A 55,758-nucleotide genomic window follows, 5' to 3' on the forward strand; every position below is an offset into this window, starting at 1 on the left:
CACGTTTATCGTTAGCGGTTGGCTTGCGATTAACACGTCCCAGTAAAAAGGCTTTTTGATATTGCCTTAATGACTGACCTTGCCCCGAATAGATGGACACGAAGAAAACCTCTATAATAAAACATGGAGGGGTTCAAATGGGACAAGGGAAGAAATACGACAAAGCATTTAAAGAGCAGGTCGTCCTGCGTATTGTGGCTGAAGAATCAACGGTTTCAGAAACGGCGAAGGATTTGGGTGTACATTATACAACGGTTAGAGACTGGGTTAAGGTCTATAAACAAGACGGTGAGCATTCCTTTCCTGGCAGCGGTAATCTGAAAGCTGAGGATGAGGAAATGCGTAAGCTTCGCAAGCAACTCGCTGATTTAAAGGAAGAGAATGAAATCCTAAAAAAGGCGGCCTACTTTGCGAAAAATCTGAAATAAACACGTTCACATTTATTTATGAACACCGCTTCGAATTTCGGATTGCAAAGATGTGCCAGGCCCTTAACGTCTCTAGAAGCGGCTACTATGCATACATCAAACGTCCAGAGAGCAATCGAAGAGTTGAAAACAGAAAGCTGCTCGATACCATACGAGACATTCACATAAAAAGCCATAGGATCTACGGGTCACCGCAAATCACCAAGAATCTACCACCCGACCAAAAAGCTAGTCGAGGTAGGGTGGCTCGCCTCATGCAGGCTAACGGTATCCGATCGAAAGTGGTCAAGAAATACAAGGCAACAACGAACTCTAATCATAATCTGCCTGTAGCGGATAATCTTCTGAATCAAAACTTTGAAACAAGTAAACCGTGCGAGAAATGGCTTTCCAATATTACGTATATCCCTACCGATGAAGGCTGGCTCTACCTCGCTGGTGTGTTGGATCTGCATGGCCGTACTCTAGTAGGATGGGCAATGGACAGTCGTATGAAGACCGAACTAGTCTCTTCTGCGTTAAAACAAGCTATGGGCCGTACAGGTGCATCAAAAGGTCTCATCGTGCACTCCGATCGTGGCGTTCAATATGCCAGCAAGAAGTACCAACGCCTCTTAAAGAAGCACGAGTTCGTTTGCAGCATGAGTCGCAAGGGGAATTGTTATGACAACGCACCTATGGAATCCTTTTGGGGAAAACTCAAGATGGAATGGCTCAACGAACATCGCTTTAAGACAAGAATGCCAATCGATCAATATGACCCCAATCTACACCTAATTATCCGACCAGTAATTAACTTGTGCTCCATCTGTTGAGCGAACTTCAAGATCTTAACCATGACAAGGGAGCCGTACCTCGGTTCACATGATTCCCTTCAATGCGAATAATCCTATTCCATAATTCAACAGGCAAGCTCCTAATACCTTCCATCAAATCGACTTAACCATTTTTTGGTGAAAAAAAAGCGATTGAACACCAAAGACGACGACTTATCCGATGAATAAAACGTCGTCTTTTCATGATGGGTTCGTCTTGTTTGTAGCACAATATTTACTCTGCAGTTTTCATTATTCTCCTCAGATTAACGGCGGCGCCTTCCTTGCGGCATTGTAGTTTCGCTCCTCGTCTGTTTTGCTCATTCTACTAGCCCTCAATTTATCTGTCCAACTTACTGTAGCCGATCCAAAGCTACCTACAAGGTTATGAAAACGGAGTTCATCTATCAGATGGAGTTCCAGAACCTTAAACACCTGCTTTTGGAACTATACGACTATCTCAACTGGTTTAACAAGCATCGAATTCATGGCTCACTAGGGTACATGACGCCTGTTCAGTATCGCCAAACAGCCCTTAAAAAAGTAGTCTGATTTAATGTTGACAATCCAATATTCTAATTGTTTTGGATAGGAAAACTCCCGTTTAATTAGGAGCCCTAGGAGGTAACACTGTTTCTTTCTACACCATGGAGATAAATTGCTTTAAGTTGTAAATTTCAAATACACAGAGTAAATGAACAAAATAGTTATTCAAAAATTTTATTAAGCACCGTAAGCGTTTCTTCTCGCCCTTCGACCATTGGATAAATAATATATATATTTCCTAGTATATATTCAATCATTTTGGTGTCTGGAAACTTTTTTTTCGTTTTTTTCAATATTTCATTTCTTTCATTTTGCAAATCTTGTTCATTCACAAACTCGTAAACGGATAGGCTTTCCCACGACATTGGCAAGAAAAAAAATCTTCGATCTATTGCCAATTTACTTTTTATTAACTCACTTTGACCTGTTATTTTATATTGCAATTTAAAATTATCAAACCGATTATTTATATCATCAATTGTCATTTTGTTTGCTGCCTCCTTTTGATTTGTGCAACCTGAAAGAATGAGAAGAATACATAATAATTTAATAATCTTCAATGAACTCACCTCCATTAAATCTTAGAAACCCCAACAAAAACCTCCTTTACTTGGCATTAAGAAAAATAATAACTAAAAACAAACTAAAAAGATAGGTTTAATTATTGAATCGAATTCTAACTAGTTATCTCTTGTCACACATACTTACTTCAGATTATTCTCAAATTTGGCTGCACCCTTTTAATCAGCTAGTATTAGATACTTACATATTTCTTCATCTTCCGCTCTAAGGTTCACTGCCGGGAACTGATTAACCGCCGTATTGTTATACAACTTACGCAAACCTTAAACGTCGAATAGTACACACCTAGTTCTCAGAATGTTTCAGGAGCTGTTGGTTCTTTAGCAATATACGAAAAATTACCTGATCCCTAAATCCTTTGTAGATTTTTTTCGTCGTCCATATGAACCCCTCCGTGAGTAACTAAAGAGTTTTCTTCATGTCGATCAATTCGGGGCAAGATTAAGCATTATCCTCCTTAACCTGCCTTCTCATTTGAATTATTGATTATTTAGATTCCATATCTTCTAGGAAATCAGACAATTCATCAGCAATAAAAAAAACCACCCAACGGGTGGCTGCACTCAAAAAGAGTGTAAAAGTATAGATAGGAGTGAAGAGTCCCGTCCTGAACCTGTAGCTTTTAGAGTGATGTACTTTCATATCATGTCTACTGCCAGCCGATCCGCTAAGTTGCTATCAAACCCAATGTTTCTTCATGATAGGAATGCTACCTGTTGGCTTAACAAACATCGAGCAACTACGGATCTCAATCTGCTCTATAATGTGCTAAACAAAAGTTTCCCATTTAACGACGATTCACATACCACTAAGGAAACGAAATAATAGCAAAAAGAACAGCTGAATATAAGCTGTTCTTTTTGTTATTATTCTCTTCTAAATATTAGTCCCCCAAAAATTGTGTCAAGAGACACCCTCTCTTGATAGAATCTAAAATGTCGTTTACAGTAAAAGAATACCAACTAGCAAAGCTTTTTTTCATCAGAGATTTATTTGAATAAAAGACAGTGGAGCACTACCACTACCAATTCTATGTACGAGGTGGATGTAATGGAGTATTTTGATCCTATGATGGACGATGCATTAAAACGAAATGATTTAGAATCCGTAAAATCACTTCTTGAAAATAATTTTGATCTTACACCTATACCGGGTCATGGGACATATCTTGATCATGCATGGTGTTATCGAAGCGAGTATGACTTTGAAATAGTGAAACTTTTGATTAGCTACGGAGAGAGCCTTAATTATCCTGGCCATCCATCCATCTCAATGGCGGCCCATCGTGGAAAGATCGAGGAAATGCAATATGTTCTTGATCGAGGAGCAGATATAAACGCTGTGACTCATACGGGGGTGTCGGCTCTGTGGACCCCGTCATACAACAATCATAAGGAAGTAGTTCAGTTCTTGATAGGTGCAGGGATTGATTTGAAAACACATGGAGGAACTGCACTACAAATAGCTGCGTTTAATGGCCATTTAGATATAGTAAAAATATTAATCGATGCTGGTGCGGATATTAACTATCAAAATTTCGATGGTCACGCAGATATTTCAAATAGTCCTCTTCACCAAGCAGCCTATAACCAATACTCAGTAGTGCATTATTTACTGGAGATAGGTGCCGACACACGTCTTAAGAATCACTACGGAGAAAGAGCCGTTCATATTGCGAGGGGAAACAATAAAAAGATTGCGGAACTCATTTCAAAATATGAACCGGCAGATTTACATGATTATGATTTAAAAATTGAAGAGCTTAGGGGTATGAAACTTCCGAAAGGTATCATTCAAGATCTTGGAGATGAAAGACAGAGAGTAGAACTACCCGACTCTTCAAACATTGAATATCTTACCTACTGTTCAGTTTATGATGTGACGGAGGTAAACATTAATGGAATTCGTCTTATAAATCTGCTGGCGGAGACGGATGGATATGATTCTTATGGAATACTGGTGTGGGTTCCATCAAAGAAGGCGCTTGGCACATATGATGTTGAGCATGGGACACTTGCAATTTTGAATAAAGTAACTTGGAAAGCGTTTAGAAAGGCTCCAGGGAAGTACATAGATTTGATTTTAGACGGAGATTACGAACCTGTCGAAGATCTTAGTTAAAAGGTTTGTCAGCAGATATACCTAGTCCTTTCGTTGGCAGACTGAATCCTGAAGGCGATGCCTCGTAATGGTGAAACACGGTAAGTCTAGGCGTTAAGCTATCGGGACACTATTGAGTCTTTTTGTTTCTCAAACCTCGTTTTTCTTCATAATAGGAATGCTGCCCTTTCGTTTTATGATATCAACCATTTCTTTCTAGTTGATCTTTTTGCATCAGTTTCGAGGATTAGAGTGGCGGGGTCATACGTACCTACCGATGGAACTTGATCCCAAGTGCTATAATGTTCCTCCATACTTGTCGTGACCATAGCTGAGTCTGATTGGCATGTAGATCCCTTATGATGCTGTAGTGCGATGAAGAGTTCATAGAGGCTGCTGGCAAATCCAATTCAAGGAAGGGAGAAAATAAACCCTGTTATAGGACTAGACATATCTAAGAAGAAAACCACTGACAATTTTTCTTAAATCGAGGAAAACCATATCGCGGGATATCCTATTACGAACAGTCAGTGAAAAGACATTAAAAAATTCAATCAAGACTCTTTCTCTTCACAACGTGGGAGATCTGATAAACGCAATCCTTACCGTTCATATATACTTTTCACTAAATGGATCCATATACCGTATCTTTTTAGCAGAAGGGACAATTCAAAAGAAATAAAAAAAGCCACCTGGAAAGGTGGCTCGCGCTCAAGAAGAGTGCAAAAGTATAGATAGGAGTGGAGAGTCTTGTCCTGAACCTGTAGGTTTTAGAGTGATGTACTTTCATACCGTACCTAATGCCAAACATGTCCCCTTTTCAGCTTTCTAAACTACTATTGCTTCATAATAGGAGTGCTTTTATTTGTATGTTCCCCAGTTTCTTTATTTTTTATCAAACGGCTTAGCAATTCAAGGTTGTCCAATTTTTTAATAGAAGTTAAGTGAGTGATATTAACTTTAGAAAGATATGATCTTGATAATCGTCAAAAATCAAGAGATAATCATAAGGATTCTTTCAACTTTCGATATTACCAGGATAGGGTTACATTCTTCCAAAAATTCTCTTCCAAAAACAGCTTCAAACTTGTCGGGGCTTGACCTGTCAAGTCCTGAAATGCCGAGGATGTTTGAGTACTCTCCATCTTTGCTGATGTGGGATCGAAAGAAACTATCTCTTGAGGTACAGCTTCGGCCTTATCTAAGTATTCATACATTCCAACTAATTGTGTAGCATCTACCGGAACATAAGAAATCCTCTTTTTAGCAATTTCACTTAAAACCTGAGCGATATTATGACCGGATATTGCTTCTGGGCCAGTGATATTAAATATACGGTTGTCCGTGTTTGAGGAAACCAAGGCTGCCGCTGCAGCAATTGCACAATCCTTACGAGTCACATATGCGATTGTTCCTTCTCCAGTCGCTGCTACATACTTATCAGTTGCAAGGGTATGTGCTAGTGTTTGAATCAAATTTTCCGTGTACATACTATTTCGTAGAATAGTGTAGGATACGCCGCTCTCTCTGATAGCTTCCTCTGTAGCGTAGTGATCCGTAGCTGTCCAGTTAGCCATGCCTGGCATAGGATTCATACTTGAAGTATACACAATATGTTTTATACCCGCTTGGACAGCAGCCTGAATCGCATTCCTTTGCTGGTTTATTCGTGTTTCTAGTGCATCAGTACTTATTAAAAGAAGACGGTTCGCTCCAACAAAAGCACTCAGGAGTGATTCGGGTTGATTAAAGTCCGCTTGGCGTACAATAACACCACGTTCAGCAAATTTAGCAAGCTTTTCTGTATTACGTGTTGTTGCAATGATAGGACCATCATAATGATCAAGCAGGCACTGAAGCGCCAGTTGACCTAATTGACCACTTGCACTTGTAACCAATAACGTTTCTTTTTTTGTACTCATGTTTCAATCCTCCCGGTAATATAAATAATTTTGAAATTATTAATGTTAAATTGCTTTTTAATATTCTGAATGACAACTAACGACAACTTGTTGGTTGTCATTTATCATTTTTTTAATTCCCTCCCCAATAGTCTCTTTAATAATAATTGCTCAATTCCCTCCATTTCCGACCCCAAACTTAGTATCCTTTGAAGTAATTATTCGATTGATGAACACGAAATATTCTTTAGTAGCCTTGCCCATAAAAGAACACATCTTCATGTAATAAAATCTCTCAAAATGAATCTCTTCATAATTTCTCTTCATAATTTTGAAGAGACAACATTCAAAATTTAATTTGAAGAGCTGCCGGTAATTATCTTTAGATTAATATTCATGTTACCTAAATTCTTTAGAAAGCTGCAACAATTCAATCAAAATGAAAGCTCGCTCATTTTAGAATTAACAAAATGATGCATATTTATCCTCAGGTCACGATACGTGATTAATTTCTAAATGCCTTCTACAAAAACTTGACCTCGTATTTCTGAAATTCAAACAGTATCACAATTTCGCTCGGAATCTTTATGTGTGATGGTGTAATAAATTAACTACCATTTCTCAAGTATAGCGTTATGAAGGATTTCCAAGTATGCCTACTATCGCTTAGGCTTTTCATGATAAAGCACCCGAACGCTCTCCCTTATCCGATCCGCTTCATACTGGACGATTGGAGTTAAAATGGATTCAATTTTTGCACGTGCAGACCTAGCACTTTGACCGAATTTATCATTGAAACGTTGCTCTATGAATTCTGTTCCCATTAGAATCGTTAAAGTTTCCTCCACACTAAAGCTGATAGGTGGAAGAAAATAGTCTTCCATTATGGAATAACCCGTTCCGGGAACCCCTATAATAGGTACTCCAGATTCACTGAGCATTTGAATATCCCGATAAATAGTTCTTACACTAGTATCAAATAATGCCGCTAGTTCCTCTGCTTTAATTAGTTTATTTTGCTGCAACTCCAATACGATAGCAGACTGTCGCCCATGTTTTCTCATAAGTTCAAGCCTCCAATATTTTCTACTAGGAAATAACGTCTACAGTTTAAATTTGATCGTACCTTTAAAATACCCGAACAAGTTTACTTCGGTTGGTATAATTTAAAAATTAATCTCCTAAATCTCAATTTTTATTTGGATAGAAGTCTGATTAAACTTCACATTTTTCTATCACTATGCTTGTAAGATCTATTAATAAAAAGGGTACACGTGTCATGATCATCTATCTTACGATGCTTTGACAATCACAAACCATTTAACGAAATCGGTCGAGTGCCAAAGATGCTCTATACATTAGTTCGCAACATTTTGATTGAACCAAATTCAAGATTTGTGTTCTCCAGTAAGTCAATCAATGGAAATGGACTTCTAGTTGAATGGCAGTTTATTTATATTAGATCAACTACAGTTATTCAACTATACCAAACCAATCCTGACAACTGCGTGTCAGGATTGGTTTGGTTCTAATTTTAAAAAATTTCTCTTTATTCATAGCTCTAGAATGGAATCTTTGTTTGTTGTTTCAATTAAAGAAACTAACTTTAGATATTGAACGAAGTAATACTAAAAATATTTAAATTGACAATTCAATACTTTTATGCAGGCACTTGACAGTCATATGTTATATTGAAAAAGTTAAAATTTTAGTTTTGAGTCATTTGATTTTTCAAAAAAGGGGAGGACACACATCATAAAAAGAGCTTCTTTGGTTAATAGATTTCTAATAGATGTTATTTCATCAATGGCGTAGAGGTAGCCTGTTGTTTTTCATCTTAACTAAAGAACATCCATGAAACAAAAACGTCGGCGGAAAATTCCAGTTACATGATCGGATAACAACAAGAAAATTAATAACATTAGGTATTATTATTTATCAAGATAACTATTGTCATTCATCTTATAGAAGTTGCTTCATAATAAAAAATCAGTGGAGGAAACAACATGAGCAATGTACTTTTTGTAAAAGCTAACGACCGTAAAATTGAAAACTCGGTTAGCGTAAAACTATATCATGCATTTTTGGACAGCTACAAGGAAAGTCATCCGGAAGACAACATTATTGAACTCGATCTCTACAAAGAAGAACTCCCTTATATGAACGCTGATTTAATTGAAGGAAATTTCAAAGTTTTGCACGGTATAGAAGTCTCACCTAGCGAACAAGCTATGGTAGATCGGGCTGCAAAATATGCCGACCAATTCGTTTCAGCAGATAAAGTAGTATTTGGGTTTCCATTGTGGAATCAAACCATTCCAGCTGTGTTACACACCTATATCGACTATATTTATCAGGTAGGCAAAACCTTCAGATATACAAATACGGGGACAATTGGCCTAACACCCGACAAGAAGGTGGCTATCGTTAATGCACGAGGCGGCGTATATTCCGAAGGACCAAAAGCAGCACATGAGATGTCAGTAAACTTGGTTCGTACTGTTATGGGTATTTTCGGAATAACAAATATCGAGTATGCGATTGTTGATGGTCATCATCAATTGCGAGATCAATCAGAAAAATTAATAATCAATGGTATTGAGCATGCTAAACAAGTAGCTCTAAAATTCTAACTTTATAGCTAAAATTGCAAAGGTCAAAATCAGTCGCGAATTCCGCGGCTGATTTTTTTCATGATTCAATGCAAACCGCTTGTTCATTTAGTCTAGGTTCTTCGCTTTTTACTGGTTTTACGCCTAAGCAATAACAACTTTCTTAATACCAAGTAATACCGATGCAAGTAAGCCATTATACGATTATTTCAATCTTCTACGGCTACAGTACAGTGACATGAACGATAGCTCATGAACTCATCTACGCCCGCTCAGCAATGTTTTTCGATTAACCACGGTCGGATTAATCGCCTTGCTCCAACCAACGGGTAAAACCTAAATGTGCAATGTTAACGTTCGATAAACAATCATACGACTCAGTAAGATTTACTTCTATTCCCTCACACTTCTCTAAAAAATGACTTATCTAAAAAGCCCCTAACCCTTTATAACAAACACGATAAAATGAACGGTGGTCACGACCATTATGATTAGATTTTCGATGATTAACCAAGTAAGGAAATAGACATTCTCAAAATCTACTCATCTTATCGAAAAAGACAACTCAAGGATCCTTTCCCTTACTCGTTGCCGGGAATGCATCTAGCATAGCACCGATCCATTTAATCCTTTTCAGCCCTACTTATGTCACACTCGTTTAAAAAATATAATACAGGTAAACCACAAACGAGATATCAATACCAAGTTAAAATAAATTAGATGTTCATTGAAAAAACAAATTTACTGATTCAGCAGTCTAATTCTATTTTTCTTCTTCCTCTTTTTTATGAATGAACTGAAGTTTCCCGGTATTTCTAAATTTCACGTTTTTCACTAAAGAGTTACTGACACCATGTTGTCAGCATTGCTGTAGTATAGTCAAATGGATAGCACTAACCCATGATACGGTGGGGATACATTGGAAACAATAAATGGACAGTGTGTTCTGTTTCAAACCGATAAAACAGGAAAATCATCTGCCTGTATGTATTGAAAAGCTTAGTGAGGAGCAACTAGCAATGAAAAATTCAAGCAAAAACTTTATATTTACGACCCCGCTTATCGAGGGAGTCATTCAAAAAAAGAAAAACCGATTTATTATGATTGTCGAAATCGACGGGATTTTGCATGATTGCCATTGTCCAACTACAGGTAACATCGGAAATATTGTATTTCGGAATATTCCCTGCTTGGTTTCCACAAGCAATGATCCGAAACGAAAAACCAAGTTCACCATTGAAGCAATATCTGTCGATTTGCCACGTGAAACATCTAAAGCATGGATTGGAATCAATCAAAATGCAGCCAACAGGTATGTGGAACATTTCTTAACCAATGGACAGCTTCAAAGGATGGTTGGCAATTTCCAATCATTGGTTAGAGAAACCACGATTGGAAATTCAAAGCTGGATTTCCGTGTCGATAATACCTATATCGAGGTCAAAACTCCCCTCACACAATTACAGGTTGAAATCAAGGATCATATTGAAGTAAAAAAGAACAGTGAATTCAATTCCTTTGAACGTTTTATCAAACACATTGGAGAACTTGGGAGCAGCTTGTCAGACAATGATCGAGCTATAATGATTGTCTGTCTTATCTATGAAAATCCCGGTTTCAAGGTCGGTATGGCTAATAAACAAAGCAATCAGATTATGCATCTCATACAGGATTCCATCAAAAACGGATTTGAGATCTGGCAAGTAAACTTTAAGATTACGCCTACCGAAGTCAGCTTGTCTGAGTACACTAATATTACCACTCAATTTACAACCGGTGAAATTATTGCAAAATCAACTTGATCGTTTAAATTCATGCATATGCCCACAGGCTAAATAGGGAGGTCCTGACATTGAAAAAAAATGGGCGACAACTGGCAATTGTACTGGAACTGCAAAGTAAAAAACAACTTACAGCCCAAGAACTTAGCGTCCTATTTGAGACTAGTGTAAGGACCATTTACCGGGATATCGATATGCTATGTGAAGCCGGTGTACCTATTGTAGGTTTACCCGGAACCGGTTATTCGTTGATGGAAGGCTATTTTCTTCCTCCGATAAGTTTCACAACGGAGGAAGCTTTAGCTCTGCTGTTTGGGTCCGAATTTATTGAGCAGCGATTTGACAATCATTTCAGCCGCGGGGCCCGTTCACTGCGAACCAAAATCGAGGCTGTCTTACCGTTGGCCATCCGAAAGGAAGCTGACAAAACCCGCGAAAGCATGCATCTCTTACAAAAAAAAACGTCAGAAACCGATACTGTAGAAAAATCAAACCTGGAGCAGCTACGCAGCGCAATTTTAAATAGTAAAAAAATCCAATTTAAGCACCATAAACGTTACAAAAATGAATCCGAAACTCGTGAAACGGCTAGAACTGCCGCACCCTTAGGTTTAGTACATGTAGAGGGTGCTTGGATTTTAATCGCCCATTGTGACTTGAGAAACAACATTCGTCATTTTAAAATTTCTAGAATGAGTGAGATCACCTTATTGGATAAACAATATGAAGTACCTACGGATTTCAATCTTCGTGATTATCAGCCAAAAGATGACCGGCACATCGTCATACAAGCCCGTTTCAACAAAGATGTCATGGTAAAAGTGAAGGAGTCCGAATTGTATTATATGGAATCCGCATTTCTACAAGATGAAGGATATTATGTGACATTTCGCGTACATGAAGCTGAAGAATTGCTTCAATGGATCCTCAGCTGGGGATCTGAAGTTGTTATTATGGAGCCGGGATCATTCAGAGAACGTGTAAAAAAAGAAATTGAAAACATGTTAAAACGATACTGACACGCTGTTGTCAGTTAGTCTGGAGTATAGTAAAACTACTGAAAGAAACATAATAAATTCTGTTTCAGTACTAAGGTGGATCGCAACTGAGATCTAGATATTTCAATTCATAGGAGGCATACAAAATGAGTACAAAAAAAGAAACATTGTTAGTAACAGGAGCAAGTGGAAATCTAGGGGGCTTAGTTCTAGAGTGGCTGTTGCAAAACTATGAGGGCAGCGTCATTGCGACTACACGCCATCCAGAGAAGCTGTCTGATTTAGCGGATCGTGGAGTTATTGTTCGTAAAGCCGATTTTAATCAACCGGAGTCCCTGGAGAAGGCTTTCACGGGAGCTAGTCGCATGCTTCTCATCAGTACAGATACCATTGACGTTCCCGATATCAGACTGGCGCAACAGACCCATGCAGTACAAGCCGCCGCTAAAGCTGGAGTTAAGCATATTGTCTACACTTCCTTCTTCAATCCAGAACCTGGAACTGCCAACATTACGGCTGCCGATCACCTCGCTACAGAGCAAGCTATCAAGGATAGCGGACTAACATACACTATCCTTCGCAATAATCTTTATGGCGAAAATCTTGCACAAGCGGTAGTGCCAGCTGCCGAAAGAGGCCAATATGCGTCCGCTATTGGCGAAGGTAAAATTTCATACGTCACTCGCCAAGATTGCGCCCTAGCCGCAGCCTCCGCTTTGGCTTCATCGAACACTGAAAATCGACTTTTGAAAATAACTGGTCCAGAGTCCCTTTCTGGACAAGATATAGCTAAATTGTTAAGCGAGGTAGCAGGAAAACCGGTTGTGTACGTTCCCCTAAACAATGCTCAATTAGTGGGGATGTACGAATCTTTCAACATGCCTAAGCCTATTGCGGAAGCTCTCGCTTCCTTTGATGCAGCATCTGCCAAAGGTGAGTATGAAGAGATATCCGAAGACTTTCATATGCTTACTGGCAAAGCTCCAACGAGTATGAAACAATTTTTATATTCGTTTATGACTAGCTCGTAAGTTGTCCTATTTGAAAAAAAAGGACGAAGGTGTGGAAAAACCACCTTCGTCTTTTTAAATTATTTTATGGATTAAGCACTACTTTGTCGTAATAAGCAGTTCACTTTTAATCTCATTCCCGCTTAGATCAAATTTCAATAAAGGTGCTAGATCCTCCAGCTTAAGATACGTATAATCTCCAATACGATATCCAGTGATCCCCACTCCTCTCCCTTCTACTTCAAATGTCGTCTGAACCTTCAACGCTTTCTGGAAAAATGATTTTGTATTACTACTTTCATCTTCATAAAGCGGGGTGTAACTAATCCCTCTATTCAAGACAATTATCCTTTCTACAGGGTTCCAATTAATTTCAAATTGTTTATCTGTGCCATCTAGTACGGTTGCCAGGTCACGGAGCTTAAAAACATGTTGATTATCCATATTATAGCCTTCCAACTCTACTTCTTGACCATCGACCTTTACTCTTAAAGTGGTTTCTTCGAACTCTTTACTTTCTTTTTTCCCATTATGAAGAACTACTTTTTTCACGGGATAATTTCTGCCTGTTCCCTGAAATGTAATGTTCTCATCTATCGTAATTATCGGATCAGTATCCACTACTAATGCGGGTGCTTTTCGATAGTGAGTGGCTTGTTCATAGGCATAGGCGATTTCAATCAATGTTTTTTCGCTCCACGCTTTCCCGAAAAAGGCCAATCCAAACGAAGCGCCTTTTTCATAGTAACCTGCTGGTACTGTAATAATCGGTAAACCACTAATATTAATTTCTGGAACTGTCGTAGCTTTTATCTGCTCATTACTATTGAGTTTAGGCGTTTCCGTCAGAGCTTGTGGATAGACAAAACCATCCAGCTGATATTTATCCATAACTTGGATAATCAGATCGCGAAATTGATTCCGCTGGTTATTAAATACAGTTAAGTTCGGCTTAACTCCCGCAGTAGCTAATGCCTGATTTACATCAGGGAAGCTACGTGGAATCCACATGCTAAGTGGTCCACCAGTTGCCCAGGGAAAAGCTCCTACTTTTTCAAACAATCTTTTGGATGTTAACTCGTTTTCCCCCTCAACATGTAAAGCCTGTACATATTTTTGCTGGTCATAGAAAAACGGTTCAATTCCTGAACTTGGTACATTGGCTATCATCTGAGAAAAGCCCGTTCCCTGAAATGGATCTTCTACCACTTCCGCTCCTTCTTTTTTTAATTCTTCAATAGCGCGGTTGTAGAGCGATTGAGTTTCCTCACTCATAGAAAGATTAGTTCGCCAGCTAGGCCCTAAAAGACCAAAACGCTTTCCTATTAGTGTCGATTGATTAAGATTGCTCGCATAGCTTGTAGTAACTTTCACCTGGTCCAGCTTAGTTGTAGGATCATCTTTCGAATATCCTGCAATGACATCCAGAAGGAGAGCTACATCTTTTACGGTCCTCGCATGCGGTCCAGCTGTATCCAACGTACTGCTTGCAACTGGTTCAATACCTTTAGACGGAATCAGTCCATAGGTTGGCTTGATACCCACAATGTTTTGCGCAGCTGAAGGATTTTGAAGTGATCCTGACGTTTCTTCAGCGATGCCAAGAACCGCGAAATTCGCTGAAACAGCTGTAGCAGTGCCACTGCTACTCCCACCCGGGGCTATGCTTCGATCTATCGCATTATAGGTAGGTCCTGCCCAACTTGTATTGGCATTCGTTCCTGAGCCACTGAAGGCGGGAATGTTTGTCTTACCTATAATTATAGCACCTGATTCTTTAAGCCTTTTGACTAAGAGAGCATCTTCTCTTGGCATGAGTTCAAGTCCGCCAACTTCCTTGCTAAACTTAGCCCATCCAAACGTGGAAGGATAGCCCGCGACATCCACACTCTCTTTGATAACAACCGGAATACCTGCGAGAGGTCCCAATTTTACACCTGATTTGCGAAGACGATCGACTTCCTTGGCTTCTTTCAACGCATCACTATTAATAAAAGTAAAAGCATTATATGATGCCTCGTAGGTGTTAATGCGATCCAGATAAGCTTGTACGACTTCCTCAGTTGTAAAGCTTCCTTGGACGTATCCTTCTAGTAATTGATCTGTCGTAACTTCTTCAAAACGAAATTTTTCTTGTGCAACTACTGGATGGGATGAAACAGAAACTGTACTTACAGTAACAGCAACCAGTGCTGTCAGGATTGACCTTCTGAAATAGGATTTTATCATCATACTGTTATAATTCCCCCTTATTATGTTTCAATATAGACTAAAAAACCAAACTTATGACATGTATTATCACATTAAATTCACCTCTTTTAATGATTCTAGTTTTTTAACATGTCTCGACATGATTATACTAAAGAGATACTGACAACTGTGTGGCAGTTTTACATTGTTCCGTGAATTTAATGTTATATAAAATGACATGTTGTTGAGTCGATAGAATCGTGGTAACTTGCCAGTACTAACGAGGTTTTTTTATGTTATATCTTCGATTATTTGAAGAATGCCTTGCTTATTTATGTTCATAAGCAAGGCATTCTTCGTCATTTATTCATCAACAGTACAGTATCATTTTAGGATTACTTGTTAATTCACTATGATATTCCCCATTCTTCTGGAATTTGCGAGGAATGCTCCCCTTTAAGCGGAGGCCTTAGATAAATCTCGAATTCATAATTTGATAGCTTAACGGGATAACCGACTGCTGTTGTTTCAGCACCATTTGGCAGCTCAAGCTGATGGAGCAGACCTAATTGCCCTACGATATCATCCTTTAAAATATCTGCATAATCATTAATTGGGGCACATGGGACACCTCTTCGGTCAAATTCAGCAATCCATTCCGCCAAGGTCTGACGGCTGAACCTCTCCTGCAGCAAAGCTGCAAGTTCCTTCTGATGTCTCGCTCGAGCGGTTTGGGTTACGAAGCGTTCATCGCTGGCCAGCTCTGTGAGCGATGTTGCTTCACATACCTCACGCCACAGCTTGTCATTGCCTGCTGCAATAACGAAGGGCTTGTCGCTTCCGTGAAAGCTTTGGTAAGGAGCATTGCGTGGATGAGCGCTGCCTAGGCGTTTCGGAGCAACGTTATTCCCAAAATATTCACTCGTTTGCAGAGCTGATATGCCGAGCACTCCCCCCAGCATTGAGCAATCCAAATAGCTCCCCTGGCCAGTTGCTGCTGCTTGGAGCAAAGCTGCTGACACTGTGAAAGCCCCGTAAAGTCCCGCAGTAAAATCTGCAACAGGTACGCCGCATTTGACCGGATCGCCATCCTCCTCTCCCGTTACACTCATCATGCCGCTAATCGCCTGCACGGTGACATCGAAGGCTCCCTTTTGCGAATATGGGCCTGTCTGCCCATATCCCGAAATAGAGCAATATACCAACCTTGGGTTTAGTGCCGATAATGAGCCGTAATCTAGTCCGAATTTACCAAGCACACCAGGACGGAAATTTTCAAGAATCACATCCGCTTTGGCACATAAGCGCTTCAAACTCTCCAACTGATCAGGTGTTTTGAAGTCGATAACTATGCTTCGTTTGTTGCGATTGAGTGAACTAAAGTTTGAGCTAAATGGCTCTTCCCCCTCATGATCGAGGAAAGGCGGCCAATTCCTCATCCCATCACCGACATCAGGCCGTTCAACCTTCACCACATCAGCACCTAGATCAGCAAACAACATGCCCGCAAACGGTCCTGCTGCCATCTGTCCGAACTCCAGTACCTTGATGCCCGCCAGCGGGCCTTTTCCCTTTTGTTCCATCCTAGTTATAACCCCTCTCAGCTGTATAACGGAATATCATTGTCATGCCTCGTTATAACGTCTCTCATTTGTCCCGTCTCTGGATCATGAATATTTCTTACCTGCTTGCCGATATCCGTTCCGTAAATATGTACAGTAATCGCAACCTCATCAAAAGGATTGGATACACCGTGAATATCGTAGTCAGGCGGATATACAAAAGAGATATCTCCCTTACGCGCTGTTACCTCCGACAACTCTCGAACCTCAAACCGAGGCTCCGCGCCTTTTCCATGATCGATCCGACGGTATCTCTTCTCTTGAACCGCTCCTTCATATAGCCCTACTAAGCCCCATACTAAATGATCATGAACTGGAGCGGTTTGCTTTGGACCCCATATAAAGGCGATAACAGAGAATGCTTCATTATCCGGCTTGTATAAGAGATACTGCGCATATTTATGTGGATGTGGCTTCCTGTACGCCTCAGGTATTAAGTCAGGCTGCTTCAGCAATTTCTCAAGTAGCGGCCTAGCTGCATCAATAATAGTCCGATGGTCGCTGGATACTGCCAAAATATCATCAATCTCACTATTCAATTGTCTTAACGTATATCCGTCACTCATTCCCTTAAACCTCCTGATCCGCTGCATCGGAATCCTGTTTGCCCCATAAAGAAATCACAAATTGCGGATAAATTTTGTACAATAGCTTTTTCACACTTGATCGTAAAATGTGCAGTTCTTCATCAGATGGCTCTGTCATTTGCTTTAATTTCTGCTGCGTCTCCAGCCTAAAGCCCGTGTGTTCCTTCACAGAGTCAACACTTATTCCTGGCGACACTTGTGCCAGTTGAAGCCGACCAGATTCACCTGTCGGCTCAAGTACAGCAATAGGTGTAAACACCCCTTCCAGCTCTCCTATACGATAAACATTTGCTTCGGATCTGGATGTACTACTAATAAAATCAAGCTTTTCCGTAAAGCCTTTGCGGGTATGATCCGTCTTAAACAGAAACAAGCGCCTGCAGACAAAAGACACTACCGCCGAACCTGCACCACCTGGCATCCGGACCTTTGGGAGGTTATAGTCGCCAATAACATGAAGATTCAGGCTGCCATAGGCATCGATTTGAGCGCCGCTTAAGAAAAAAACGTCCACTCCTCCACGCTGCAAAAAATCAAAAAACTCTTTAGTACCTTCAAACGGCCAATCGGCCTGCCCGATGATATATATACAGGCGCGAGGCGCATGACTTTCACGTGCAAGCAAAGCAGCTGCTGCTGGAATAGGAGAATTATTGCCTACAGCCACAGTTTCTCCGTCCCGGATACGACGAGCAAGTGTACAAATAAGTAATTCATCTGCGCTGAACGGCATATGAATCCTCTCCTCCCTCGAACACATACGACTGAAGATACGCTTGATATTCATCTTGCCTCACTGCCGAACAGTATTGTCGCATATGCTCATCATCAATGGCATAGTAACCAGAGCAGCCAGTCGGCAAGGCGCCGTTCGGAGCATGTACAATCGATGTCACGTAAGCGGATGGGATAAACGAGCCTTTGTCACGTCTTAATGCTTGGGGAGCTACAATTTCCTCCACAGAGACGATGACCTGCTTCGAAGCTTGTGCCAGAAGCCGATTGTTATGGGCGCTAGAGGTGATAATGTTGCCGTTCCAATCCGCTTGATAGGCATGGAAAATAGCCGTATCAGGCACAATAGCCGGTACAATTGCAATGTTCTCTTTAACATCATAGGGATTGGCTATAACATGAAAGTCATCCCTTATACGCATATAATCCGTACCGATCATGCCCCTGACCGGCATAAACGGAACCCCGCTTGCTCCTGCCTGAAGTCCTGCCGCGATAGTCGGACAGGCGTGCTCGATCGTCTGGATTTCGGCTTGCTCCAACCGTTTTCTGAATTGTGGAGCAAAGCCGTACTCGCCAAGCGATATTTGTGAAAATTCAATGGTCTTTACCACGTCTGTGCCGATGAGCAACTCAGCGTTAAATGCTGCTGCGCCTGCAAAGATCACATGGAGCTCTTTCCTCCCTTCGCGAATAAGCTCCCTGATGATTGCCATCGGAGACATATCCATGTGACCAGATATGCCAAGCTTCTCACCATCTCTAATGAGCTTTGCTGCTTCCTTTAGCGAAATAAAAGTCATTACTGATTTCGCATCCTTCCTTAAGCTGGATAATGGCAAGCTGCCAAATGTCCTGGCCCGATTCGCTGCAAAGCTGGCTCAATCTTCTTGCAAAGATCGGTCGCCGCTGTGCATCGCGTATGAAATCGGCAGCCCGTAGGTGGATTAGCCGGAGAAGGCATCTCTCCTTGCAGCGGCAAAAACGTTTTTCGACGTGTAGGATCAGGCAATGGAATTGCAGCTAACAATGCTTTAGTGTAATGGTGAGCTGGATGTGCGAATAATTCATCTGTAGTTGCAATCTCGACCAGCTTTCCTAGATACATCACGCCGATTCGGTCCGAAATATGTCTGACGATATTGAGCCCGTGCGCGATAAACAGATACGATAGATCAAGCTGACCCTGAAGCTCCTGCATCAAATTGACAATTTGCGATTGTACCGACACATCCAGCGCAGATACGGCTTCATCTGCAACGATAAACTTCGGCTTCAGTGCGATTGCCCTCGCAATGCTGATGCGCTGACGTTGACCACCGGAGAACTCATGCGGCAATCGGTCATAGGCAGCTGGATTGAGACCGACAAGCTCCATTACCTCCACTACCTTTTGCCGCTTTGCTTGACCTTTCAGCGATTCATGTACCCATAAGGGCTCACCAATAATATCCCCAACCTTCCAACGCGGATTAATCGAACCGTAAGGATCTTGAAAGACAAACTGAATGTCACGCCTAGAACTTTTCCATTCCCCCGCCGGTGCTCTCAGAACATCTTTGCCTTCGAACAGCACTTGACCGCTGGTTGCTTGCTCCAGCTGTAGCAGCACACGTCCAAGTGTGGATTTACCACAGCCGGATTCGCCTACAAGTCCGAATGTTTCCCCTTTTCCAATCTGAAAAGAAACATCGTCAACGGCATGTATGAGCTTTTTGTTTTGTTTAAACAAGCCCTGCTCAATTGAAAAATATTTCTTTATAGCTCTGACCTCAAGAAGTGGCAGTCGCTGCTTCTGTTCGTGTTCAAAGCTCGCAGCTATGGCCCGATCCGCTGCGATTATTCGTTTGGGTTCCACTTGCTGCTGGGGCTCATGCAGCAGCTTCTCGATATTCCAGCAGGCAGCTTCACGTCCACTCTGACTTACAAGCTCAGGCTCCTCAGACCGACAGCGATCCGTCGCATAGGCACAGCGAGGATGAAAACGACAGCCTGTTGGGAGCTCCGACAAGCTCGGAATTGAACCGTTAATCGTAAAAAGCTTCTCCGTGCGGTCACTGTCCATCGTTACGACCGATTGTAATAATCCGCTTGTGTAAGGATGAAACGGCTGCTCGAATAGTTCATGAACAGCCGCTTGTTCTATTACCTTACCCGCATACATAACGACAATTCGGTCTGCGATCTCAGCTGCGATGCCAAGATCATGTGTAATAAACAGAATCGACATGTTGAACTCATCTCTGATTTCCTTAAGCAGGTTAAGAATTTGTGCTTGAATCGTAACATCGAGTGCGGTTGTTGGCTCATCTGCAATAAGCAACTCAGGCTCACAAGCGAGTGCGATCGCAATCATTGCCCGCTGTCGCATACCGCCAGATAGCTCATACGGGTATTGCTTCATCCGTACCTCAGGCTCGGGTATTCCTACTCTTTGCAGTAACGTAATTGCTTGTTCGCGCGCAGCGGGTTTAGTCAGATTGGTATGCCTGATGAGCACCTCAACAATCTGATCACCAATGGTAAATACCGGATCAAGCGCTGACATCGGCTCTTGAAATATCATTGCTATCTTTTTGCCACGAAGCACACTTATCTCTTGTTTGGTCAAAGTAACCAAGCTTACTCCACTAAGCTCAATATCACCATGTGTAATTTTACCGCTGTTGAAATCAATAAGCCTCATGATCGATAATGAGGTTATCGTCTTTCCACTTCCTGACTCACCAATCATACATACGATTTCACCGCTATTTATGCGCAAATTAACTTTATCGATGACATTGATGGCATTTCCATGCTTATAGAAATCAACCGATAATTCTTTTACTTCCAGCAAGGGCTTCATTTATGCCCCTCCTCTCCAAAAGAGTACTAGCTGTTCCGCGGATCCAATCGGTTGCGCAGCTCATCCCCAATTAAATTCACCGAAACAACCAGACACGTAATCGCAAGGCCCGGAAAAGTTGCAATCCACCAAGCTATCGTCATGTAGCTCCGTCCCTGCGACAGCAAATAACCCCAATCGGGTATTTCGCTAATCTCACCAAGCCCAAGAAAGCTTAATGCAGAGCTTATCAAAATAGAGAATCCAATGCCCGTCGTCATCATAACTAGCATTGGTGACAAGCAGTTAGGCAATATATGACGCAGCATGATCTCTCTATTAGGAGTCCCGATAGCGCGAGCTGCGTCGATAAACTGCCGGCTTTTCACTGCTATCACTTGGCCTCGCATAACTCTCGCATAACCTGGAATAACAGCTACACTAATGGCTAGAATGATCGTTAGCGGCCCTGAGCCGAGCGCAACCGAGATGGCTAGGGCAAGCAATATACCTGGAATAGACATCACAACGTCAATCAACCGCATAAAAAACGTATCTAACCATCTGCCATGGTAGCCTGCAAGCAAGCCGCATAATGCTCCCGCTAAACCGCCGATAAGTACAGAACCAATACCGGTTAGCAAAGACTGACGACTACCGTATACGAGCAATGTAAATACATCTCTTCCAAACTGATCCGTCCCCAGCAAATAAGCTGCGCTAGGAGGTTGTAAAATATGGTTCACATTCATATCAAGAGGAGAATAAGGCGCGATCCACTCAGGAAAAATCGCGCACGCCACGATAAATACAATAATCAGCGAGGCAGAAAGCATAATCAACCTCGTCCCGGATAGCTTAAATCCGTATCGAAACCTATATCTTCTCTGTGGCTGAGATATAGATACGGAGTCCGCTGACATTATCATCACTTCTTTCCTTTTACTCAAAGCACTCAATGTTTACTACGGATGCGCGGATCAATATAAGTGTATGAGATATCAACTAGCAGGTTAACGATAATATAAAAGATGGCTGCGATCAGAATCGCAGCCTGCACGAGAGGAATGTCCTTTTGCATAATCGCTTCTACGACAACTCTTCCAATGCCCTGCCTTGAAAATACGGTCTCAGTCACAACAGCTCCAGACAATAGCTCGCCTGCAACAATGCCAATCATCGTAACGGTAGGAATTAAAGCATTTCTTAACACATGTTTACACAATACAAGTTTCTCCGGCAGCCCCTTTGCTCGCAGCGTAACGACGAATTGTTCATTCAACACCTCAAGAACACTGTTGCGCACCAGTCTCGACAGAGAACCGGCTGAGGCAATTCCTAAACAGCAAGCAGGGAGAATAAGCTGCCGGAGACTTCCGTTCCCTATCGCTGGTAGCCATTGGAGATGGACAGAGAAAATAAGAATCAACAATATACCCAGCCAAAAAGTCGGCATTGAAATGCTGAATAAAGATATCATTCTAACCACATAATCAATCGCCTTGTTTTGATAAACAGCCGATAACACGCCGAGCACCATTCCCAAGATTACAGCTATGGCTATGCTAGCCCCAGCTAATGACAATGTAGCTGGGAGTTGGGCTAGAAGCTGATCAATGACCGGCTTCTTAGTAATAAATGATTCACCCAAATCCCCTTTCAGAAAACCTCTCATGTAATCAAAATACTGGACGAGCAGCGACTTGTTTAGACCGAGGCTTTCATTCAAATTTTGTAACGTTTCTGGGGTTGCATTGGGTCCTAGCATCATCTCGGCAGGATTGCCCGGTAAAACGTTCAGAATAAAAAACACTAGTGTTACAGAAGCAAGCACGACCATAATTGAAACTAGCAGCCTGCGTATGACAAACATGAACATAGCGGGACACCAACTTCTTATTTTTGTAGCCATGCATCATAAAATAATGGGAACCCATGAATGTCGAAACTTAAATCCTTTAACGCCTTGGTTGAGGCAACAGTATACGGAAACACATAAACGGGTATAGAATATACGTTATCAAATATACGGTGCTGAATTTGACTGTAGATCGCTTTTCTATTCTCGACGTCCAGCTCTGAATTGCCTTGCCTAAGCAAGTTCTGCAGCTCATCATCCTGGATCGGATCGAAACTGTTAGGCACCCAAGGGTTAAGGGCAAGCCTTGCCACATCTGGATCAGCCCCGTACTTGCTATTCATATTCAAATCAAAATCCCCGATCTTCAGTCGTTCCATATAAGCGCCCAGTGCTAGTGATGTAATTTTCAACTCTATCCCATTTTGACGCCACTGATTTTGAACCAACGCCATAACGTCCATTCTTTTTTCTCGATTAGCATAGAAATCAATCATTTCAACAGTGAGGCGTTTGCCTCCCTTTTCCCGGATACCATCGGAGCCTTTTACCCATCCGAGCGCATCCAGTTGGTCCGCAGCGGCAGCTGGATCGGATGTCCACTTAGACTCCAGAGAAGCATCATAACCAAACAAGGATGGCGAGAGCGAAGAATATGCTCTCTGATGAGTACCCAAATAAATCGTTTTTACAATCGTATCCAGATCCAAAGATGTGCGAAGTGCCTCACGCAGTTTTAGATCATTAAGAGGAGCTTTTTGTACATTCAATGCAATCGCAGCGTTGAACCCGAGAGGCTCAGCCTCCTGAAGCTGAAAGTTTTTATCCTGTTGGAACGACAATATATTTTGCGGCGGAATAATGTCAGCCGCTTGAACATCTCCACTTTGCAACACACCTACACGCGTAGCTTCCTCGGTAATCACCTTCACAATAACCTTTTCTAAATAGGCAGGGCCCTTGTGCTTCGCATTTGCTGGAGGCCAGTTGTAATCTGGATTTCTCTCAAGCACATATTCTGTCCCAGCCGTAAAGGAAGCCAATTTAAAAGGACCAGTACCTATCGGATTATGGATGAATGCATCACCATACTTCTCCACAGCAGCAGGGGATACAATTCCCAAGTTTTCACCGGATAAGTTGCCTAGAAACGGTGCGAACGGCGTCTTAAAATTAATTTCTACTGTAAATTCGTCAAGAACCTCTGATGACTCATAGGAGCCAATGTTATCAAATGCCGCGCCAGGAGCCTTCAGGTTCAGAATTCGATCGAAATTGAATTTCACTGCCTCTGCATTAAAGGACGTTCCATCATGAAATTTTACGTCTTTCCTTAATTTAAAGGTGTAGCTCTTGCCGTCCTCAGCTACCTCCCATGACTCTGCAAGCCACGGTGCAAATGTATGATCCGGCAGTTCGACAATCAAGCTATCAAAAATATTTCTTTGGACCCGAGAGTTCTGAGGGCTCCCAGTTTGGTGAGGATCTAGAATATCGTTAACAATTGAAATACTTAATGCAAAGTTAAGTTCTCCACCTACCATAGGAGCAGCATCGTCTTTATGCTGTACTTCGGCACTGTTTACTGCCGAACTCGAATTTCCATTCTGGCATCCGGCTACCAATAAAAGTACAGATAAGGAAATTGTCATTAATGAGATCCATTTTTTAGTCATCATACCTATTCACCATCCCGCTTCTAAACTATTTTATCTTCGTTTTCATTAGACACGCACATCGTGTTTCGTATAACGATTGACAGGAATATCAATACCTAAATGACCGCGAAGTGTGTCATGCTCATACTCCGTTCGAAACAGGTTTCTTTCCTGGAGAATGGGTACGACATGCTCTACAAAATCCTCGATTCCCGTCGGAACACCCTCGACACCGATCATAAAACCGTCTGCAGCCCCTTCTTCAAACCATTGCTGCATAACATCCGCTACCTGTTCAGCCGTGCCACAAAAAGTATTGCGTGGTGTAGCGAATGCAAGCGCAACTTGTCGCAAGGTCATGTTTTGCTCCTTAGCCATTTTTTTTATTGCAACTATAGTCCCCTTCGCACTATTTGCTCCTATTTCTCCCATATCAGGAAACGAAGAATCTAAATCATAAGCTGAGAAATCAAAATAACTGAACATCCGCCCTAATTCCATTAATGCATTCTCAATCGTCACGAGGCTCAGTTTTTCTTGGTATTTCTGCTCCGCTTCCGCTTCCGTGCGACCTATAATTGGGCTGATGCCTAGCAGGATGGACAATTCATCGGGTGAGCGACCGAAGTTGGCTACGCGCTGCTTCACGTCTTGATAATATTGCTTGGCTTTATCGATCGAGTCATTTATTACAAAGACAGCACTCGCATACTTCGCTGCAAAATTCCGACCGTCCTCCGATACACCTGCTTGAAAAATAACGCTTTGACCCTGGTTGGAACGAGCGATATTCAAAGGCCCTGTAACCGAGAAAAACTCTCCTTTATGATTGAGCGAATGCAGCTTTTCATTGTCGAAGAAGACGCCAGATTGCTTGTCGCGAATGAATGCATCATCCTCCCAGGAATCCCATAACCCTTTTGTCACTTCTAAAAACTCGTTAGCCAATCGGTAGCGAACATCATGTGCCAGATGCTCAGTTCTTCCGAAATTTCCTGCCGTACCTTCAAGGGCAGTAGTAACCACATTAAAGCCCGCTCTTCCTCCGCTGATATGGTCAAGGGAAGCAAATTGCCTAGCTACGTTGAACGGCTCGGTATAGCTGACAGATACGGTTCCTACTAAGCCAATCTTCGAAGTAACTGCAGCTAGAGCGGATAAAACCGTCAGCGGCTCAAAACGATTTAAATGATGAGGAGTTGATTTAGGCGTAATATGAACGCTGTCCCCTACAAAAACGAAATCAAATTTCCCTGCCTCTGCGGCTTGTGCCTGTTTCTTATAAAAGCCAAAATTCACACCAGCATCGGTTACGGCATCGGGATGCTTCCAGTTATCCCCGCCTACTCCAACACCATGAAGTAAGCCTCCAAGCTTTAATTTTCTAGCTTTCGACATTTTAATTCCCCCTAGCAGATTTTATATACGAGTATTCCGGTATGCAAACTAAATCACAGCCCTTATCATACTTAAGCAAGCTATATTTGTAAAATCGTAAAATATGAACTATCAATTCAATAAACATGAATCACTTTAAAACTACATTTAAAAATCACAAGTATTCCAGTTGGATTAATAAAAACTAATTAATTTATATATACATAATGGCTATAATTTTGTAAAATCGAAAATTAAGAATCGATAATTCAGTTTTTATGAATTGAAAAGGATAGGAGGCATCACAAAATGGACATCCGTACAATAAAAACCTTTCAAACAATCATTAAGCACGGAAGCTTCCAGCTAGCTGCGGCAGAACTGAAATATGGACAGTCAACCGTAACTATGCACATCCAAAAGCTAGAAGCGGATCTTGGCATCAAACTGCTGGAGCGCGGCAAAAAGATACAATTGACTGAAGCCGGACGGCTTCTCCATCAGAATGCCGATTTTTTGCTCAAAAACTATGATCATTTGCATTCAACCATGTTAGAACTTAGCCAAGGTGAAGCCGGTGTCGTTCGGCTTGGCGTAATGGAACCTACTGCAAGCTATCGCTTACCCGAAATACTTGGCCCATTTTTAGCAAAATACCCGAAGGTACAGGTGAGTATTCAGATTGGTAATACGACCGTATTAAACCAAATGTTAGATGATGGATTAATTGACCTTGCTATTTGTACCACGCCGGATACGGGCCTTTCACATACATTCGAGCCTTTGTTCGAGGAAGAGCTTTGCCTCCTTATCCCAACCGGACATTCACTGGCAAATAGAGACAACATTTTCTTGCGTGATCTAAAGAACGAAAAGTTGCTGTTGACCCCAACGCTCTGTCCACATCGCAAAAAACTAGAAAGCGCCCTACTTGAGAATGGTGGCAGCCCGTACAACGGTATGGAAATCGGCAATATGGCCGCTCTCAAATTTTATGTGCAAGAGAACTTTGGTATCGCTGTCGTTCCAGTCATTACCGCAAGCCCCCTACCTGACGGTACTTTAGTTTTCAAAATAGAAGATTTACACTCTGGCTTGGTAACGGGGCTATTATTCAAAAAACAAGGTCCAGTTTTCAGTTCTTCTGCAGAGAAGCTGATTAACGTACTGCGGGAAGGCTTGAAAAACTTACAAAAAGCGTCTATTCCCAGCTTCCAGTAAAATCTAATTCTGTATACTGCTCTATTTCGATGTCAGCAAGAATAGTCTGCAAAAAAAAGAGGAGATTCCATAAGCATTCTTTCTGCTTAAGGATCTGCCTCTTTTTTTGCACAAACGAACAGCAATTCAATATAGGGGGAGGTCCTTCATTGTGAATGAATTTGAATCTCCTATTGAAACCACATAGGGCTATATAAAATAAATCGTGATAATCCATCACATTACCTGACAAATGAATGTCAGTAGTAATGAAGATTGCAAATTCTTATCATCAGTTTTGATCTAATTGAAAGTTAAATCATGAACCGGTCATCATAGATTGATTATCCAGTTTCTGAGTTCCACTTTTTATTTTCATAAATATAATATCTAAGTACTGGATAATCACCAATATAGTTGAGAATAAGAATTATAGACATCTAAAATTAAATCAGTTAAAGTAGTGCCTATTAATATTTCAAAGCCATACAACTCTATTAAGTTGAAAGACTAAGATTATCATGAAACTTAGAGGTGCTCTGATGTCATTTATTTAGCGCCAATGTATAAACCGACTAAAGAACGGATTAAAGTTTTACCTATTTTATTCTCCTTTATTTTAGCTGCTTTTATAGGGACTTTTAATGAGACAACACTTAATGTGACACTTACCAGATAAATGCATACTTTAATGTAACAGAAAATACAATTCAATGGTTAACTACGGGATATCTGCTTGTTACAAGGTATACTCGTTCTACTCTCCGCTTTGATAATACATTGGTTCTCAGCAAGAAAACTCTTTTGGCATAGGTGACTTTTTCTATCTTGAGTGCTCTAATCGGGAAAAAGCAGATAACTTTAATATATTGAGGGTAGAACGTACTTTCAAGTAGTAGGGACAGCACTATTGTTACTCTTGATGCTCAGCTCGTTTTAGTTATCTTTCCGGTGAAAAAGCGTAGTGCAGTAATAGATTTGTCTCACTCGTTTTCACAGTAACACCGGCAGTGGCTCCAACTATTTCAGGATCTTTGATCACCAAACCTAGTGTGATATGCTACCGTTGGATTGTGAGGCATCGTTTTCGGACTAAGTAAAATCAGGAGAAGCAGACTTAAATTAGGAAAGTCCAATGGTACTGATTTCCATGATAGTTAGACATAACGCCCTTGATCTTTTATCATTAGACAGCTACGCATGGAAAAACTCTCACTCAATTTAATAGCTTTTACATAACAGATGTCGAAATAGTCACCTTCTGGGTATTCTTCTGCAAGATGATCATTTTATCATCAAAGCTGATATTTCCAATTTTCTTGATTCAAGTAATAAGTATGGATACATTGTCTGCTGGACTGATACTTCTTCCTAAAGGACTTGCATTTGTTTTACTATCACTTATTGGTCGACTGTTTGATAGTTGGAGCCTGAATGGTAGTCATCCCAGAAATTACGATGACTACGACCATGATCTGGTCTTTCACAGGTATTTCTTCGACTTCACCGATCGCTATTATTATTATTTTACATTGCTTGCGAATGATATAGATCATTCAATTTGTATAACCTGAATTTGATGGAGAAAAACACTACTGCCATAAATATGTCAGTAATATTTTTGATAGGAATCGAGAATGCTCTCAACCGTTAATGATTTCATTTCTGGACTCTAGCGAGTACATAGCTTCTATTACGAATAAGTCATAAGGGTGCAAATGCAATGCGAAATGATGATTACTTTGACTACGTGGTTGTATTGGAGCAGATACAATGGTGCAGCATGAGGGTTACTTGGAGGACGCTGAGGGTACTCATGTCAAAATTTTGAATGATTCAGAAGTTTGGGTAATACCGAATGAAGATTTCGTCAAGATAACTCCTATTTTCCCAAAACGATTTAAAAGCGTATAAATTTCCGCTTTCCAACACAGAGTTCGCTAATTATCTGTTTCACACCTCTCGCAATAATAGTATTTCATATAAACATATAACCCGACCATTCCAAGGCCTATAATAGATCTATGAAAACGCTTAGGAAGAAACCATGCTATGTTCACGCCCACCATTCTGATTGCCAACATGTAAATCAACCCAGTTAACCTCGATTCTATAACAATGTTCTCACTCTTTCGTAATGCTGAAAAGTCTATCCTCACATTCCCTGATGCTATTTATCGGCTGGCGAACAAAAACCTTAAATAGTTCAGCGTCTCAGAATCCTTTAATTGTTGTTTTAGACTTTATACCCCTTACTCTACATTAACCCATGCTAGATGACAGAAGATCTCCATAGCCATGTACTGTTGCAAGAATTTGCTTTAGAAGAGATGTACTATCTTGGTTGCTTCTTCATTCAGAGTGATTTCTACTTGATTACGCGTAAAATAACATTTAATAATACCACCATATAACGACTGCAACTCATCATTATATGTAATATGAACTTTATCGAGACCTACTTCTACATCTTCCTCATTTAGATTCAATGTTTTTTGAAGAAGCACACATTCTTGAGTATCAAATTCGTCGTCAGCAAAACCAATCATTAATATCCCATCTCTTCATCGATTTATGCGTTTAAAATCCGCATCCAACGTAAAATTCATCTTTAACTCCATTTATCTCTTCTTAATTGTTTGCAGACCAATTCTATTTTTGTCCATTCTGTCTCCATTGATAATTAATGCTTGCTCTTCATCCAGTAAAACTTTTTTTTCTCTAGCAACTGTAGCCTAATTCACAATAACTTGCCAGAACACAATCAGAATGATAATAACACATATTGGAAATATTCTGCCATTTCGTTTAAAAGCTTAACTAAATCCTATAACATAGCCTTCAGCAGACAGGACAATTTAATACCAATTAAAAAAGCCACCTGGAAGGGTGACTTGCACTCATAATGAGTGCAAAAGGAGTGGAGAGTCCCGTCCTGAACCTGTAGCTTTTAGAGTGATGTACTTTCATATAGTGCTTAATGCCATCCGATCACCTCAGTTGCTTTCGAATCCAATATTGCTTCATTATAGGAATGCTGCCCGTTCGGATTAACGTTTAAATAAATCTTATACTTAGCCTTCAGCAGACAAAACAATTTAAGAGCAATAAAAAAAGCCACCTAGAAGGGTGGCTTGCACTCATAATAAGTGCAAAAGTATAGATAGGAGTGGAGAGTCCTGTCCTTAACCTGTAGTTTTTTAGAGTTGCGTATTTTCATACCGTGCCTGATACCAACCGAGCCACTGTCTCAAATCTCATCTTTCTATATACTAGGAATGCTACCTATTTGCTGAACACCAAGCGATACATCAGTATCAATCGTTTTTATCAAGATCTTCAGGGAAGCGGCGCGCCCCCTTAAACTCTGCCAATTGCGTAATAAAAAGCAGCCAATCATCATAGTGAACAACTATCGCTACCCGTTTTTTATTACTCAACGATTTTCCTCATCAAATTCTAAGAATTTATCTTGTAAATCCCCATTTAATACCGCTTCTTGTCCTTTAGTTGTAAGCTTCAACTCAATTTCTAGATCTCTAAGCGATATTACACCATCTAAAATACCCAGTAATGTTGACGTGGTATCAACCTGAACTTGTTCTATGATATTTAGAAGTATCTCTTTATTCTCTTCTGGCAGTTCCTCAAATAGTTGCATAGCTCTCTTCCAATAAGGGTCCGTTATTGTCGTTATATCAGTCTTAGTAAAAATATTGCGATATATCTCAAGGTTATCTCTAACTATTAATTGATAAATATCCTTAATAAATTCTTCATCATTCATTTTGTCTTATCCCCTTTAGATTAAAAAATCACTCATAGCATCAGTTTATTATATCGTAGATATTCAAGACTACATTTATCCTGCACAGTTAGCGTAATGAAGCAGCCGATCAATGGTAAGCGTCAAACAAGAAGGTGTATTGAGACAGAAAATCTCATGGGTTGAAGACCGCAAGCTCTGTGTTATGTACACGGGGCGTCCAGTTTTCAGCTTTCACTGACTTCCTAGACAGCCCGCTTCTTTGCCAAGGTATTCCAACAATTAAATCATGGAGTCAACCTGTTTTTTAGATCATTATTAATATACTTATCCCATCCAATATCTTTAATATGCCAGTCTGTCGCTTCTCTAACTACACCATATTTATTTTTTGTCCCTTCCTTCCCAGCAAAAAACTCAATTGGATTATCCCATTCTGTCTCACATTCGTTACAATACAGGAAGCATGTACTTGTTTTTTGTTCTTCTACAATTAAAATCCAGCCTTGACTACAAACGTTACAATTAGAAACAGGATATTCTTCCATTGACATTAGCAACACCTCTTTATTTAACTGGATAGCCAGTTAGTATTTTATTGGTATTTTCCATAACTACCACCTACCTACTCATATTCAATCGTTATTCTCACATTCGCTAATTTTGCTGCAAATTCCTGCTCTTAGTTCAACTAAAAGCAGCCGGACCTAATTTCACCAGCTGCTTAGATGTATTGAACCTCGTCAGCGTCAAAAACCAGATCCACCGCTGGGTCGACATTATGTTTCCAGAAATGAGGCAGGTATACAAGCACCTTATTGGCTCCGGCTCGCTCGCTACACTGCGTCTCTTTCCAATGCCTACTTATCTTCAAAAACTCTCCGTATGTCAAGTAATCGCCGGCTGGAAAATAGTCATGAAACGACACAGCGGTGAACGAAGAGCTGGTGAACTGCTGGCACTGGCAGTTCACTCGGTCGGCGCAAAGCATGCTGAGAGAGCCTACAAACTTCATATACAACAGCTCCTCGCCGAATACGATCTAGCTAAGGAGCAACTGCAGGTCATCGAGGATGAAGTCGCGGCTGCAACTGATTCCACAATCCGAGCCGTTGCTAGCCGTTGGGTATGAGTATCCAGTCAGTCGCCGCCATTCTCGGTGAAGCTGGGGATCTCAGTGGCTATGCACATGGTAACGCGTTGCTACGGCATGCCGGCCTTAAGCTGGCTGAAGCGAGTTCAGGCAAATGGAAGGGTCAGATATCCATCAGCAAACGTGGCCGACATGCTCTTTTCATGGCAACCATGGCCCTCATCATGAACGATGTATCGTTTAAACGACAGCACGAAGTGAATGTTAAGATGAAAAACATGAAGCCAATGCGCTCCGTGATGAAGCTTTGCGGCAAGTTGGCTCGCCTCCTAGTTGCTATGGCACATAGCGGCGAAGCTTATGAACCGGATCGAGCTCATTCTATAAAACAAACTGCTTAGCCGCTTCTCAGTTAGCACGAAAATTGGCTTATTCGCAGGATCTCAAGACTGCACGGAGTACCGGATTGCATTAAGCAAAAGGGCACAGACCCGTACCGTTAGGATAACCGGCCTCCACCCACCGGATAGGCGTAACGAAGGAATGAAAGGGCATCGACCCGTCGAGAAATGGGAGTGAAAGCCTCCGGAAATACGTGGAGAAGCGTGCAACAAAACAGAAAAAAAGGTGCGAAAACTCGCCCCTTCTGTTCCCGCATGCGCTTCTGTTGCCGAATTTGACGGTACACCCCTCTTCTATCCGAATAGCGATTTATCTATTGGAGAGATCCTGCGAATAAGCGAGCATTCGTGAGAAAACTATATTTTACCGAAGGAGCTGAATCCAGGAACGTAATTGACTAGAAAGTCTTGATCGACCAAGAATCAGCAAAGATATAGATTGCTGAGGAAGAAAAAAACAAATAAAACAATCTTTTATTAAGAATCGAATCATTTTTTTCGATTTCTAAATGTTTAAGGGAATAATCAATAACTGGAGCTTCTCCGTCAGATAAGATAGTTAAATCCCTGATGTCCTCCAACGCAAGTTCGATTACTGCACCATCTTTTTGGTAGATGAAATGACTGATGTTAATAAAGGTTAAATCTGCATATTCACGCTCCCACGAATCCAGTAGGATATTTGCAATAAGATTGTGTTTATCATAGCGAAAGCTTATAAGTTCAGAGTCATGTAAACCTTGATGTTCATTATAATCTGTTGGTAAGCTCTGATATGGTAAGCTTAATGGCATTCCCTTTAAGTCATGCAGTTTCGGGCCTATCGGAGAACCAGCCATACATTCAAACCAAAATAGCTGATAATCAGCTGCAGGACTCTCCATCGTTTTCAATCTTCGTATTAGCTCAGAATGAGACTCCGTCCACACTTCACGAGTTAATTTCCTCAACTTATTATAAGACCTCTTATACTGATTTTCTGGTATATCAAACCATGCCAGTCGATAAGTAATGTCGCAAATTGTATCTATCTTACTTGCCATAGAGCCCCCCCCTTAATTGATTTTAATTTATCATTTATATGATACCTTTCATTGTGCCAACATTAAAGAATTCTATCACTGCCCACCGAGTAATCCTGCCAGTTAGCGTAATGAAGCAGCCGATCATTGTGATCGGCTGCTTCTGTGTTTTTATTGAACTAACGTTCACCGTTAGCTTAATGCCCCGATGCATAAATATGGTGTTATAAGACATTGCATACTTATTAGAATAGGCTTTCATAAACTTCTCTTGCTCCCTGATCTATCTCACAAAGTTTCTCATTACGGGTCGGATTTTGTATTATTCTAAGTAGATCTGCTTTTATTAGCTCTCGCATATCTAAAGACAGTTCAGGTAATAGGAAATGAATGCATGCGAATTGCCAACAGTCATCATTGCTATTCAATACCTTCTGTATTTGCGGCACTACGTCAATAAGTTTTAATTGGGGAATTATCTTACACAGCTGGCCAATTAATGTCTTGAATCCATTCAAATAAATCATCCTTAATTGGTCCAAGATCAGTTTCATCATGATTAATATTTTTTAATTTGTCGATTGTATCCATATCGTGCTTATGTTGTGGAATTAAATCTTTAATATCTTTCAATTAGTTCACTCCTGATTGAGGATAGTGGAAATTGCTGTGTCATATAAGAACTAATCTCCGAACTACTCAAATTCGCCGTATTTGATTTATTCGCTAATTTATTGAACTATCCTGCCAGTTAGCATAATGAAAAAATGGAGCAGTTGCAGATCGCAATTGCTCCATAGTGCGTTGAACTATCGTTCCCAGATAGTTCAACGCAATTGGCTAATAATTTCGATTCTCAAGCAGGTAATTGTGCTGTCCATCATAGGGATTTCCATAAGACATCTGTAAAGTTGAACTCCATTGATTTCAACGTCTTGAATTAATATATCATGAATAAAGAAGTCAGAATCACCGGGTTTACTCGGGATAGTTCCTGTTATACCTTCCAGCCAAGTGTTGAAATTCGCTGAAAAACAGTCTTTGAAAATGACGGTTGTATCATTATCATCACTAGTCGGGTCTCCATACATCATATGTACAACATGTGATTCATGGTCATATGATAGCTTTTTTAACTTCGCATCAATATAACCTGTATCAAGTAGCCGGTTCATAATTGTACTGCAACTTGCTCTCATAACCCGATCCTCCTCCGAATTCGCACTAAATCATTATAACAAACGGTTGATGAATCCTGACCGTTAGCTCAACAAGGCCGCCGTTACATACCGGCAGCCTCGTCTTCGTCTTGTTGATTATTAAGCTATAGTGTCCCGTTGGGAGCGTAACAACCATACCGACAGCTGTATGGTGCGAAACGTGAATATGGTTCTATGAGAAGCTACAGGCATCCGAATTATAACTATCTTAGTCAATCTTTCTTACAAATTCAGCTTGATTAGTTAAGTCTGTATTCCTGGTATGGATTTCATAATCTTTAATTAAAATTGTTCCCGCTCTATGCTCACTATCAAATTCCGGCATATTTTCTAATCTAAAACTATTCTTATGTGATTCTTCATAAGTCGCTTTAGGTAAATGACTCGTAATATCAGGAGCAAAGAACCCTGAATCCATATAGTATCCCGATATTTCAACTTCACCTTCAAAATAAGCATTCACGGTTTCCGTTTCTTTATCATAATTAATAGAGATCAATGTTAATCCCGCTATTTGATCACCTACCTTAACCTTTGAAGGATTAAAGTGTACATAATGGTTATCAATTGAATAATTACAACCTGTCATGAGTAAAAGTATACTAACGAGTAGCATAAATCCTTTCAACCTGTATCATCTACAATGTCTTCTGTAGTTTCGTAAATCCTAAAATTTGTGAAAATCATAAATATCTTAATATTTAACATATTCGTGAAATGATTGAACTATCCTGCCAGTTCGTATTATGAGATCAACCAGTTCTTTCTGGTTGATCCTTTTTTTATTTGCATAGAGGATTAAGGTAGCTTGGTCGAACGTACCTACCCGTGGGACTTGATCCCGAGCGCTATAATGTTCACCCTTATTTGTCATGACCATGATTGAGGCTGGTTGGGACGTAAGATCCCGTATAACAAGCGATGCTATGGAGCGACAAAAAGAACCTTAGGGGATGCCGGTGAATCTAAATGACAGGGAGAGATGATATGAATCCAGTTATCGGTCTAGATATTTCTAAAGAAGAAAGCCATGGACAAGCCTTTTTAGAGCGCGGAAAGCCTTTCCGAGGTACATTCCACTTCGAGCATAATCGTGATGGTTTAGCTAATCTCCATCATGCTTTAAAGGACGTTGAGTCTGTATCCAATCAACGCCCTTTACTTATTCTAGAAGCAACCGAACATTACCAAAGCCATGTTGTCCAGTTCCTAGAGGAATATCATTATATTTATATTGTTATTAATCCACTCATCTCAAACCGACTTAGGAAGTCTCAGCTTCGTAAAGTAAAGACGGATGCCGCTGACGCTTACCTCTTGGGAGAGTTATACTACAAAGAAGAGTTTGAACCTTTTAAGAAAAGAGGTGTGCAACTGCTCAATCTACGCTATCTAACAAGGCAATATGAGTCTCTCTCAAAAATGTGCGTACAGACTAAACTGCAATTCCAAGCGGTTTTAGATCAGGTTTTCCCTGCTTACAAAGGTGTCTTTGGAGCAGGCCTGTTGATTAACCACTAAATGGTAGAAAAAAAGCCGTCAACCCGGTAAAATGTTTGTACCCCTACAAACAAACCGGAAGGTGACGACTCCATGAAAAAGTCTAACACGATTCTCCCGATCCTTCAAACCATTCTTACTCCCGAAGAAGTGGAATCCATTGTGAAAACGGTTGGCTATGTCGATGTGGCACGAAAATTCACCGTTTATCAATTGCTTCACTATTGGGTTGCCGCAGCCAGTGAGGAATGGTCGGGCTATCGTTTCGGTGCGGATCACGCTGCATCTAGCGGCCTTTCTCCCGTTCACTATTCTTCTTTTTCTGGAAAAGCAGCTGATGTTCCGTTTGCTGTATTTAAAGAGATGTTTCAGCTACTTGTCCGCAAATGTAATCGTGAAACGAGGCGCAAGCTGGCCTTTCCAAAAGAATTATTGCTTATTGACTCTACAACAATGACAGTGGGAAAAACTCGCTTGCCCTGGGCACCCTACCACGGTGAAAGGGCTGCCGTTAAACTACATGTTGCATTACGAGCTCAAAATGGACAGCCGTTTGCCGTTACGGAAAGCATTGGCGCAAGGCATGATGGTCCTTTATGCGAAACCTTGGAAAACGCCGACTTTATTATGGTGATGGACCGGGCTTACGGTATATTGGAACGCTTGGATCGCTATAAACAAGAGGGTCAATCCTTTGTCATCCGGCTTCGTGACAATGTTCATTTCGAAAAACCCTATGCGCTAAAGCGTCAAGTCCCTGCAGATTCTCAAGTCATTCGCGATATCACTTGCCAGTTGGGAACGCCGCAGTGTCGATCTAAGCATCGTCACCGAGTGGTCATTTTTCGTGATTTTGAGGGTAGAGAAATTCGCGTCGTGACTGATTTGTTGGGCGTTACAGCAGAGCAAATCGCCTTGATCTATAAAGCACGCTGGCAAATTGAAGTTTTTTTTCGTTGGATTAAACAACATTTAAACATTCCAACGTTATTTGGTACGACTGAAAATGCCGTATTTGGTCAATTGTTCTCTGCGATGATCGTCTTTGTGCTGCTCAAATGGATATTTGATGGTACAAGCGGCTAGGCCCCCTAAATCCGGAGTCTTACCCACCAAAAAACATTCGTTCTTAGGTAAGCTCATTTTTTCGAGCTATTACACCTTCCTATGGAAGGCTGAAGTGTCTTCCAGCGTCTTGATCCACTTTGAAAACTGAACGGGAGACATCTGCCTCAAGCTTCCGTGAATCTTTCGGTTATTGTAAAAGTCCATGTATTCATCCAGTGCTTCATAAGCCTCCTCGAAAGTCATGAAATCTCGTATGCCAAACAGATGACGCTCCAAAATGCTATGGAAAGACTCGATGTAGGCGTTCATATTCGGCGTACGAGGCGGAATTCGCTCATGGATCATGCCGAGGCTCTCACACGTATCTCCAAACAACTTGCTGAGAAATTACGGACCATTATCTGTGCGGATAACAGGCATCACGCCGCCAGGTTCCACCCGGCTCTGTATCGCACGCCATAGCGTTTGAACCACATGCTTGGCCTCACATACCGTGCCTCTATACTGCTGAACAATTACGCGGTCAAACACATCAATAATGCTGAGCACGAAAAAGAAACGTTCTTTTCCAATTACGTAACCATACTTAATATCCATTTGCCAGAGTTGATCCGAACTCGTTACAATATGATTCCTCGCCACTCTGCGCGCATGAGATTTAACCCGCTCTCGCGCTTTCTTAAGGATACCTAGCTCCTTGCACAAACGATATGATTTCTTTTTATTTAGAATTAAGCCATAACGATCTCGCATACATCTTGCTAAAAACTTGTAACCATAGACATGCTCTTCACCCTCAAGGCGTTCAAGGAGCCATATTTTGATTTGCTCATCACTTACTTGTTATCCTGTAAACGTATGAGAATAGCTAGGCGTAGGACGACCTTTTTGACGAGGAGCTGGACGCTCCTCCGCTTCGGCGCGACTCTCCGCACGTTTTTTACGGTCGTAGTAGGTGGATTCCGATAGTCCAAGTATACGTAGCACGACAGCTGCTCGATCTCCCCGCTTAATGAATAGGTGTGCTACTTCGAATGTTTCGGATAAGCGGGGTTCTTCTTTTTTAGCAATTCTCGCAGGATCTCAATCTCAAGTTCTTTTTCACCGAGCACCTTCACGGCCTTTTCGTAACGTTCTTCCACCTGCTGCAGTCGTTGAAGTTCTTGCAAGTGTTCGTCAGTCATTGGGATTTCCTCTGGTGGAATGGAGTCCCGGTGATCTCTAACCCACAGTCGTATCGATTCAGGATGAACGTCGTACATGCGAACAAACACCCCCACTTTCATACCGGCCAACGCCTCACGAACAATTTTCAAACGTGTCTCCTCACTCAACCTCTTACCACCCACACCGAATCATCTCCCTTATCCTTATTTTAATTGATTTGGATAGGAAGACTCCAGTTTCATTAGAGGGCCTAGGAGATACTACAATAAAAAAAGACCGATTACTCGATCCGCAGATTTTCAAGTATGGGTTGGATTTCATCGACTTGAAATAAATAGCGCTTGGTAATGCCTTTCAAAGCATCTTGAATGACACCTTTTCTAATTAACCCTCGGATTTTACCGATAGAAATTCCAAATCGATTCGACACTTCTTTGATATCGATATATTGTCGTTTAAAATCCTCTACCTGCTCTGGGCTGTAGTAATTGATTCGTCGCTTTTTAGATTTATAAAACAATTCGTAATGAGGGACCAGAAGTAGACGATGTTCAAGAAGCATTAATGAATGGTAATCCAATTTCAGAATACGAAGCACTTCCGCCTTCGTAAGTCCTTTAGTCACTTTCCGATTATCCTTTAACATTTGCATACACTGTTCCATATCAGCTGGATCGAATATGATATCACTCAATTTTCCATATTGTTTAGTAACAAAAGCGCGTAATTTACTTGAACGTATAGTTTTTATAGTTCCAACCAAATCCAAACCGTAACGACTGAGTTTAAATAACGCTTGGTAGAATGAAATACCTGATTTTGTTGGATCATATTCACCACGAACCGATTCAAGATATGAATAAACTTCTGCTTTATTGAGATACCAGCAATTTTGAGGATATTTTCGTAATGCGAAATAACCTGCATCAATGAGTTTATTGATTTGGACCTTTTCGATAATGCCTAAAATGCTAGCAGCCTCTGTGCGAGTAATTAGATTTTCAGGTGCAATCTGTTCGCCTTCTATAATGTTTTCCTTTACCGCACAGTTGGTTTTTTTGGAAATTTTCCTTCGCTTCGGGATTTTACAAATAGTTTGTGGTTGCAGACACGCCCTTGATGGCTTGTTTACGTTATTAAACAGGTTTGTCTGACTTAATAATTTAACTACGCGCGGAGAAGCACTCAAAAGATGCTGTATCCTACGATCCTTACTACTCCTTACTTTTAAAGGTAGCTCTTCGCATTTCTTAAGCAATACATTAAAATTGGCAGGAAAATTGTTCAACAGCCAAAAAACATTTGCATATTTGTAGCAAGACATTTGATTATCTAACGCTGAATTCTTTTTAAATAAAGGCGTCATTACTCTGTAATCACCAACAAAGCTATTTATCCCTTGCAACAAATGACTGGCTACACGCGAAAAAGTAAGGAAGTCACTCAGAGACATTTCAATATTATCTGAAAAAATGATAGGTTTATTTTTCAGCAATTGAGTCTGAATAATTCTCTGCGTCTGTAAAAGGAAATGGTCTGATACATTGATAGCATCTCTTGGTGAAAATAAATGACCACAATCATCGCAAAAACCCGTCATTAAACCACGAATGGATATACGGGCAAGACACATTGAACATGAGTCGCGCAAAAAACATTTATGTTTCAAGCAGCACGTAACAGGTTCCAGCATCCAAAACAATTTGTGGTGATGACTTTCACAAATACATACCGGGCAATATTTAAATTGGTTACGAATCACGTATAAATCATAAAATTCATAGCCAAACACCTCAATTAATGAGCTTTCGTTCATAAGGAGCAATCGTTTTTTCGATATACCAGTGACTTCATGAATGATATTAATCGATTTATCCGTGAAGCTATTTCGATTAAACTTTAAACATTTAATTTCCACCCTGATGCTAGACTTTGCGTCGACGCGTAAAAATTGGCATTACTGACGCGGTAACTATAACTTACCAGGCTTTCTCCAGAATTTATTGTTGGAATCAACATGGAACCACTCACCTCGACCTAAGGTATGCATTCGAGATGAAAATACGCCTTATCACTTAAAGAATAATAAATTTACTAATCATTATCAGACAGTTCTCTCCGAGTTTTTTCAATCATCTCTAAATGATCAGTTAAATCTGAATTATATTCAGCTGTTTCTTCTGCAATATTTTCAATTATATTCTTTTGACTATTTTCCCCGTACCTATTGATCAAATCAATGCCCATTTGGATATATAATTTTGGCTTACCAATATATTGATTATTTGATTTACCTACCTTCTCGATTTCTCTTAATTTATCTGTCACAAAATCAAAAAGTCTATTCTTCGCATAAATAAACTCACCAGTTAAAGGATATTTAGTTGATTTCTTATCCATCATTAATTCATTTTCAGAAGAAGGTGATTTTATATCAAAAATCTTTTTAATTTGAGTGTCTGGCATATACTTAGAAGAACTAACAAAGCTACTAATAAGCTGTTCTTCATTTTTCAGGTTTGCCTCATGTTCGAAAGTAACCTTCAAAAATCCTTCTAAAACCTCTTCATCATTAAACCAATTAGATGTGATCACTTTTATCTGCTTTGAATCCATAAAACGATCCCAGCTTTGCAACATAAACTTAGCATCAGCGATGTTCAACTCATTTATCAATTTAACATCTAAGCTTTTTTGATATAGTAATTGAATTCTAGATTTTAGAATATTCAATCGTTCCGTATCTTCATCTGAATTTTCCAAATAAATAAAAATTTTCACTAATAAAAATAAATTAACATGATTATCAAATTTCATCAAGTTTGTCGACTCTAAATTATTAATTATCGTTACTGAAATGAGCCAAATCAAATAAAAAAGGCTATCAGTTTCAGTTTTTTTATCATTATTCAAATAAAAATCAGCGTATAAATTGATTGCTATATTAATAAGGTGTGTACGTGCTTCAACACTAATATTGTTTAGCTCACCTTTTAGCTTAATATTGACATCACTTATTGCATGTACCTCTATGAGATTCAAATACTCTTTATACATTTCTTCAAACGGTACATTAGAATCTGTTAACTTTTTCAAGAATAATTCTAGAATTTCATGGGATACTTCACCTTGAGGTAAACTGTACATGAAATACTGTTCAAAATATTTTGTCGAACAAATTCTCTTTTCCAATAACCATTTGTCTTTTGTTTTTTCGTTTATTCTAGACTTCTTTTCATCATAAAACCTATCTAAATACGGGAAAATATCACACAAAATATCTTTATAATGATTAAAATCCGAAATAAAATAATTGGAGTTACTACGGAACTCATCCATTTTTTCCGCTTCCAGATCATTCGTAAAAAAGTACCCACGTTCTCTAATGAATTTGTATAATTTCGGATTTTTAATTTGTATTAACAACAAATACATCAAATCTCTTGGATTAACTTCATCTTTTAGTAGCGGAAGAAAGAACATAACTAAATTAATGAATTTGTTAACATTTCTTGGAGTAAACTCTAAATGGCGAACATGTTGAAGCAGTAATTCTTTGTTAACGCCTTTCACATCCTTGTGGACTAAAAATTTTTCAATCTCTTCCCAAAAAATCCCACCAACATAGTCTGGGTCTGGTTTTGGAAGGTATATAGGTAGTTGAATAAATTTATCTAAGTATTTTCGTCCATGTGACTTTCTATGCTCCAACTCTTTTTCATGATACGATTCTGATAATGAATCAGATACAACATCTTCATCAATCGCTAATAAATATGTGATATTTGGAAAATCGGCAATTAATCTAACCAGTTTAAATACCATCTTTATCTCATCTCGATCCAACCTATCGATATCATCGATAAACACAATAATTCTCTTGTTAGATTTCTTTAGCATTTCCTCGATAGTTTTTTTAACTTCTGATAATTTAATGGAATCTTTACTTGGGGAATACTTATCTAAAAAATCCTTTAGATTTACTATTAAACCTGCCGGTCTGAAGCTAATTGCAGATAGATACTCCATGTATTTTTTTAATTCTTTATCTAATTTTGGATCAAAGCCGTCATCTTTTTTTATTTCGTCTATTAATTGAAAAAGATACGTTCTTATTATTTCATGATTATCATTTCCAAAATACCATGGCTTGAAGTCAATGATGATACTGCTTGTTTTCATTTTATTACTTAATTCTTTTTTGATCATCTCAAATACTGAGCTTTTTCCTGATCCCCATTCACCGAATATACCAATCGTTAAACTTTCATTACCTTGATCCGCAATGCATCCGGCAATCCGATCAGTAAATTTGTCTCTTTTAAGTTTATCTTCAGCTCTATCTTTAATTGGACTATCAGGTTTAAAGGAATTTGATTTTTCATCAGTATCTAGTGACCCAAACGCATTTCTGTACAGAACCCTTTTACATAGAATAATTATAAATACAACAATAAAAATACAAGAAAATACTAAGGCAATATCGAAAAGGTCCGACAATAAACTGCCCGTCATATATGTAATGGGTTTATAAATAAATAAGTAATTTACAATGATCGCAAGCGGAATAATATAAAATATATAATCTTGCTTCCCTTCAAATGTATCTCGTTTTATATCCTGTTTATGATTTCCCAAAAGAAAATAATTCACTATATAAAAAACCAGGATTAATGAAAGTAGACTATAGAGACCATATTTCACAACAGGATCTTCAATCATTGTCCCCTTATTTAGCGTCTTCCTACTATACGTTATCAATATTTCAACACCCAAAAAACACAGCAGTACATTAAAAAGTCTCACTGTGAATACAGCTTTGCTGGTTTTTGTTTTTTCTTTATCCTTATTCATATTAATACTCCCAATTCAGATGTAATTACGACAATGAAAGATCTGGATCGATAAAAAGAAGGAATTAGAAGCACGTTATGTGCTTCTAATTATATCTTCTATCCAGCTTCCACCTTAGCACTTTCTTTTAACGCATGCACAACGCCAACTATTTCATCAACAGTATTATCATCAAACAAGCCATAAACTCCCTCGTGATGCAAGGCGACAAAAGGTTGGTCTAATAACTTGGATGGCTCAAGAACACCGTTAATACTTAAATAATCAATGATCATATTAATAAAATTAATTTGGTTAGCATTTAGGGTTGCCTTTCCTAAAAGTGCTGCAAAAGCATCTTGCGCAGCACTTCGATCAAGTCCAAGCAGTCCGCGAACGAAAATACCAAACGAATTTTCGCCATCTGTTGCAAAATGATTATTGAACTGTTCCTTTGTTCCCACCTGCTCTTGCTCGATCATATCCGAAAAGGATTCAATATCCAGTAATGTTATGGTCTTATTACGTCTTAACTTCTGAATAGCGATGTGATCTTGATGCTGTTTTACATACTCGCTAATATGGACTTTGTAATCCTTAAAATCGCCATATGACGGAAGCGTGGCGTCAAAACGAATGTCTTTTAGCTCATCCTCGAAATTCGTGTGCACGATTACTTTTTGCTCTTTGTCGAGTAGCCGGATGAGCTCACGAATGACTTTTCGAATCTTGTCTAAATCAATTGCTGAAGTCCGATCAAAGAAACGAACGTCCATGATTTCCCGCAACATGTCAGCATGATCTGCCACTTGCGGAATCACTCGCTTTTGATACAATGCTTCTGCAATGGTTTGCAGCTGCTTTTTCTTTGCATCCACACCTGAAATCACCGAGACCCCCAGTACCATTCGCTGGAGCCTCACATGAAGTAAGTCCACTCGTTTCTTGTCTTCTGGCTCGGCATCGTAGACAAGTTTAGCAAAGCCATCCTCACTCACTAAACGAATGACGTCCTGCTCCTCGAGACGCTCGAAGCTCTCCGAGTTTCGAAACTTCGTCAAAAGCGGAATAAAGGGACGAATGGCAAAGTGATGCTCATCCATGGCTGTCAGTTGCCTTGAAAGTGTGCTAATCAGCTCATTTCGAATGTCGTCATACATCCTGCCGGAAGCAAACAATTCGCGGACAAGATGTACTCGTTCAACAAAGAGCTGCCCTGTAAGGTGAAGCGAAATCGGTTTGGGTGGATCTTTTTTCGTGAAATTAAAATATTCTACATTGCCGCATAAATCAAAAAGCAGCGCATGCGTTTTATGGACGCCTGGCTCGAACAGATCTTCACGAAGCCGTGTGCCGCGACCGATCATCTGCCAAAACTTCGTTAACGAAAACACCGGCTTAAAGAGTACAAGATTAACAACTTCTGGCACATCAATGCCGGTATCGAGCATATCGACGGACACTGCAATATGAGGGTCTTTTTCCTCTTGTTTGAAGTTCTCGATTAAAGTTTCCGCATAGTCCACTTTGTAATGAATTTCAGCTGCAAACTTGCCCTTTAGATGCGGCATCATTTCATCGAAAACCTGTACAATCAAATTGGCATGTGCATTATTTCTTGCAAAGATAATAGTTTTTCCGAGTCGATCACCGCCCGCCACTTTGATTCCATGTTCAAATAAGACCTCGAGTGAGCGTTGCACCGTATCCTTGTTAAATAAAAATTGGTTGACTTCTTCCTTACTGACTTTTTTATTTTTCTTATGCGGCATAACCTGCGCGTCGTACTCTAGCTGTTCTTCTACCGATAACTCGTCTCGATCGATGCCATCATGAAGGAATTTAAAAAATACGGACACTGGTTTGACGGGCACCAAATTTTTATCTTCGATTGCTTGCTCGTATTCATACGCAAAAGTGGGGATATTTGTTGCCAGTCCAAAAAAGTTATAGGTGTGATGATCCACATCAGACTTTGGCGTTGCCGTAAGCCCCAATAAAAGCGAATCAAAATACTCAAACAACATGCCAAACTTATTGTAAATTGATCGATGCGCTTCATCGATAATAATTAGATCAAAAAAGCCAGCGCTGAATTTAGGTTTAACACCAGGTTGAATAGAGCTCAGCATGGTTTGATAGGTAGAAAAATAAATCCGAGCGGATGGATCATCTTTATCCTCGAGCAGATTACACGTCGTGACACTTGGCAAATGTTTTTTAAATTCCTTTGCAGCCTGGCGTACCAACTCTCTGCGATCGGCGAGGAATAAAACGTTTTTAGTCCAACCTGCATGCTTTAGAACATCAACAAGCGCAATGGCGGTACGTGTTTTGCCGGTTCCTGTCGCCATGACCAAAAGGGAACGCCGTCGACCGCTTTCGTATGTCTCCGCAACACGTTTAATCGCTTCGATTTGGTACACACGTCCCGCAATCACCGCATTGGTTTTGTAGTCCTTCGTTGCTTTACGTTCTCTACGTTTTTGAATTGCCCATTCTAGATCAGCTTTCGAATAAAACGACACGCACGTGCGCGGCGGATAGAAGGTGTCATCCCAAATCTGTGTTTCATAGCCATTGGTATAAAACATGATTGGACGTTGTCCGTATTTTTCTTCTAGCTGATTGGCGTAAAGCACGGCTTGCTGTTTTCCCTTTTGCGCATCATGAACCATGCTTTTCACTTCAATGACGGCAAGCGGTAACCCAGCATCTGACCATAATACGTAATCGCAATAGCCAAGCCCCGTACGGTTTGGCATCCCTTCCACTTCATATTCTCGGACGTTTTGACCGTGGGCGTTCCATCCCGCTTCCCGAAGCATGACATCGATAATGAGCTGCCGTGTACGCGCTTCATTTTCAGGTGGAATCGTAATACTTGGATTGGCTGGTCGATTGATAAGTTCATCGATTTTCTTTTTGAGCTTAGCATTTTCTTCTTCTACTTCTTGAATGCGGGCATCTTTTTCCGCGATTTGCTTTTCTAATTTTTGCAGCGATTCAGTCGAATCGGCTGTTTTCTTGGTGTTAGCTGGCACCAAATCTCGATTAAATGTCAGGTTTTGAATTGGCTGGTCGAGATAATAATCTTGTAGCCAGTTAAAAAACAAAAACAAATGCTCAAACATAAGCAGCGACTGTTCCGTCGTGATTGATGTATCATCGTGGACAGCCATGTTGCCAAGTTTTACGATAAGCTTGATGGGCTGAAACAACTCTTGCGCAATCGTTTCGATAAATGATTTGGTATGAATGAGATCCATAAGAGTATAGCGTTCTTTTTCCGGGTACTCTAAGTAGCCATCGGTGCTATACATCCAACGAACCGCACGCTCAAGCGACGCGCGGCTATAAAAGAGGGATGTACGTGGATTGGCGTAGACATTCGATTCGGCTTCAGAAGCGTATTCATGCAGGGTTTCCCACTGTGGGTACGCTTTTAGTAAATCAACGTTTAAGGGCATAGTCATCCACCTTCGAATCGCGGCATTGTAGTCGTCCGGTAAACGCTTGATGTAAAAGGGATTGGAAGTTTTCTTCGAGTTTGACAAGTTGCTGCTTCATGTTAGTTTTTAGAATTTGTATATCTTTTAAATACTGAGAAAACTTCTGCTGAAGCTCAATCGGTGGCAAAATTAACTGCATATTTTCAAGTTTTTTCTTTGAAATATTTGGCATAGAACCTGCACTACCTTCAGCTAACTTCTGGATAACCAGCTTCTTATATCTTTTATTATTAAACAAGCCCCATATAAATAGTTTCTCTACATCTGCATTGGACATAAATTGAAAACGGAATATCGTATCCGGCATCATTAGTTGTCTCGGGGTTACGTAAGCATATGCGCATGCTCCAACCAGATCTTTCGTATTTTTTCTGGTAAATAATAGGTCCCCTTCATTAACTTCAATCTTACTGTCTGATTCAGTACCTGGAAGTAACTTCTTGTTTTCCCTAGGAACATAAACGCCTTTGGTGACAGAACTCAGTTTTAATACTCCCCATTCGCCTTCTTTAGCAGGCTTATCATCACACGTTGGACTCCATCCACTTTCAATTTTTTTGAGAATTTCACCAAATTTGAAAGTGTCTAAGCCATACGGGTTGGAAATGGGATCCCCAAACATCTCGATAAACACCGACTCAACGAGTCCATCCATCTTGGCAATCGCTTCATTGCGCTTTTGGATCAGGGCGTCTGCTTCGGCTAACGCTGACGCAATTTTTTGTTGAACATTCAACTCTGGCAAATCTAAGTCCAAGTCCTTTAGAACATCAATCGTTATGCCTTTTACCGTTGCACCTTTTCCATGTGAGATTATTTTTTTCTCATTACTTTTTATAAAATAAAATAAGTAATTCAAATTAAGTTTTGAGTCATCTTTTATCAATAGTGCTTTAAGATCTTGGTTTATAGCAACATCCATTAAATTTATCGCTACTTTCCCAAGTGCCATACGAGTCGGAAGAATTACATTACCTGCTGGAATCAATCTTGATGCCGAACTGTTTAACCCTCTCTCAGTAATCGACTCTAGAGAGGTAGAGATTAAGCTAGCTTTAAAATCCTTAACTGATATCCATGGAATGTCTCCATTCCAATATTCATCTACTTCTCTATCAGGTGTTCCGCCTCCAACGACTGTTACAAGTTCTTCAAGCTTTAGCTTCACCCCAACATCTCCTTCAGTTTACGCAATCCTGATGTAATGTCGTTTTCCAGTTCAACAATTTCCTGAAGGATTTGTTTTGGTGGAGCATAGTTTACTTCTTCGTGCACTTGCTCTTTATAACGATTAATACTCAGATCATATTTATTTGATCGTATATCCTCGACCGGCACAAAGAATGATTGTTCCGTACGAGTACGTTGCTGTTCTGACTCCAGGTTATTAAAGCGAGCAATGATATCCGGAATATTATTATCTTCGTGCTTGGTCAGATCGAGTTCACGACGGTGATCATCAAGAGAGTATCCATCCGCTTGCATGTCGTAGAACCAAACCTGATCGGTTCCACCAATGCTCGTCTTACGGAAGATTATAATTGCTGTTGATACCCCTGCGTACGGCTTAAATACGCCAGAAGGCATTGAAATAATTGCTTCCAGCTTATGATAATCAATAATCTCTTTTCGGATCGCCACATGCGCTGTAGACGAGCCAAATAATACGCCGTCCGGCACGATTACCGCGCAACGTCCACCGTTTTTAAGCAGACGTAGCATGAGCGCTAAGAACAGAAGCTCTGTCTTCTTCGTTTTCACTTTGGCAAGCAGGTTGTCCGCAACTTCGCTGTAATCGAGTGAGCCCTTAAACGGCGGATTGGCAAGGACCATTGTGTACTGCTCTTCCTCCCTATTCGATTTCGATAACGAGTCCTTATACACCATATTCGGATCATCAATTTCATGTAGCATGAGGTTCATGCTAGCGATACGAAGCATTGTCTGATCCGTATCAAATCCATAAAACATTGATGTTTTATAGTGCTCCTGATGCCCTTCACTATCCGATTTTACGAATAATTCTTCGCGATAGTGTTTTGCAACATATTCCGCAGCGGCAACTAAAAAGCCAGCTGTGCCGGTTGCGGGATCTACAATTTTATCCCCAAGCGATGGCTCCATGAGCTCCACCATCATTTTGATAATATGGCGAGGCGTACGGAACTGACCGTTTGTACCCGAAGTCGATAGCTTCGAGAGCAGATACTCATACAAATCGCCCATTGAATCTTTATTTTTATCCTTCATCTCGTCAAGCATGATGTCAATAGCGGTCACTACACGCTGAAGAAGTTGAGAGGATGGAATAATAAACACCGCATTTTCCAAATGTCTTGCAAATTTAGAGTCAGTCCCACCCAGAATCTTCATATGCGGAAATGCTTTGTCTTTTACAATATCAAACATTTCTTGTGCATCTGGTTTGTTTTTAAACGTAGACCATCGCAGATCGCGTTCCACTTCGCTAAATATTGGATTGGTGATTTGCCCGCCAGCTAATCTGACCCTGCGCTCCTGTTTTGTTTGCTTTTCATCTAATTGTTTCATGAATAGCAAATATGTAATTTGTTCAATAACGGAAAGTGGATTGGTAATTCCACCTGTCCAGAACATTTCCCAAATCGTATCGACCTTGTTGCGAATATCGCCAGTTAGCATACGTGCCTCCATGATAATAATAGATTGTCATTCCTACAATATTTGCATAGTACAATTGTACCAAAAATGCCTCTAATCCACATCCATCAAAAAAATCAAGCAGGTTAATTGGTTCCACCAAGTTGACGCATCCAATGGTAAATAACTATGACTCTACTTTAAGATTACGACCAGTTTTGAATAAAGTCGCTAACTTCTTTTCTGATCCTTTTCACTACTTTAGGCACATTCGGCTCTAAAGATTGCTTAAGCTCGCCCATAAGCATTTCGAATACTTCAATGTCAGATAAATGGGTTTCACCCCGATGAATTACAAACCGTCTTTTAATGTTTTCAGCTGTTGTTGTTCGAATATGATGACGTTCAACGGCAAAGTCTTCCGTTCCGTACAACGGCGCCTTCACCCATACGCGTAGATAATACTCCTCTTCATACTTCCGTGTCGCAGCAAAATACGGATCTTCCCACTGACAAACAAGAAGCTTCTTCGCTTGTCCCAGAATTTTCTTTTGGTCTTCTAATCTCTTTTTTTCAAAATTCATTTGCTCTAGATATCTGTAGAATTCTCCATCTACAATCCATACACGATATCTTTGGCTCAAATTATAAAACAAGGTACTCGTTCGTTGTGAATACATAATTTTATCACCTCCGGCAGTAAACATACACAGGCTTTCACCATAAATCTAATCAGTCAAGATTATATAGCATCAAAAAGGAGCCTATCGGCTCCCTTATTGTTTCTAAATTTGAATATCGTGATTTGAAAATGGCTGGACGGGCACAAAACCACCAGTTTTCTTAAACTTCATTCGATGCGTGAATCCACTAATCGCATCTGAACAATCGATATATTCGAAATTAAGCCGGTTCAATGGACCCCGTTCTAAATGCACCGAAAGAATGCACACTCTCTCATTGTAGCCGGTTGTGGTGTTTAACTGCTCATCCATTGCATCAATAACAAGATGTTCCAGTGGTAAGAGGGCAAACATATCACGAGCGATACGAAGAATGCAGCTACAGACATAGTCTTGCTGAATATCGTAATATTGTGTTTTCGTCATCTCTTTTTCAGAAACTTTTCCAGTCTTCGTAAGTGACAGCGCTGTTTTTGGAACAACGGAATCGCTATGAACATCAAACTCAATATTCATAAATTGGGACTGGTCACAGAAAAATTCAAAACCACTTCCAAATTCAAGTAAATCATCAAGGGGAGACATTTGCTCGATCACTTCAAAAAAGGCTTCCACTTCCCCATCTACAACGCGATTTGCAAGCGTACGAAGTTCAAGCCATTCTTGATAGGCTTTAGCGTCTTCTTCCGCTGCGCTTTGTACTGCCTTCAAAAGCTTGTTTCTTTGGCTGGTTTCCGTTTTAAATAATTTTACGAAAAAATTCGGTTGATAGCTTTCGTATATCTGTGTTGCTGATAACTCATTTGGACCTCTTTGATCTTTTTGAAATGGAGCTGGCGTATCATTTAACTCCATCCAATTGATTTCTTCATCGCATTCCTTATGAATAGACTTAATCATTTCTATACGGTTCTCGAATTTTTCAACAATCAAGCGATTTCTTTCTTGTTCCTCCCTTGCCTGTTGTTCTCTTTGAAGTATCTCCATATGTCGTTGATACGAGTTCGAGCGATAATTTCTCTTGTTAGAACTTGATGATGTATAAGAAATGCCCGTTCCAGGAATACTTGCAGTCGTCCGTCTCCGACCTGAGCTATGAACACTATATCGGAGTCCTTTGCCACCAAAACTTACACCCAAACCTGATTTGCTCGCGGTCATGCGAATGCCAGGCGCAATTTTAAAACTTTTGCGAAAACCAAAACCCATACCAATCCCTCCTGATTTTAATGGTCTATTAATCGTCTTTACAAAGCCCCGTTCATACATATAGCTGAATTAAATCTCAGGCTCTCTGCCTTGAATGTCTCTACACAAGCTCAAAAACTTAGATTCACAACTTTTTAATGAAATCCAAAAATTTCGAGAAAAAGGACTTTGGCTGGCTAGATGGTGGAGTGGGATTTGGTCTAGCCATAGGTATTGGCGTAATTTTCTTCGTTGGTGGTGCATTATTGTTGATTTGATCCAGAATCATCTGATTTTTCGATTTAGGCGCTGATGCTACCACAGTTGGTTTCACTACAGGTTTTACAGTAGGTACAGGCTTTACTACTGGTTTTGCTTGCCTTGGCGTCTGAATTGAATCCATGATATCCTTGTTACTTTTCCGACTGACACCTCCAACAGAAGTGGAAATTTCTTGAAACAACTGCCTTGCATCGCTTTCATTTTTCAGGATATTAATTTTTGTCGTGGGCTCTAAGATGAATTGAGGTGCTCCTTTGTACTGATCAACAAGCTGTACCACTGAAATCCATTTGCCTTTTAGTGCGTTTATATCCTTACCTTTGTTTCTCATGGCATGTAGTGCATCTGCCCAGAGGACTATACAGAAACTTTTCATCCTATAATCACCGAAATTAATAAATGCACATGGATGACCATATTTTGTTTTTCTGACAACCACATCTGCTACTTTCCCTACAACCTCAACCACATTCCCGTTACGTGCTAGAATTTTGTTCGCATCTAATGCCATAAAAACTTCATACTGTCTTCGCCTTGGCGCATGCTTGATTTCGACCAATTCATGAGAAGGAACGTTTACCTGGCCCGATATGAAATCTTCAAGTGTGGGTACATGCTTCAGTGGCGCTCTGCACAAGAGCTTTAATTGTCTTACATATTTAGAGAGGGATGGGATGCTGCTTAAATCGTTAAGCAACGCTGATCCATCAAGTTTAATAAAATCATCTCTTCTAAAAAGGAGGTTCTCTCCATTATCATATTTCGCCCAAAGGGTAGGAGAGGCTTGAAGCGCTTCTAAAGCTATGAAGATAACAATTGCTGAAAAGCGATCCGTTGCATTGCCCACAACATACTTGTCGCGCATTGGATGCTGATAATTCGTATGTCCGAGTTCATTACTTGAAGAGTAATTCATGCCTGGTACATACATACCGTCATAATCAATGAGCTTCAGTTGGTCATTGCAAACCATGATATTGCCATGCTGGAGATCACCATGGGCAACACCTAGTCGTTCAAGCTCCAATATACATTTTCTAAATTGCGCAGACAATGCGGCAATCGCAGCCTTCTTGGATAAATGATCTTCCACATATGTATTTAATAGACTGCCATTCATCCAATCCATTTTAATAATAGGATAGAAGGCGTTATTAATCCGAATACCGTCTTTTTGGTAATCGAAACTGACAAAGTAAGGATAGGAAGACCGGTTTAAAAAACTACTTATCTTTTGATAGCGATCTTGAATATCGGGCATTTCTTTGTGAAAACAACGAATCGCCCATTGTTTGTTCGAATTGGATCCTGCTATGCGATATGTCAAAGCGAAGCCACCTGACGCCACTTTAGGTAAACCTAAAGGTGTCTTTGTAACCACGCCTTTTTTCAATTCCGGGTCATTAAAGACGATATGCGGATTTTGTATCGCGTCATGATAATCATTCATTAATGGGTAAGCCATTTTTATCTACCCCATCGTCATTAATAACTTCCATAATCACTATCGTGACATCATCATTCTTGATTTCTTGTTTTTCTCGGAGCTCTGAAATGAAGATTTCAAAATTCTCTTCAGTCAAGGCTAGTAACGTATCGTGCGGAGGAGCGCCTTTTGCACATTTATTCATAAACCAATGAGCAATGGCATCTGTCATTAAATAAAAAGTAGTTTTTCCTTGGCTTAACGTTAACGGTCGCAAGTGCTGCTTGTCCGTTTCACTTAAATGTTCATTTTTATGTTTGAATGTGGCAATTAAGTATGGCGTGCTATCAAATTCATCTGCAGATCGCTGAGGAAACGAATGAAAACCCGAATCATCATCAAACCAAAATAAACAGGAATCACCAACTGCCACAGCGAAGAAAGACTTTTGTTCAAAGTCGATTTCTAAGCCAAGTAGCGTTGCAAAGGATCCTTGTTCCAAAACCTTATTTTGTGCATGCCACGGCAAAGAATCGATGTCGATAGAAGCATAAAACTCTTTGTATGCATCGAGTAACCAGTCGCTATCAATAACCATCGTGGGACTATCAACAAAACGACGAACGAGAATTTTTGCCCACTGTTTTGAAAAAGAAGCTTCCGTAGCGCCGTCAGAAACGGCAACTACGGTGTGCTCATTGGTTAAACAATGAGCATATGCATCCTCGTACTCATCAGAGATGTTTCCCCGCTTTTGAGTGCTAAAAACTTTAAAATAATTGATATTCATACCATCACCTGAGATTGGCAGCTCGCGTACCAATTTCCATAAAGTCAATTAGCGAAACAATTTCGGCATTATAGCAGTAACCTCTGGAATTAGCTGACGCGGTGTACCCTGCATTTTCAGCAAGCTTTTGCATCGACTCCGTCAATACACTCGACATCCTAAACATTTTTTTAGCGGAAGCGTTTGGCAATTGGCTTTCAGAGTCAACATAAAGAAATTGCTGGTTGGAATGCTGCGTTATATGTACGTTGAACAGTAGCACTTCCCCATCATTCGTGCCAATTTGTTTAAGCTTATCTGCGATCTCTTCTGGATCCTCAGAATCGGTGTTTTCGCCGTCTGTGATATTGATGACAATGGGAGGAAAGCTGTCCGGATGGTTATCGCACCATGTCACTAGTTCAACTGCAGCTTGCTTAAGAGCTTGATACATGGGTGTACCACCATCTGCAACCGGCTCAAACCAAACCGGGAATTTGATTCTTTGTTCAATCACGCCCCCTGCTCCATCGGATACTTTTTTGATCCTATCTTCGATACGTAAAGGGTTTTCTTCGATTGCACTAATCGGGTTTAGAATCGCACTTGCCAATACACCCTTAAGCCCATTGGAACACTTATTATTACCATAGGCAATCACTCCGACATCGAAGTAATTTCGAACTCCCTCAGACTTGGAGCATTTAATAATCAAATCATTAAAGAGCTTATTAATACTATCGGAAACAAGCTCCGCTAATGTTTTCCCGAACTCGTTTTTGGAATCCATTGATCCCGATTGATCGATCAGAAATAAAAAAGCGGTTGGGTTATTTCGACTAATTTCAGCAGAGTACATAAAACGATGACCTCCTATAATCCTGATAATATGACTTATGACTCACAACACCTAGCACTAGTATATCAAATCATGTTGTCGAAAAATGTCTATTCGTGTAGATATCAAAAATGTTCTTAAATGTTCCTAAATGCTTCTAATTATCATTTAGTGACTAACAGACGGTTAATGTCTGCGTAAATCTTCAGTAAATTAGATGCCTATTTAGAAGAATTCAACATCCCTTATCTAAAAGCGTTAATCTAACTGAGCTTTCCTAGAAAAAAATACGCGGTATTTACTTGTTCGAGATCAAAAATAATGCTAAAGATAACATAAGCCTGCTGGGATACCAGCAGGCTTTTATCATCTTTGAACACCGTCCAACCGCAACAATCTTCCACCAAGTTCAGTAGATCGTATGGCGTGCTCATTTCAAATTATCGATTTCCATCCAGCGCGCTTCATGAACTCTAGATATTTATGTGCGGATAATTGTCTCATTGCTGTTGCACGCGTTCTACGTCACCAACCTCTCTCTAAAACATAAGGAATCTTGTATTCAGTACACAAATCAACATGCTCTTGTCGACTTGTCAAGCTATTTTCACTCCTATCGATAACTCCAATACCTGAAACTTCTTGGGAACCATCTCCTGAAGTTGTAGCCTCTTCACCTACTAATACACCTATAATAGATGTAATAATTGATTCTTCGCCTGAAGCTTCACAAGGTACTAGGAATGCTGCTGAGGTTACTTTGGAGTTCCCTTTGAATCGTTTCCCCGAAACGGCAGCTCACCCGGAGCAGAAAATAATCGCGTAGAATCCTTAAAAGGGATTGATACAAAAAAAGGTTTTGACCGTGATGAATGGCCTATGGCTTTGTGAGCTGAAGGTGGTACTGGTGAAGATATCGCTTATGTTACTCCCTCTGAGAATCATGGCGCAGACTCATGGGTAGGGAATCAACTCGAGGATTTGAAGGATGGAACAAAAGTGTTGTTTGTCGTAGGAAAATCAGACGTAACAGTCATTTCAGCTATACCCAATACAGCCGAGGTTGTGGTCGCGACAGAAAAGACATTTGCCACTAAGAAGCCTGCTGCAACAGAAAAACCAATAACTACAAACACGCATACTGCAAAACCAACTGAAAATCCAGTTGTAGTTGAGGAAACCGTTTCTTATGCTAATTGTTCTCCTGTTAGAGCTTCTGGTGCTGATCCGATTTATGAATATGATCCTGGCTATAGTCTTAAGCTTAATCGTGATGGTGACGACATCGGATGTGAATAAATTAAAAGGAGATGTACTGTTCAATCCTTTTTTTTCTTTTCATTCTACTAACACTTCTATTTTCTGTCTAAATAAGTATAGATAATCCATAAAAAAAGCCACCCGGAAAGGTGGCTAGCACTCAAGAAGAGTGCAAAAGTATAGATAGGAGTGGAGAGTCCTGTCCTTAACCTGTAGGTTTTTTTCTTAAAAGAATTATCGATTCCATTGATTATTACTGATGTCGTATCTTCTTCTCACATGAA

The 55,758-nt window shown here is 40.3% G+C and carries 49 protein-coding genes and 2 pseudogenes; 15 read left to right on the top strand and 36 right to left on the bottom strand.

Going from position 1 to position 55,758, the window contains the following annotated elements:
- Positions 1-137: 137 nt before the first annotated feature.
- The 3 genes from FGT79_RS29335 (at position 138) to FGT79_RS32690 (ending at position 1,795) form a co-directional block, all read left to right on the top strand.
- Positions 138-428, top strand: coding sequence for a transposase (locus FGT79_RS29335; RefSeq protein WP_171056508.1), 291 nt, complete (start codon positions 138-140; stop codon positions 426-428).
- A 14-nt stretch (positions 429-442) separates the two neighbouring features.
- Positions 443-1,243: an IS3 family transposase gene (locus FGT79_RS29340; RefSeq protein WP_246096685.1), complete on the top strand. Its 801-nt coding sequence runs from the start codon at positions 443-445 to the stop codon at positions 1,241-1,243.
- Between the two features lie 342 nt (positions 1,244-1,585).
- The gene (locus FGT79_RS32690; protein ID WP_425465053.1) at positions 1,586-1,795 is read left to right on the top strand and encodes an IS3 family transposase; all 210 of its coding nucleotides are present in this window, start codon (positions 1,586-1,588) and stop codon (positions 1,793-1,795) included.
- Positions 1,796-1,950: 155 nt separating this feature from the next.
- Here FGT79_RS32690 and FGT79_RS29350 read toward each other — a convergent pair whose 3' ends face one another.
- On the bottom strand, positions 1,951-2,349 hold the full coding sequence (locus tag FGT79_RS29350; RefSeq protein WP_138756371.1) for a hypothetical protein: 399 nt from the start codon (positions 2,347-2,349) through the stop codon (positions 1,951-1,953).
- Between the two features lie 1,072 nt (positions 2,350-3,421).
- Between FGT79_RS29350 and FGT79_RS29355 the strand changes: the two genes are divergently transcribed.
- Positions 3,422-4,492 carry an ankyrin repeat domain-containing protein gene (locus FGT79_RS29355; RefSeq protein ID WP_171056510.1) on the top strand — a complete coding sequence of 357 codons (1,071 nt, stop codon included), beginning with the start codon at positions 3,422-3,424 and terminating at the stop codon, positions 4,490-4,492.
- 1,010 nt (positions 4,493-5,502) lie between these two features.
- On the opposite strand, the gene FGT79_RS29360 is transcribed toward FGT79_RS29355, so the two are convergent.
- Both FGT79_RS29360 and FGT79_RS29365 read right to left on the bottom strand, forming a co-directional pair.
- Entirely contained in the window at positions 5,503-6,393 is an 891-nt protein-coding gene (locus FGT79_RS29360) for an SDR family oxidoreductase (RefSeq protein WP_138756373.1), read from the bottom strand.
- 638 nt (positions 6,394-7,031) lie between these two features.
- Entirely contained in the window at positions 7,032-7,436 is a 405-nt protein-coding gene (locus FGT79_RS29365; RefSeq protein WP_138756374.1) for a helix-turn-helix transcriptional regulator, read from the bottom strand.
- Between the two features lie 942 nt (positions 7,437-8,378).
- On the opposite strand from FGT79_RS29365, the gene FGT79_RS29370 reads away from it, so the two are divergent.
- From FGT79_RS29370 to FGT79_RS29385, 4 genes are all read left to right on the top strand, one after another.
- Positions 8,379-9,005 carry an FMN-dependent NADH-azoreductase gene (locus FGT79_RS29370; RefSeq protein ID WP_138756375.1) on the top strand — a complete coding sequence of 209 codons (627 nt, stop codon included), beginning with the start codon at positions 8,379-8,381 and terminating at the stop codon, positions 9,003-9,005.
- Between the two features lie 998 nt (positions 9,006-10,003).
- The gene (locus FGT79_RS29375; RefSeq protein WP_138756376.1) at positions 10,004-10,786 is read left to right on the top strand and encodes a DNA/RNA nuclease SfsA; all 783 of its coding nucleotides are present in this window, start codon (positions 10,004-10,006) and stop codon (positions 10,784-10,786) included.
- 50 nt (positions 10,787-10,836) lie between these two features.
- Positions 10,837-11,784 carry a helix-turn-helix transcriptional regulator gene (locus FGT79_RS29380; RefSeq protein WP_138756377.1) on the top strand — a complete coding sequence of 316 codons (948 nt, stop codon included), beginning with the start codon at positions 10,837-10,839 and terminating at the stop codon, positions 11,782-11,784.
- Between the two features lie 125 nt (positions 11,785-11,909).
- The gene (locus FGT79_RS29385; protein WP_138756378.1) at positions 11,910-12,794 is read left to right on the top strand and encodes an SDR family oxidoreductase; all 885 of its coding nucleotides are present in this window, start codon (positions 11,910-11,912) and stop codon (positions 12,792-12,794) included.
- Between the two features lie 78 nt (positions 12,795-12,872).
- On the opposite strand, the gene FGT79_RS29390 is transcribed toward FGT79_RS29385, so the two are convergent.
- The 10 genes from FGT79_RS29390 to FGT79_RS29435 all read right to left on the bottom strand — a co-directional run bounded on the left by FGT79_RS29390 (position 12,873) and on the right by FGT79_RS29435 (position 25,648).
- On the bottom strand, positions 12,873-15,005 hold the full coding sequence (locus tag FGT79_RS29390; protein ID WP_138756379.1) for an amidase: 2,133 nt from the start codon (positions 15,003-15,005) through the stop codon (positions 12,873-12,875).
- Between the two features lie 368 nt (positions 15,006-15,373).
- Positions 15,374-16,546: a CaiB/BaiF CoA transferase family protein gene (locus tag FGT79_RS29395; protein ID WP_138756380.1), complete on the bottom strand. Its 1,173-nt coding sequence runs from the start codon at positions 16,544-16,546 to the stop codon at positions 15,374-15,376.
- 17 nt (positions 16,547-16,563) lie between these two features.
- On the bottom strand, positions 16,564-17,151 hold the full coding sequence (locus FGT79_RS29400; RefSeq protein WP_138756381.1) for a cysteine dioxygenase family protein: 588 nt from the start codon (positions 17,149-17,151) through the stop codon (positions 16,564-16,566).
- A gap of 4 nt (positions 17,152-17,155) precedes the next feature.
- Entirely contained in the window at positions 17,156-17,905 is a 750-nt protein-coding gene (locus FGT79_RS29405; RefSeq protein WP_171056511.1) for a CoA-transferase, read from the bottom strand.
- Positions 17,886-18,710 carry a CoA transferase subunit A gene (locus FGT79_RS29410; protein ID WP_138756383.1) on the bottom strand — a complete coding sequence of 275 codons (825 nt, stop codon included), beginning with the start codon at positions 18,708-18,710 and terminating at the stop codon, positions 17,886-17,888. The genes FGT79_RS29405 and FGT79_RS29410 overlap by 20 nt, the downstream gene beginning before the upstream one ends.
- Positions 18,711-18,730: 20 nt before the next feature.
- Entirely contained in the window at positions 18,731-20,755 is a 2,025-nt protein-coding gene (locus FGT79_RS29415; protein ID WP_138756384.1) for an ABC transporter ATP-binding protein, read from the bottom strand.
- A 26-nt stretch (positions 20,756-20,781) separates the two neighbouring features.
- Positions 20,782-21,570, bottom strand: coding sequence for an ABC transporter permease (locus FGT79_RS29420; protein WP_246096682.1), 789 nt, complete (start codon positions 21,568-21,570; stop codon positions 20,782-20,784).
- Positions 21,571-21,689: 119 nt separating this feature from the next.
- The gene (locus FGT79_RS29425; RefSeq protein WP_138756386.1) at positions 21,690-22,613 is read right to left on the bottom strand and encodes an ABC transporter permease; all 924 of its coding nucleotides are present in this window, start codon (positions 22,611-22,613) and stop codon (positions 21,690-21,692) included.
- A gap of 17 nt (positions 22,614-22,630) precedes the next feature.
- Positions 22,631-24,271, bottom strand: coding sequence for an ABC transporter substrate-binding protein (locus FGT79_RS29430; protein ID WP_138756387.1), 1,641 nt, complete (start codon positions 24,269-24,271; stop codon positions 22,631-22,633).
- Between the two features lie 45 nt (positions 24,272-24,316).
- Positions 24,317-25,648 (bottom strand): LLM class flavin-dependent oxidoreductase, encoded by a 1,332-nt coding sequence (locus tag FGT79_RS29435; RefSeq protein ID WP_138756388.1) that lies wholly within the window; start codon positions 25,646-25,648, stop codon positions 24,317-24,319.
- Between the two features lie 288 nt (positions 25,649-25,936).
- On the opposite strand from FGT79_RS29435, the gene FGT79_RS29440 reads away from it, so the two are divergent.
- Positions 25,937-26,848: a LysR family transcriptional regulator gene (locus FGT79_RS29440; protein WP_138756389.1), complete on the top strand. Its 912-nt coding sequence runs from the start codon at positions 25,937-25,939 to the stop codon at positions 26,846-26,848.
- Between the two features lie 2,300 nt (positions 26,849-29,148).
- Here the strand turns inward: FGT79_RS29440 and FGT79_RS29450 are convergent.
- From FGT79_RS29450 to FGT79_RS29460, 4 genes are all read right to left on the bottom strand, one after another.
- Complete coding sequence (locus tag FGT79_RS29450) at positions 29,149-29,376, bottom strand: Imm10 family immunity protein (protein ID WP_138756390.1); 228 nt, start codon at positions 29,374-29,376, stop codon at positions 29,149-29,151.
- A 768-nt stretch (positions 29,377-30,144) separates the two neighbouring features.
- Entirely contained in the window at positions 30,145-30,267 is a 123-nt protein-coding gene (locus FGT79_RS32335; protein ID WP_281286047.1) for a hypothetical protein, read from the bottom strand.
- Positions 30,264-30,614: a transposase gene (locus tag FGT79_RS32130; protein ID WP_138756391.1), complete on the bottom strand. Its 351-nt coding sequence runs from the start codon at positions 30,612-30,614 to the stop codon at positions 30,264-30,266. Before FGT79_RS32130 ends, FGT79_RS32335 begins: the two co-directional genes overlap by 4 nt.
- A gap of 266 nt (positions 30,615-30,880) precedes the next feature.
- A complete protein-coding gene (locus FGT79_RS29460; protein ID WP_138756392.1) occupies positions 30,881-31,147 on the bottom strand; it encodes a hypothetical protein in 267 nt (88 codons plus the stop codon).
- Positions 31,148-31,509: 362 nt separating this feature from the next.
- Between FGT79_RS29460 and FGT79_RS29465 the strand changes: the two genes are divergently transcribed.
- Together FGT79_RS29465 and FGT79_RS29470 are read left to right on the top strand one after the other, a co-directional pair.
- On the top strand, positions 31,510-31,725 hold the full coding sequence (locus FGT79_RS29465) for a hypothetical protein (RefSeq protein WP_138756393.1): 216 nt from the start codon (positions 31,510-31,512) through the stop codon (positions 31,723-31,725).
- Entirely contained in the window at positions 31,722-32,087 is a 366-nt protein-coding gene (locus FGT79_RS29470; protein WP_138756394.1) for a transposase, read from the top strand. The genes FGT79_RS29465 and FGT79_RS29470 overlap by 4 nt, the downstream gene beginning before the upstream one ends.
- Before the next feature lie 398 nt (positions 32,088-32,485).
- Here the strand turns inward: FGT79_RS29470 and FGT79_RS29475 are convergent, their stop codons facing one another.
- The 5 genes from FGT79_RS29475 to FGT79_RS29495 all read right to left on the bottom strand — a co-directional run bounded on the left by FGT79_RS29475 (position 32,486) and on the right by FGT79_RS29495 (position 34,945).
- Complete coding sequence (locus tag FGT79_RS29475) at positions 32,486-33,130, bottom strand: hypothetical protein (RefSeq protein ID WP_138756395.1); 645 nt, start codon at positions 33,128-33,130, stop codon at positions 32,486-32,488.
- A 224-nt stretch (positions 33,131-33,354) separates the two neighbouring features.
- Positions 33,355-33,663: a DUF5071 domain-containing protein gene (locus FGT79_RS32695; protein ID WP_425465054.1), complete on the bottom strand. Its 309-nt coding sequence runs from the start codon at positions 33,661-33,663 to the stop codon at positions 33,355-33,357.
- Positions 33,590-33,742, bottom strand: a complete 153-nt coding sequence (locus FGT79_RS32340; RefSeq protein ID WP_138756397.1) for a DUF5071 domain-containing protein — start codon at positions 33,740-33,742, stop codon at positions 33,590-33,592. Before FGT79_RS32340 ends, FGT79_RS32695 begins: the two co-directional genes overlap by 74 nt.
- A 194-nt stretch (positions 33,743-33,936) precedes the next feature.
- Entirely contained in the window at positions 33,937-34,308 is a 372-nt protein-coding gene (locus tag FGT79_RS29490; protein WP_138756398.1) for a hypothetical protein, read from the bottom strand.
- A 229-nt stretch (positions 34,309-34,537) separates the two neighbouring features.
- On the bottom strand, positions 34,538-34,945 hold the full coding sequence (locus FGT79_RS29495) for a hypothetical protein (RefSeq protein ID WP_138756399.1): 408 nt from the start codon (positions 34,943-34,945) through the stop codon (positions 34,538-34,540).
- A gap of 371 nt (positions 34,946-35,316) precedes the next feature.
- Between FGT79_RS29495 and FGT79_RS29500 the strand changes: the two are divergent.
- Positions 35,317-35,826 (top strand): annotated as a pseudogene (locus FGT79_RS29500) (IS110 family transposase); the annotation flags it as partial.
- A gap of 96 nt (positions 35,827-35,922) precedes the next feature.
- Positions 35,923-36,915 carry an IS4 family transposase gene (locus FGT79_RS29505; RefSeq protein WP_246096683.1) on the top strand — a complete coding sequence of 331 codons (993 nt, stop codon included), beginning with the start codon at positions 35,923-35,925 and terminating at the stop codon, positions 36,913-36,915.
- Positions 36,916-36,984: 69 nt separating this feature from the next.
- On the opposite strand, the gene FGT79_RS29510 is transcribed toward FGT79_RS29505, so the two are convergent.
- The 14 genes from FGT79_RS29510 to FGT79_RS29570 all read right to left on the bottom strand — a co-directional run bounded on the left by FGT79_RS29510 (position 36,985) and on the right by FGT79_RS29570 (position 54,235).
- Positions 36,985-37,242, bottom strand: coding sequence for an integrase core domain-containing protein (locus FGT79_RS29510; protein ID WP_138756400.1), 258 nt, complete (start codon positions 37,240-37,242; stop codon positions 36,985-36,987).
- A gap of 42 nt (positions 37,243-37,284) precedes the next feature.
- Positions 37,285-37,722, bottom strand: a complete 438-nt coding sequence (locus FGT79_RS32345; protein WP_425465055.1) for a DDE-type integrase/transposase/recombinase — start codon at positions 37,720-37,722, stop codon at positions 37,285-37,287.
- An 18-nt stretch (positions 37,723-37,740) separates the two neighbouring features.
- Positions 37,741-37,884 carry a hypothetical protein gene (locus FGT79_RS31440; RefSeq protein ID WP_171056513.1) on the bottom strand — a complete coding sequence of 48 codons (144 nt, stop codon included), beginning with the start codon at positions 37,882-37,884 and terminating at the stop codon, positions 37,741-37,743.
- A 38-nt stretch (positions 37,885-37,922) separates the two neighbouring features.
- Positions 37,923-38,231, bottom strand: a complete 309-nt coding sequence (locus FGT79_RS29520) for a helix-turn-helix domain-containing protein (protein WP_171056514.1) — start codon at positions 38,229-38,231, stop codon at positions 37,923-37,925.
- Between the two features lie 113 nt (positions 38,232-38,344).
- Positions 38,345-39,982: a TniQ family protein gene (locus tag FGT79_RS29525; protein ID WP_171056515.1), complete on the bottom strand. Its 1,638-nt coding sequence runs from the start codon at positions 39,980-39,982 to the stop codon at positions 38,345-38,347.
- A gap of 176 nt (positions 39,983-40,158) precedes the next feature.
- A complete protein-coding gene (locus FGT79_RS29530) occupies positions 40,159-42,918 on the bottom strand; it encodes a KAP family P-loop NTPase fold protein (RefSeq protein WP_138756404.1) in 2,760 nt (919 codons plus the stop codon).
- A gap of 98 nt (positions 42,919-43,016) precedes the next feature.
- A complete protein-coding gene (locus FGT79_RS29535) occupies positions 43,017-46,367 on the bottom strand; it encodes a DEAD/DEAH box helicase family protein (RefSeq protein WP_171056516.1) in 3,351 nt (1,116 codons plus the stop codon).
- The gene (locus FGT79_RS29540; RefSeq protein ID WP_138756406.1) at positions 46,351-47,577 is read right to left on the bottom strand and encodes a restriction endonuclease subunit S; all 1,227 of its coding nucleotides are present in this window, start codon (positions 47,575-47,577) and stop codon (positions 46,351-46,353) included. The genes FGT79_RS29535 and FGT79_RS29540 overlap by 17 nt, the downstream gene beginning before the upstream one ends.
- On the bottom strand, positions 47,574-49,070 hold the full coding sequence (locus tag FGT79_RS29545; protein ID WP_138756407.1) for a type I restriction-modification system subunit M: 1,497 nt from the start codon (positions 49,068-49,070) through the stop codon (positions 47,574-47,576). The genes FGT79_RS29540 and FGT79_RS29545 overlap by 4 nt, the downstream gene beginning before the upstream one ends.
- A gap of 164 nt (positions 49,071-49,234) precedes the next feature.
- Positions 49,235-49,708 carry a hypothetical protein gene (locus FGT79_RS29550; RefSeq protein WP_138756408.1) on the bottom strand — a complete coding sequence of 158 codons (474 nt, stop codon included), beginning with the start codon at positions 49,706-49,708 and terminating at the stop codon, positions 49,235-49,237.
- A gap of 105 nt (positions 49,709-49,813) precedes the next feature.
- On the bottom strand, positions 49,814-50,920 hold the full coding sequence (locus tag FGT79_RS29555; protein WP_138756409.1) for a DUF4236 domain-containing protein: 1,107 nt from the start codon (positions 50,918-50,920) through the stop codon (positions 49,814-49,816).
- A 124-nt stretch (positions 50,921-51,044) separates the two neighbouring features.
- Entirely contained in the window at positions 51,045-52,646 is a 1,602-nt protein-coding gene (locus FGT79_RS29560) for a protein kinase family protein (protein WP_138756410.1), read from the bottom strand.
- Positions 52,624-53,397, bottom strand: coding sequence for a protein phosphatase 2C domain-containing protein (locus FGT79_RS29565; RefSeq protein WP_138756411.1), 774 nt, complete (start codon positions 53,395-53,397; stop codon positions 52,624-52,626). The genes FGT79_RS29560 and FGT79_RS29565 overlap by 23 nt, the downstream gene beginning before the upstream one ends.
- Before the next feature lie 4 nt (positions 53,398-53,401).
- A complete protein-coding gene (locus tag FGT79_RS29570; protein ID WP_138756412.1) occupies positions 53,402-54,235 on the bottom strand; it encodes a vWA domain-containing protein in 834 nt (277 codons plus the stop codon).
- 673 nt (positions 54,236-54,908) lie between these two features.
- Between FGT79_RS29570 and FGT79_RS31695 the strand changes: the two are divergent.
- Positions 54,909-55,228: pseudogene (locus FGT79_RS31695) on the top strand (NucA/NucB deoxyribonuclease domain-containing protein); the annotation flags it as partial.
- A 51-nt stretch (positions 55,229-55,279) separates the two neighbouring features.
- Positions 55,280-55,513, top strand: coding sequence for an excalibur calcium-binding domain-containing protein (locus FGT79_RS29575; RefSeq protein ID WP_246096686.1), 234 nt, complete (start codon positions 55,280-55,282; stop codon positions 55,511-55,513).
- Positions 55,514-55,758: the final 245 nt, after the last annotated feature.

Source organism: Paenibacillus sinopodophylli, assembly GCF_005930355.1.
Taxonomy (GTDB): Bacteria; Bacillota; Bacilli; order Paenibacillales; family Paenibacillaceae; genus Pristimantibacillus; species Pristimantibacillus sinopodophylli.

Coding starts and splice junctions, on each gene's coding strand:
- FGT79_RS29555 (WP_138756409.1), bottom strand. CDS start 50,920: ATGGGTTTTGGTTTTCGCAAAAGTTTTAAAATTGCGCCTGGCATTCGC.
- FGT79_RS29405 (WP_171056511.1), bottom strand. CDS start 17,905: ATGCCGTTCAGCGCAGATGAATTACTTATTTGTACACTTGCTCGTCGT.
- FGT79_RS29425 (WP_138756386.1), bottom strand. CDS start 22,613: ATGTTCATGTTTGTCATACGCAGGCTGCTAGTTTCAATTATGGTCGTG.
- FGT79_RS29475 (WP_138756395.1), bottom strand. CDS start 33,130: ATGGCAAGTAAGATAGATACAATTTGCGACATTACTTATCGACTGGCA.
- FGT79_RS29460 (WP_138756392.1), bottom strand. CDS start 31,147: ATGTCAATGGAAGAATATCCTGTTTCTAATTGTAACGTTTGTAGTCAA.
- FGT79_RS29565 (WP_138756411.1), bottom strand. CDS start 53,397: ATGAATATCAATTATTTTAAAGTTTTTAGCACTCAAAAGCGGGGAAAC.
- FGT79_RS29360 (WP_138756373.1), bottom strand. CDS start 6,393: ATGAGTACAAAAAAAGAAACGTTATTGGTTACAAGTGCAAGTGGTCAA.
- FGT79_RS32695 (WP_425465054.1), bottom strand. CDS start 33,663: ATGAAACTGATCTTGGACCAATTAAGGATGATTTATTTGAATGGATTC.
- FGT79_RS29375 (WP_138756376.1), top strand. CDS start 10,004: ATGAAAAATTCAAGCAAAAACTTTATATTTACGACCCCGCTTATCGAG.
- FGT79_RS29570 (WP_138756412.1), bottom strand. CDS start 54,235: ATGTACTCTGCTGAAATTAGTCGAAATAACCCAACCGCTTTTTTATTT.
- FGT79_RS29430 (WP_138756387.1), bottom strand. CDS start 24,271: ATGATGACTAAAAAATGGATCTCATTAATGACAATTTCCTTATCTGTA.
- FGT79_RS29550 (WP_138756408.1), bottom strand. CDS start 49,708: ATGTATTCACAACGAACGAGTACCTTGTTTTATAATTTGAGCCAAAGA.
- FGT79_RS32130 (WP_138756391.1), bottom strand. CDS start 30,614: ATGAATGATGAAGAATTTATTAAGGATATTTATCAATTAATAGTTAGA.
- FGT79_RS29470 (WP_138756394.1), top strand. CDS start 31,722: ATGAGTATCCAGTCAGTCGCCGCCATTCTCGGTGAAGCTGGGGATCTC.
- FGT79_RS29335 (WP_171056508.1), top strand. CDS start 138: ATGGGACAAGGGAAGAAATACGACAAAGCATTTAAAGAGCAGGTCGTC.
- FGT79_RS29490 (WP_138756398.1), bottom strand. CDS start 34,308: ATGAGAGCAAGTTGCAGTACAATTATGAACCGGCTACTTGATACAGGT.
- FGT79_RS29465 (WP_138756393.1), top strand. CDS start 31,510: ATGAAACGACACAGCGGTGAACGAAGAGCTGGTGAACTGCTGGCACTG.
- FGT79_RS29420 (WP_246096682.1), bottom strand. CDS start 21,570: ATGCTTTCTGCCTCGCTGATTATTGTATTTATCGTGGCGTGCGCGATT.
- FGT79_RS29415 (WP_138756384.1), bottom strand. CDS start 20,755: ATGAAGCCCTTGCTGGAAGTAAAAGAATTATCGGTTGATTTCTATAAG.
- FGT79_RS29560 (WP_138756410.1), bottom strand. CDS start 52,646: ATGGCTTACCCATTAATGAATGATTATCATGACGCGATACAAAATCCG.
- FGT79_RS29370 (WP_138756375.1), top strand. CDS start 8,379: ATGAGCAATGTACTTTTTGTAAAAGCTAACGACCGTAAAATTGAAAAC.
- FGT79_RS29395 (WP_138756380.1), bottom strand. CDS start 16,546: ATGGAACAAAAGGGAAAAGGCCCGCTGGCGGGCATCAAGGTACTGGAG.
- FGT79_RS29400 (WP_138756381.1), bottom strand. CDS start 17,151: ATGAGTGACGGATATACGTTAAGACAATTGAATAGTGAGATTGATGAT.
- FGT79_RS29535 (WP_171056516.1), bottom strand. CDS start 46,367: ATGCCCTTAAACGTTGATTTACTAAAAGCGTACCCACAGTGGGAAACC.
- FGT79_RS29450 (WP_138756390.1), bottom strand. CDS start 29,376: ATGATTGGTTTTGCTGACGACGAATTTGATACTCAAGAATGTGTGCTT.
- FGT79_RS29545 (WP_138756407.1), bottom strand. CDS start 49,070: ATGCTAACTGGCGATATTCGCAACAAGGTCGATACGATTTGGGAAATG.
- FGT79_RS29355 (WP_171056510.1), top strand. CDS start 3,422: ATGGAGTATTTTGATCCTATGATGGACGATGCATTAAAACGAAATGAT.
- FGT79_RS29510 (WP_138756400.1), bottom strand. CDS start 37,242: ATGATCCATGAGCGAATTCCGCCTCGTACGCCGAATATGAACGCCTAC.
- FGT79_RS29440 (WP_138756389.1), top strand. CDS start 25,937: ATGGACATCCGTACAATAAAAACCTTTCAAACAATCATTAAGCACGGA.
- FGT79_RS29385 (WP_138756378.1), top strand. CDS start 11,910: ATGAGTACAAAAAAAGAAACATTGTTAGTAACAGGAGCAAGTGGAAAT.
- FGT79_RS29390 (WP_138756379.1), bottom strand. CDS start 15,005: ATGATGATAAAATCCTATTTCAGAAGGTCAATCCTGACAGCACTGGTT.
- FGT79_RS29435 (WP_138756388.1), bottom strand. CDS start 25,648: ATGTCGAAAGCTAGAAAATTAAAGCTTGGAGGCTTACTTCATGGTGTT.
- FGT79_RS29505 (WP_246096683.1), top strand. CDS start 35,923: ATGAAAAAGTCTAACACGATTCTCCCGATCCTTCAAACCATTCTTACT.
- FGT79_RS29410 (WP_138756383.1), bottom strand. CDS start 18,710: ATGACTTTTATTTCGCTAAAGGAAGCAGCAAAGCTCATTAGAGATGGT.
- FGT79_RS29365 (WP_138756374.1), bottom strand. CDS start 7,436: ATGAGAAAACATGGGCGACAGTCTGCTATCGTATTGGAGTTGCAGCAA.
- FGT79_RS29495 (WP_138756399.1), bottom strand. CDS start 34,945: ATGCTACTCGTTAGTATACTTTTACTCATGACAGGTTGTAATTATTCA.
- FGT79_RS29530 (WP_138756404.1), bottom strand. CDS start 42,918: ATGAATAAGGATAAAGAAAAAACAAAAACCAGCAAAGCTGTATTCACA.